The organism is Klebsiella sp. WP8-S18-ESBL-06 (assembly GCF_014169755.1).
Lineage (GTDB): Bacteria > Pseudomonadota > Gammaproteobacteria > Enterobacterales > Enterobacteriaceae > Kluyvera > Kluyvera ascorbata_B.
Genome location: NZ_AP022256.1, coordinates 1,383,008 through 1,440,678, shown reverse-complemented (window position 1 = coordinate 1,440,678; position 57,671 = coordinate 1,383,008). Strand labels below are relative to the sequence as shown.

52 protein-coding genes and 1 pseudogene (2 of these 53 running past the window's edge) are annotated in these 57,671 nt (G+C 56.4%); 18 read left to right on the top strand and 35 right to left on the bottom strand.

Features of this window, described 5'->3' with window-relative positions:
- Together dapE and H7R76_RS06830 are read left to right on the top strand one after the other, a co-directional pair.
- On the top strand, positions 1-730 hold the 3' portion of the coding sequence (gene dapE, locus H7R76_RS06835) for a succinyl-diaminopimelate desuccinylase (RefSeq protein ID WP_106924152.1). The gene continues 398 nt to the left of window position 1, outside the view; the window shows 730 of its 1,128 coding nt (coding positions 399-1,128); the start codon falls outside the window, past its left edge; the stop codon is at positions 728-730.
- A gap of 25 nt (positions 731-755) precedes the next feature.
- A complete protein-coding gene (locus H7R76_RS06830) occupies positions 756-956 on the top strand; it encodes a YpfN family protein (RefSeq protein ID WP_106924151.1) in 201 nt (66 codons plus the stop codon).
- Between the two features lie 97 nt (positions 957-1,053).
- Here H7R76_RS06830 and ypfH read toward each other — a convergent pair whose 3' ends face one another.
- The 6 genes from ypfH to dapA form a co-directional block, all read right to left on the bottom strand.
- The gene (gene ypfH, locus H7R76_RS06825; RefSeq protein WP_106924436.1) at positions 1,054-1,752 is read right to left on the bottom strand and encodes an esterase; all 699 of its coding nucleotides are present in this window, start codon (positions 1,750-1,752) and stop codon (positions 1,054-1,056) included.
- A gap of 76 nt (positions 1,753-1,828) precedes the next feature.
- On the bottom strand, positions 1,829-3,829 hold the full coding sequence (locus H7R76_RS06820; protein WP_286187626.1) for a tRNA(Met) cytidine acetyltransferase TmcA: 2,001 nt from the start codon (positions 3,827-3,829) through the stop codon (positions 1,829-1,831).
- A 16-nt stretch (positions 3,830-3,845) separates the two neighbouring features.
- Positions 3,846-4,721 (bottom strand): KPN_02809 family neutral zinc metallopeptidase, encoded by an 876-nt coding sequence (gene ypfJ / locus H7R76_RS06815; RefSeq protein ID WP_182967301.1) that lies wholly within the window; start codon positions 4,719-4,721, stop codon positions 3,846-3,848.
- Between the two features lie 227 nt (positions 4,722-4,948).
- On the bottom strand, positions 4,949-5,662 hold the full coding sequence (gene purC, locus H7R76_RS06810) for a phosphoribosylaminoimidazolesuccinocarboxamide synthase (RefSeq protein ID WP_035891480.1): 714 nt from the start codon (positions 5,660-5,662) through the stop codon (positions 4,949-4,951).
- A gap of 109 nt (positions 5,663-5,771) precedes the next feature.
- The gene (gene bamC / locus H7R76_RS06805; RefSeq protein WP_106924148.1) at positions 5,772-6,803 is read right to left on the bottom strand and encodes an outer membrane protein assembly factor BamC; all 1,032 of its coding nucleotides are present in this window, start codon (positions 6,801-6,803) and stop codon (positions 5,772-5,774) included.
- Between the two features lie 16 nt (positions 6,804-6,819).
- Entirely contained in the window at positions 6,820-7,698 is an 879-nt protein-coding gene (gene dapA / locus H7R76_RS06800) for a 4-hydroxy-tetrahydrodipicolinate synthase (RefSeq protein ID WP_106924147.1), read from the bottom strand.
- Positions 7,699-7,852: 154 nt separating this feature from the next.
- Here dapA and H7R76_RS06795 point away from each other — a divergent pair, with 154 nt between their 5' ends.
- Positions 7,853-8,425 (top strand): glycine cleavage system transcriptional repressor, encoded by a 573-nt coding sequence (locus H7R76_RS06795; protein WP_181357944.1) that lies wholly within the window; start codon positions 7,853-7,855, stop codon positions 8,423-8,425.
- Positions 8,425-8,895, top strand: a complete 471-nt coding sequence (gene bcp / locus H7R76_RS06790) for a thioredoxin-dependent thiol peroxidase (protein ID WP_106924145.1) — start codon at positions 8,425-8,427, stop codon at positions 8,893-8,895. The genes H7R76_RS06795 and bcp overlap by 1 nt, the downstream gene beginning before the upstream one ends.
- A gap of 62 nt (positions 8,896-8,957) precedes the next feature.
- Here the strand turns inward: bcp and H7R76_RS06785 are convergent, their stop codons facing one another.
- Positions 8,958-10,031, bottom strand: coding sequence for an AI-2E family transporter (locus H7R76_RS06785; RefSeq protein WP_106924144.1), 1,074 nt, complete (start codon positions 10,029-10,031; stop codon positions 8,958-8,960).
- A 216-nt stretch (positions 10,032-10,247) separates the two neighbouring features.
- On the opposite strand from H7R76_RS06785, the gene bepA reads away from it, so the two are divergent.
- Both bepA and arsC read left to right on the top strand, forming a co-directional pair.
- Positions 10,248-11,711, top strand: coding sequence for a beta-barrel assembly-enhancing protease (gene bepA, locus H7R76_RS06780; protein ID WP_182930202.1), 1,464 nt, complete (start codon positions 10,248-10,250; stop codon positions 11,709-11,711).
- 11 nt (positions 11,712-11,722) lie between these two features.
- Positions 11,723-12,082, top strand: a complete 360-nt coding sequence (gene arsC / locus H7R76_RS06775; protein ID WP_106924142.1) for an arsenate reductase (glutaredoxin) — start codon at positions 11,723-11,725, stop codon at positions 12,080-12,082.
- Here the strand turns inward: arsC and H7R76_RS06770 are convergent.
- Positions 12,079-12,945 carry an XRE family transcriptional regulator gene (locus tag H7R76_RS06770; RefSeq protein WP_182967299.1) on the bottom strand — a complete coding sequence of 289 codons (867 nt, stop codon included), beginning with the start codon at positions 12,943-12,945 and terminating at the stop codon, positions 12,079-12,081. The genes arsC and H7R76_RS06770 overlap by 4 nt on opposite strands.
- Before the next feature lie 166 nt (positions 12,946-13,111).
- Between H7R76_RS06770 and H7R76_RS06765 the strand changes: the two genes are divergently transcribed.
- The 3 genes from H7R76_RS06765 to H7R76_RS06755 are packed head-to-tail and all read left to right on the top strand — an operon-like array spanning position 13,112 to position 16,847.
- Entirely contained in the window at positions 13,112-14,428 is a 1,317-nt protein-coding gene (locus H7R76_RS06765; protein WP_106924140.1) for a PTS sugar transporter subunit IIC, read from the top strand.
- 4 nt (positions 14,429-14,432) lie between these two features.
- Positions 14,433-15,386, top strand: coding sequence for a glycosylasparaginase (locus H7R76_RS06760; RefSeq protein ID WP_106924139.1), 954 nt, complete (start codon positions 14,433-14,435; stop codon positions 15,384-15,386).
- Positions 15,387-15,389: 3 nt separating this feature from the next.
- On the top strand, positions 15,390-16,847 hold the full coding sequence (locus H7R76_RS06755; RefSeq protein ID WP_106924138.1) for a leucyl aminopeptidase family protein: 1,458 nt from the start codon (positions 15,390-15,392) through the stop codon (positions 16,845-16,847).
- A gap of 118 nt (positions 16,848-16,965) precedes the next feature.
- Here the strand turns inward: H7R76_RS06755 and H7R76_RS06750 are convergent, their stop codons facing one another.
- From H7R76_RS06750 to bglK, 5 genes are all read right to left on the bottom strand, one after another.
- Positions 16,966-17,667: a DnaA inactivator Hda gene (locus H7R76_RS06750; protein WP_074398749.1), complete on the bottom strand. Its 702-nt coding sequence runs from the start codon at positions 17,665-17,667 to the stop codon at positions 16,966-16,968.
- Positions 17,668-17,763: 96 nt separating this feature from the next.
- Entirely contained in the window at positions 17,764-19,053 is a 1,290-nt protein-coding gene (gene uraA / locus H7R76_RS06745) for a uracil permease (RefSeq protein ID WP_106924136.1), read from the bottom strand.
- A gap of 83 nt (positions 19,054-19,136) precedes the next feature.
- Entirely contained in the window at positions 19,137-19,763 is a 627-nt protein-coding gene (upp, locus tag H7R76_RS06740) for a uracil phosphoribosyltransferase (protein ID WP_106924135.1), read from the bottom strand.
- A gap of 186 nt (positions 19,764-19,949) precedes the next feature.
- The gene (locus tag H7R76_RS06735) at positions 19,950-21,380 is read right to left on the bottom strand and encodes a 6-phospho-beta-glucosidase (RefSeq protein ID WP_182967295.1); all 1,431 of its coding nucleotides are present in this window, start codon (positions 21,378-21,380) and stop codon (positions 19,950-19,952) included.
- Between the two features lie 12 nt (positions 21,381-21,392).
- Positions 21,393-22,283: a beta-glucoside kinase BglK gene (gene bglK, locus H7R76_RS06730; RefSeq protein WP_106924133.1), complete on the bottom strand. Its 891-nt coding sequence runs from the start codon at positions 22,281-22,283 to the stop codon at positions 21,393-21,395.
- Positions 22,284-22,569: 286 nt separating this feature from the next.
- Here bglK and purM point away from each other — a divergent pair, with 286 nt between their 5' ends.
- The 4 genes from purM (at position 22,570) to ppx (ending at position 28,188) form a co-directional block, all read left to right on the top strand.
- Positions 22,570-23,607 carry a phosphoribosylformylglycinamidine cyclo-ligase gene (purM, locus tag H7R76_RS06725; RefSeq protein ID WP_106924131.1) on the top strand — a complete coding sequence of 346 codons (1,038 nt, stop codon included), beginning with the start codon at positions 22,570-22,572 and terminating at the stop codon, positions 23,605-23,607.
- The gene (gene purN / locus H7R76_RS06720; RefSeq protein WP_182930199.1) at positions 23,608-24,246 is read left to right on the top strand and encodes a phosphoribosylglycinamide formyltransferase; all 639 of its coding nucleotides are present in this window, start codon (positions 23,608-23,610) and stop codon (positions 24,244-24,246) included.
- A gap of 330 nt (positions 24,247-24,576) precedes the next feature.
- Positions 24,577-26,637 (top strand): polyphosphate kinase 1, encoded by a 2,061-nt coding sequence (gene ppk1 / locus H7R76_RS06715; protein WP_106924129.1) that lies wholly within the window; start codon positions 24,577-24,579, stop codon positions 26,635-26,637.
- Between the two features lie 3 nt (positions 26,638-26,640).
- Positions 26,641-28,188, top strand: a complete 1,548-nt coding sequence (gene ppx / locus H7R76_RS06710) for an exopolyphosphatase (protein ID WP_106924128.1) — start codon at positions 26,641-26,643, stop codon at positions 28,186-28,188.
- Here ppx and H7R76_RS06705 read toward each other — a convergent pair.
- Complete coding sequence (locus H7R76_RS06705) at positions 28,141-30,426, bottom strand: sensor domain-containing phosphodiesterase (RefSeq protein WP_182967293.1); 2,286 nt, start codon at positions 30,424-30,426, stop codon at positions 28,141-28,143. The genes ppx and H7R76_RS06705 overlap by 48 nt on opposite strands.
- A gap of 352 nt (positions 30,427-30,778) precedes the next feature.
- Between H7R76_RS06705 and H7R76_RS06700 the strand changes: the two genes are divergently transcribed.
- Complete coding sequence (locus H7R76_RS06700; RefSeq protein WP_106924126.1) at positions 30,779-30,982, top strand: YfgG family protein; 204 nt, start codon at positions 30,779-30,781, stop codon at positions 30,980-30,982.
- A 424-nt stretch (positions 30,983-31,406) separates the two neighbouring features.
- Here H7R76_RS06700 and H7R76_RS06695 read toward each other — a convergent pair whose 3' ends face one another.
- Positions 31,407-32,291: a LysR family transcriptional regulator gene (locus H7R76_RS06695; protein ID WP_106924125.1), complete on the bottom strand. Its 885-nt coding sequence runs from the start codon at positions 32,289-32,291 to the stop codon at positions 31,407-31,409.
- 97 nt (positions 32,292-32,388) lie between these two features.
- Here H7R76_RS06695 and H7R76_RS06690 point away from each other — a divergent pair, with 97 nt between their 5' ends.
- Together H7R76_RS06690 and H7R76_RS06685 are read left to right on the top strand one after the other, a co-directional pair.
- Positions 32,389-33,576 carry an MFS transporter gene (locus H7R76_RS06690; protein WP_182967291.1) on the top strand — a complete coding sequence of 396 codons (1,188 nt, stop codon included), beginning with the start codon at positions 32,389-32,391 and terminating at the stop codon, positions 33,574-33,576.
- 130 nt (positions 33,577-33,706) lie between these two features.
- Entirely contained in the window at positions 33,707-34,225 is a 519-nt protein-coding gene (locus tag H7R76_RS06685) for a hypothetical protein (RefSeq protein ID WP_182967289.1), read from the top strand.
- Here the strand turns inward: H7R76_RS06685 and H7R76_RS06680 are convergent.
- Positions 34,160-34,857 (bottom strand): IS1 family transposase gene (locus H7R76_RS06680; protein ID WP_223174630.1). Its coding sequence is split into 2 segments (ribosomal slippage): positions 34,160-34,608 and positions 34,608-34,857, totalling 699 coding nucleotides; the frame shifts between segments, so codons are not numbered across the junction. The genes H7R76_RS06685 and H7R76_RS06680 overlap by 66 nt on opposite strands.
- Positions 34,858-35,003: 146 nt before the next feature.
- On the opposite strand from H7R76_RS06680, the gene H7R76_RS06675 reads away from it, so the two are divergent.
- The gene (locus tag H7R76_RS06675; protein WP_106924122.1) at positions 35,004-36,311 is read left to right on the top strand and encodes an McrC family protein; all 1,308 of its coding nucleotides are present in this window, start codon (positions 35,004-35,006) and stop codon (positions 36,309-36,311) included.
- An 8-nt stretch (positions 36,312-36,319) separates the two neighbouring features.
- Here the strand turns inward: H7R76_RS06675 and H7R76_RS06670 are convergent.
- The 3 genes and pseudogenes from H7R76_RS06670 to guaB form a co-directional block, all read right to left on the bottom strand.
- A pseudogene (locus H7R76_RS06670) lies at positions 36,320-36,558 on the bottom strand (type II toxin-antitoxin system Phd/YefM family antitoxin).
- 174 nt (positions 36,559-36,732) lie between these two features.
- Positions 36,733-38,310 carry a glutamine-hydrolyzing GMP synthase gene (guaA, locus tag H7R76_RS06665; protein WP_106924121.1) on the bottom strand — a complete coding sequence of 526 codons (1,578 nt, stop codon included), beginning with the start codon at positions 38,308-38,310 and terminating at the stop codon, positions 36,733-36,735.
- A 69-nt stretch (positions 38,311-38,379) separates the two neighbouring features.
- A complete protein-coding gene (gene guaB / locus H7R76_RS06660; protein WP_106924120.1) occupies positions 38,380-39,846 on the bottom strand; it encodes an IMP dehydrogenase in 1,467 nt (488 codons plus the stop codon).
- Between the two features lie 160 nt (positions 39,847-40,006).
- Between guaB and xseA the strand changes: the two genes are divergently transcribed.
- Entirely contained in the window at positions 40,007-41,383 is a 1,377-nt protein-coding gene (xseA, locus tag H7R76_RS06655) for an exodeoxyribonuclease VII large subunit (RefSeq protein ID WP_106924119.1), read from the top strand.
- Between the two features lie 124 nt (positions 41,384-41,507).
- Here the strand turns inward: xseA and H7R76_RS06650 are convergent, their stop codons facing one another.
- From H7R76_RS06650 to pbpC, 16 genes are all read right to left on the bottom strand, one after another.
- Positions 41,508-41,729 carry a zinc ribbon domain-containing protein gene (locus H7R76_RS06650; protein ID WP_035891425.1) on the bottom strand — a complete coding sequence of 74 codons (222 nt, stop codon included), beginning with the start codon at positions 41,727-41,729 and terminating at the stop codon, positions 41,508-41,510.
- A gap of 51 nt (positions 41,730-41,780) precedes the next feature.
- Complete coding sequence (locus H7R76_RS06645) at positions 41,781-42,872, bottom strand: Gfo/Idh/MocA family oxidoreductase (RefSeq protein ID WP_182930196.1); 1,092 nt, start codon at positions 42,870-42,872, stop codon at positions 41,781-41,783.
- Positions 42,873-42,959: 87 nt separating this feature from the next.
- Positions 42,960-44,141 carry a cystathionine beta-lyase gene (gene metC / locus H7R76_RS06640; protein WP_182930195.1) on the bottom strand — a complete coding sequence of 394 codons (1,182 nt, stop codon included), beginning with the start codon at positions 44,139-44,141 and terminating at the stop codon, positions 42,960-42,962.
- A 45-nt stretch (positions 44,142-44,186) separates the two neighbouring features.
- A complete protein-coding gene (locus H7R76_RS06635; RefSeq protein WP_106924115.1) occupies positions 44,187-44,432 on the bottom strand; it encodes a DUF2543 family protein in 246 nt (81 codons plus the stop codon).
- 92 nt (positions 44,433-44,524) lie between these two features.
- On the bottom strand, positions 44,525-46,048 hold the full coding sequence (pdeG, locus tag H7R76_RS06630; protein ID WP_106924114.1) for a cyclic di-3',5'-guanosine monophosphate phosphodiesterase PdeG: 1,524 nt from the start codon (positions 46,046-46,048) through the stop codon (positions 44,525-44,527).
- 132 nt (positions 46,049-46,180) lie between these two features.
- Positions 46,181-46,915: a 5-oxoprolinase subunit PxpA gene (gene pxpA / locus H7R76_RS06625; protein ID WP_106924113.1), complete on the bottom strand. Its 735-nt coding sequence runs from the start codon at positions 46,913-46,915 to the stop codon at positions 46,181-46,183.
- Entirely contained in the window at positions 46,905-47,027 is a 123-nt protein-coding gene (locus tag H7R76_RS25030; RefSeq protein WP_264991542.1) for a hypothetical protein, read from the bottom strand. Before H7R76_RS25030 ends, pxpA begins: the two co-directional genes overlap by 11 nt.
- Before the next feature lie 71 nt (positions 47,028-47,098).
- Entirely contained in the window at positions 47,099-48,577 is a 1,479-nt protein-coding gene (der, locus tag H7R76_RS06620) for a ribosome biogenesis GTPase Der (RefSeq protein WP_106924104.1), read from the bottom strand.
- Between the two features lie 189 nt (positions 48,578-48,766).
- Positions 48,767-49,945 (bottom strand): outer membrane protein assembly factor BamB, encoded by a 1,179-nt coding sequence (gene bamB / locus H7R76_RS06615; RefSeq protein WP_182967287.1) that lies wholly within the window; start codon positions 49,943-49,945, stop codon positions 48,767-48,769.
- 10 nt (positions 49,946-49,955) lie between these two features.
- Positions 49,956-50,573, bottom strand: coding sequence for a YfgM family protein (locus H7R76_RS06610; RefSeq protein WP_106924102.1), 618 nt, complete (start codon positions 50,571-50,573; stop codon positions 49,956-49,958).
- A 33-nt stretch (positions 50,574-50,606) separates the two neighbouring features.
- Positions 50,607-51,881, bottom strand: coding sequence for a histidine--tRNA ligase (gene hisS / locus H7R76_RS06605; RefSeq protein WP_106924101.1), 1,275 nt, complete (start codon positions 51,879-51,881; stop codon positions 50,607-50,609).
- A gap of 92 nt (positions 51,882-51,973) precedes the next feature.
- Positions 51,974-53,092, bottom strand: coding sequence for a flavodoxin-dependent (E)-4-hydroxy-3-methylbut-2-enyl-diphosphate synthase (gene ispG, locus H7R76_RS06600; RefSeq protein WP_106924100.1), 1,119 nt, complete (start codon positions 53,090-53,092; stop codon positions 51,974-51,976).
- A gap of 26 nt (positions 53,093-53,118) precedes the next feature.
- Positions 53,119-54,138 carry a cytoskeleton protein RodZ gene (rodZ, locus tag H7R76_RS06595; RefSeq protein ID WP_182967285.1) on the bottom strand — a complete coding sequence of 340 codons (1,020 nt, stop codon included), beginning with the start codon at positions 54,136-54,138 and terminating at the stop codon, positions 53,119-53,121.
- Positions 54,139-54,415: 277 nt separating this feature from the next.
- Positions 54,416-55,582 (bottom strand): dual-specificity RNA methyltransferase RlmN, encoded by a 1,167-nt coding sequence (rlmN, locus tag H7R76_RS06590; protein WP_106924098.1) that lies wholly within the window; start codon positions 55,580-55,582, stop codon positions 54,416-54,418.
- 167 nt (positions 55,583-55,749) lie between these two features.
- Positions 55,750-56,181, bottom strand: a complete 432-nt coding sequence (ndk, locus tag H7R76_RS06585; RefSeq protein ID WP_106924097.1) for a nucleoside-diphosphate kinase — start codon at positions 56,179-56,181, stop codon at positions 55,750-55,752.
- Between the two features lie 266 nt (positions 56,182-56,447).
- Positions 56,448-57,671, bottom strand: partial view of a peptidoglycan glycosyltransferase PbpC gene (pbpC, locus tag H7R76_RS06580; RefSeq protein WP_182967907.1) — the 3' portion only. The gene runs 1,095 nt beyond the window's last position; only the last 1,224 of its 2,319 coding nucleotides appear in the window; its start codon lies off the right edge, out of view; it ends in the stop codon at positions 56,448-56,450.

Sequence of the window (57,671 nt, the reverse complement as noted above, 5' to 3'; positions counted from 1 at the left end):
AGAGGCGAGCGCTACCCACGGTACCGTGAAGGTGGTCGAAGCGCTGATGGCGCGCAACGAGCGCCTGGACTACTGTCTGGTCGGCGAACCCTCCAGCACCGAGGTCGTGGGCGACGTTGTGAAAAACGGCCGTCGCGGCTCGATGACCTGTAACCTGACGATTCACGGCGTGCAGGGCCATGTTGCCTATCCGCACCTTGCCGACAACCCGGTTCACCGCGCCGCGCCGTGGATGAACGAGCTGGTGTCTATCGAATGGGACCAGGGCAATGAATTCTTCCCGCCAACCAGCATGCAGATTGCCAACATCAAGGCGGGTACCGGTAGCAACAACGTGATCCCAGGCGATCTGTTCGTCCAGTTCAACTTCCGCTTCAGCACCGAACTGACCGACGAGATGATCAAAGAACGCGTTATCGCCCTGTTGGAGAAACACCAGCTGCGCTACAGCGTGGACTGGTGGATCTCCGGCCAGCCGTTCCTGACCGCCCGCGGTAAACTGGTTGACGCCGTAGTCAATGCCATTGCGCACTATAATGAAATAGAACCGCAGCTGCTGACCACCGGTGGAACGTCAGATGGCCGCTTTATCGCCCGGATGGGTGCACAGGTTGTTGAACTGGGGCCGGTGAACGCCACCATTCATAAAATCAACGAATGTGTGAACGCCGCCGACCTGCAGATGCTGGCGCGGATGTATCAGCGTATCATGGAACAACTTGTCGCCTGACGGCATAACATAAGAGGTAACACGCATGGATTGGCTGACAAAATACTGGTGGATTCTGGTGCTGGTGTTTCTGGCGGGGGTCATTATCAACGTGATTAAGGATCTTAGCCGCGTCGATCATAAAAAATTCCTTGCCGATAAGCCGGAACTGCCACCGCATCGCGACTTTAACGATAAGTGGGACGATGACGACGACTGGCCGAAGAAAGACCAGCCGAAGAAATAGTGCAGGATCGTGTAGGCCTGATAAACGTAGCGCCATCAGGCAATCCGCTGCAGATTGCCGGATGGTGGCGTAAACGCCTTCTCCGGCCTACATGTTCTTATAGCATCTCGATAATATCGTCGTCTTTCGGCGTACTGCCGCTCAACGCTTCATCAAAATAGTGCTTCGGCACGGTATAGCGCAGATGGTCGAGCGCAAACTGCATGCTGCGATCGTCAATCGCGTGCCCCAGCTCGTCAACAATATCCAGCGTCACATCGCCACCGGCTGCCAGCAGCGCTTCCTGTCCGCGAACGGCCCAGGCCAGATCGATAACCCTGTCTTCCCCACCGTGAATCAGATGAACGGTGGTGCTGGTATCTGCATGTTGCGGCAGCGTGGCATAACGGCCGTTAAAAGCAATGACGCGTGAGGCGAGTCCTGGCTCGGCTTTGATGCTTTCGAGCGACATAATCGCCCCTTGAGAAAAGCCGATCAGCGCGGTGGCCTGTGGACCGACGCCGCTCTGTTTTTGCCAGTAGCGCACCGTTTCAACAAAGGTCGGCATAATGGCATCAACGCGCGCCTGACGATTGTCTTCGGTCACGCCCTGTACGGAAAACCACTGCCGCCCCGGCGCTGGGCCGCACGGCTCGGCACCGCCGATACTGACGATTAACGCGTCCGGGAACAGCGGCGCAAACCAGCTGCCGATCTCCCCCATTGCCACCGGATTATCGCCCACGCCATGAAACAACAGCAGCAGCTGTTGAGCGGGCTTCGCGGGGCTTTGAACAACAAAATGATCGTGTGTCATGGCTGTCTCCTTGGTTTTGACGGTCAGTTTACGCCGCACCAGAATAATGACCATGCCATTTAACTGAATGAGTCAGTTAAAAAAATTGCAGTTGTAGGATCTGTTCCGACAAACGGTTTGTGCGTTCGCCATCAATAACGCGCATCGCGTGTGCTGCCTCGCGGCGCATTTGCGCCAGCAGCGCCTTACGGCCCTGTACGCCCAGCTGGGCGCAGAGTGCGGCTTCACTCTCTCCCCGCAGTCGCCCACGTAGCGCAGGCATCGCACTCTCGGCCAGCTCGCTCAGCCGATGGAGATTTGCCAGCACCGCCAGCAGAGGGCGATGGGCAAACGCGAAGCCAGCCAGATCCCACCAGTCATCGTCAGTAAGCATAGCGTCTGCGGCATCCGGCAGCGGCAATTTTTCATCCACCCACAGGCTTAGCCAGCGCCATTCACGGCACAGACGCTGATGCTCATGCTGCATCAGCGCCTCCCCCGCCGCCGTCAGCGGCCGCAGGGCCATTGCCGCATAGCAGCCGCTGCTGGCTTCGCGCTGACTGCCAATACGCACCAGCGTAAAACCACAGCGTTGCCAGAAACGCCACAGCGCGTCGGTATAGCCAAAGCTGACAGACAGGTAATCAATGCCTTTCGCCTCTTGCCATGCCTGGGTCACCAGGCGTTGCCCTATCCCCTCTCTCTGGCGCTGCGGATGTACTGCAATACGGCTGATGCGTCGCCCGATAAGCGTCGCCGCCAACGGACTGCCGCCGTGCGCTGCCAACGACTGTGCCACCAGGTTACCCCGCGGACGGCGAAAGCCGGCCCACACGGCGCGGCTCAGCGCCGGCGACAGGCCACCTTCATCCACCAACCACAGCGCGCCTGCCGGGCCGCTGTCGCACTGGGCGCTGATAAAATGCTGCCCCGGTGCATCCATCATGCGTCGGAGATCCAGCGGTGAGGTACGGTAATGGGCACCAGAAAGCAGCTGATACAGCGCACGCGGCAGCGCCGGTGCACTTTGCCATGCCGATTGGGGAACGGCGATTGGCCGTACGTCCCCCTGAAGAGGAGAATTAAATGCATCATCGTCAAAAATCAGCGCCTCGTTAACCACCGCTTCCAGCGGGCATCCTGCGGCCCAGCGGATGGGCTGGCTCAGGGTAAACGCCTGCCGCTGGGGGAATGCAGCGCAAAATTTCAACAAGAAACCGCGCCCGGTGCCTTCATAACCTTGAACGGTGGTCGTCAGCAGTGCGTGCGGGAAACGGGAGATCAGCTTTTGTAACAACGGCGCCGGAATGGCGGCAGCCTCGTCAACCACCAGCCAGTCGGCCTTTTCATCGGAAGCCAACAGCGCATCGGGGGCAATAAAACGAAAGCGCTCGCCGGCAAAGGCGGCAATCACCTCCGCCGAGGCGCGGGATGGCGCCGTCACCAGCGCCGAACCGGCAATCTGGCGAATATGCATCCCGGCCAGCGCCGATTTGCCGCGACCGCGCTCTGCCGTGACCACGGAAACCTGCGCAGTCGCGTTCGCCAGCGCCGACAAAATCGCCAGCTGTTCACCGTCGGGCTGGCCGTTCGCACGTTGCCAGCGCGGGCGCGGCGTCTCGTTTAGCGGCGCAAGCGGCAGCCCCTGACGCCAGATTCGCGCCTGCGGGTTATTCTTTAGCGTGCGGCAAAAATGGTGGACAAAATGCGGCGTGGCAATAGGTTCCGGCGTATCGCTCCAGCGCAGCGAGTCCGCATCGGCACGGGTTGGCCAGAGAGAAAGGTCCGGCACCAGCAGCAACAACCAGCTACCGGCGCGCAGCGTACCGGCCAGCGCGGCAAACGCCGAAACGTCAAACCCCGCGCGGGCGTCAAAAATAGCGTGCTGGAACTCACGTCCCAGCAGCGTGGCGAATTTACCCGGTGGGCAAAAAGGCTCGGCGGCGGCCTGCGGGCCGACCCATAGCACCTCGGGGCCGACGGCATCACGAAACGCCGCTGCCCGCTGAGCGCACCAGTCGGGCTCGCCGCTGACCACCAGCAGGCGGCGAATGCCCTCCTGCGCCATCCGCGCGGCCTGCGCGAGCAGCTCATCCATGACGTCCTGCATCGGCTTAGAACGATTTACTGAAGGTGTTGCACTGCGCCGGGTCGCCGCTGTCAAAGCCGCGTTTCAGCCAGGTGTAACGCTGCTGCGACGTCCCGTGGGTGAAGCTGTCCGGCACGATGCGCCCCTGGCTTTGTTGCTGTAGACGGTCGTCGCCGATAGCCTGCGCGGCGTTCAGCGCCTCTTCCAGATCGCCCGCTTCCAGAATCCCTTGCTTCTGCATATTATGGCCCCAGACGCCAGCGAAGCAGTCGGCCTGTAGCTCCATACGTACCGACAGACGGTTTACCTCTGCCTGAGATGCCCCCTGCTGCATCTGACGCACTTTCGGCTCAATACCCAGCAGTTTTTGAATATGGTGACCCACTTCATGAGCAATCACGTAGCCCTGGGCGAAATCACCGCCCGCGCCGAGCTTGCTTTTCATGTCATCGTAGAAAGAAAGGTCGATGTAGACCGTGCTATCGGTCGGGCAGTAAAACGGCCCCATAACCGATTGCCCGGTGCCGCAGCCGGTACGCGTTGCGCCGCGATACATGACCAGGCGCGGCGGCTGATAGGTTTTGCCCATCTCTTTAAACTGCTGCGCCCAGGTGTCTTCGGTAGTGGCCAGAATAACCGAGGTGAACTTAGCCGCTTCATCATCATTCGGGTTGCTGACGCGCTGAGAACTTTGCTGCTGGCTCTGTCCAATCGGCTCGCCGGTCATCAGCCCGGTTAAGTCAACGCCGTAATAGCCCGCGACCAGCACGACAATCAGCAGGATAATGCCGCCCTTGCCGCTTGGAATACGGAAACCTGGACCGCGCCCGGATAACGGGGATTCGGAACTGTTCCGCCGGTCTTCTACATTGTCGCTTTCACGACGGCCTTGCCAACGCATAACTACCTCGATCTTTTTTTATTATGACTGTTACGATCGTAGGCGGTTACGGGCGGGATTACCACTGGAAATGCGTCAGGAAGGGAGATTGTAGTCGGCCCGATAAGCGTAGCGCCATCGGGCACAATAGGCACCTTGCCGGAGTAGCGGCGTCAACGCCTTATCCGGCCTCCGCATGGCGCGAGGCCGGGAGGCCGGGAGGCCGGGAGGCCGGGAGGCATTATGACTTAGTCGAGCTTCACGCCTAAACGGTGTGCCACTTCTTCGTAGGCTTCAATCAGGCCGCCAAGGCTCTGGCGGAAACGGTCTTTATCCATTTTGTCCATGGTCTTTTTGTCCCACAGGCGGCTGCCGTCCGGCGAGAATTCATCGCCCAGCACCACTTCGCCCTTGAACAGACCGAATTCCAGCTTGAAGTCCACGAGGATCAGACCCGCGTCATCGAACAGTTTTTTCAGCACGTCATTCGCTTTGAAGGTCAGTTCCTGCATACGCGCCAGATTCTCTTTGCTCACCCAGCCGAAGGTTTCGCAGTAGGATTCGTTGACCATCGGGTCGTGCATCGCGTCGTTTTTCAGGAACAGGTCAAACAGCGGCGGATTCAGCTCAATGCCTTCTTCAATCCCTAAACGTTTCACCAGCGAGCCGGCGGCACGGTTACGCACAACGCATTCCACCGGCACCATATCCAGCTTTTTCACCAGACATTCGGTATCGGACAACAGCGCTTCCATTTGGGTCGGGATCCCTGCTTCCGCCAGTTTGCTCATAATGAAATGGTTGAACTTGTTGTTCACCATGCCTTTACGATCGAACTGTTCAATGCGGGCGCCGTCCCCTGCTGACGTATCGTTACGGAATTCGAGTACCAACAGATCCGGGTTTTCGGTGCTGTATACGGTTTTCGCTTTACCACGATACAACTCAGCTAGCTTTTGCATCTTTGTCACTCCAGTGATGATTAACCATAAATATTTGTGCTTTTCTGTCTACGCACACGTTTGCGTCACTATACAGAAAAAAGGGCCGGATTGCTCCAGCCCTGTTTAATTACTTGCTAAATGCGGCCTGGAATACGGCGACCAGGGCGTCATTCTGCGACTGCGTCAGCGTATGGCCTTTCGGATCGATGAACTGCAGGCTACTACGGTTGTCCAGATCGCCGACCTGAAGTTTGTAGTCACCGGAGACCAGACCCGGATCGCTGGCACCCAGATCTCTCCAACTGCCGTCAGACAGCGGCTTGTAGGTCACCGCGATGCTGCCCTGAGAACGCGTGCTGTCGGTCACTTTCATGCCCACTTTTTCCAGCGCGCCCGGCAGACGCTGCCAGACCTGGTTGAACGGCGCGCGCACCACCAGCATCGGCAGGCCGGTATCATCGGAAGCGCTCTGCACGTCAAAGGTGGCTCCCGCGGTGCCGCGAGAGGCCTGCGCGTCGCTGGCGTTCTTATCCAGACCGGCGGAGATCACATTCAGCATTTCGGCGCTGTAGCGCTGCAGAGAAGCACGATCGGCGACCGGTTTACCGGCCTGTTCCAGGTTAACCAGCTTCACCATCACCGCCTGCTGGTAGCCCTGAGGCTGCACGGAGATTTGATAACGACCGCGATACTGCTGGTCTTCGTCCAGACGGTTCCACTCAACCCAGTCGGTTGTCAGCGTCTGGCTAGCATCATCACGCTTGGTAATGGCGTAGTTTTTCGCCTGAATAATGCTGACCACCTGCGGCCACAGTGAACCGCTGCGGCTGTTTTCCACCAGCAGCGTGGCGGTATCGCCCGTAAACTGCGTGCGCGCACCGGCAACCAGCGCCAGCGGCTGAGCCGGTGGGCGGATATCCAGCGCTTTACCGACGGCACCGCTGCCGTTAGCGACAGGAATGTTGTAGTCGCCATTTTCAATCGGCAGGATCATGCCAGCAGGGGCGTGAAGTTCACCTAACGGCGTCGCGTCCAGATAGGACTCATCGCCGCTCACCTGGCGCTTATAGCGCGAGTCGGAACTACAGGCCGCAAGCAGTAAAACCAGCGATACACCCGCAACCTTGGCCAGGCGCGACTTCTGTACTGAGTAAGCCATCAAATCTCCCTAAACTTTACAGCAAACCGGCATGCTTCAGTGCGGATGCCACAACGTCACGACCGTGGTCGGTGATCGGTGTCATCGGCAAGCGCATGGTGTCGGTCGCCACAAGCCCCAATTCCTTACACGCCCATTTCACCGGGATAGGATTGGGTTCGACAAATAATTTATTGTGCAGCGGCATCAAACGCTGGTTGATGATGCGCGCCTGCGCGAACTGCCCTTCGGCGGCCAGCTTGCACATTTCAGCCATATCACGCGCCGCAACGTTCGCCGTTACCGAAATAACGCCGTGCCCGCCAAGCTGCATGAAGTCCAGACCGCTTGCATCATCGCCGCTAAGCAGGATGAAATCGTCTGAAACCAGCTCTTTGATCTGATGAACGCGGCTTAAGTTCCCCGTGGCTTCCTTAATGGCGATAATATTTTTAATTTTCGCCAGGCGACCTACGGTTTCCGGCAGCATATCGCAACCGGTACGTGACGGCACATTATACAGAATTTGCGGCAGGTCAGTATGCTCGGCAATCGCTTTAAAGTGCTGGAACAACCCTTCCTGAGTCGGGCGGTTGTAATAGGGGGTCACGGTCAGGCAGCCAACGACGCCGCTGTCGTTAAAACGCTGGGTCAGGCTAATCGCCTCTGCGGTTGCATTTGCCCCCGTTCCCGCGATAACCGGAATGCGACCATCGGCCAGTTCCAGCGTGGTTAATACCACATCGCCATGCTCTTCGTGGCTCAGCGTGGCTGATTCACCGGTAGTCCCTACCGACACAATCGCCGAGGTTCCGTTGGCGACATGATAATCAATCAGTTTTTTCAGGCTTGAACGGTCGACATTACCTTTTTCATCCATCGGCGTGACAAGCGCTACAATACTTCCCGTGAACATGGGCCATCCTCTGTGCTGACGTGCGGACATGAAACTCAATGGTACGTTTGGTCCTGTAATAAAAGCAAGAGACTCAGGGCCTTCAGAATGTTGTATGCCGGTTTTTTTTATGCTTTCCTAGGATATACCGCACCTTTTTAAAGGAAGAACAGGTTTGACAGCCTCATTACAACACTATCTGGTCATTACGGCCCTGGGCGCGGATCGCCCCGGCATTGTCAATACGATTACCCGTCATGTGAGCAGCTGCGGCTGTAATATCGAAGACAGTCGGTTGGCGATGCTGGGGGATGAATTCACTTTTATTATGCTGCTGTCCGGAACCTGGAACGCCATCACGCTGATTGAGTCCACCCTGCCGCTCAAAGGTGCGGAGCTGGACCTGCTTATCGTGATGAAACGCACCACCGCCAGCCCGCGCCCGGCGATGCCGGCCACCGTATGGGTACAGGTCGAAGTCCCTGATTCGCCGCATATTATTGAGCGTTTTACCGCCCTGTTCGACAGCTGGGAAATGAACATCGCCGAGCTGGTGTCGCGAACCCAGCCGGGCGCCGACGAAGGCGCGGCGCAGCTGTTTATTCAAATTACCGCCCATAGCCCAGCTACGCAAAATGCATCAAATATTGAGCAAGCGTTCAAAGCACTATGTACAGAACTGAAAGCGCAAGGCAGTATAAACGTGATTAATTATTCACAGCATGATGAACAGGATGGAGCTGAGTAATGAACCCACTGAAAGCCGGTGATATCGCACCGAAATTTAGTTTGCCCGATCAAGACGGCGAGCAAGTAAATTTGACCGACTTCCAGGGACAACGTGTTCTGGTCTATTTTTACCCGAAAGCGATGACCCCTGGCTGCACCGTGCAGGCATGCGGCCTTCGCGATAATATGGACGAGCTGAAAAAAGCGGGCGTTGAAGTTCTGGGCATCAGCACCGACAAACCGGAAAAACTCTCCCGCTTCTCAGAAAAAGAGCTGCTGAACTTCACTCTGCTTTCCGATGAAGATCACCAGGTCTGCGAGCAGTTTGGTATCTGGGGCGAAAAAACCTTCATGGGCAAAACCTATGATGGCATTCACCGCATCAGCTTCCTGGTCGATGCGGAAGGGAAAATTGAGCACGTCTTCGACGACTTCAAAACCAGCAATCACCACGACGTGGTACTGAGCTGGCTGCAGGCCAACGCCTGACCCTTTCCCTGACGTGAATGACGTAACCCGGCCGAGCATCGCGACGCCGGGTTTTTTATCGATTATGCCGTTTCGTCTTCTTCCACCACCAGACCGTCCGGCCAGGCGTGAACCACCGCCTTAATCAGCGTTGCCAGCGGTATGGCGAAGAATACGCCCCAGAAGCCCCACAGGCCGCCAAAAATCACCACCGACAGGATAATCACCAGCGGATGCAGGTTCACGGCTTCAGAGAACAGCACCGGCACCAGCAGGTTACCGTCCAGCCCCTGGATAATCAGATACACCGCAAACAGGCTCCAGAACTCGGTGCCCAGACCGAACTGAAACAGCGCGACGCAGACAACCGGGATCGTCACAACAAACGCACCGATGTACGGAATCAACACCGACAGCCCCACCAGCACCGCCAGCAGCAGCGAGTAGTTGAGGCCAAACATCAGGAAACCAAGCCAGGTGGCGACACCTACCACCACCATTTCCAGCACTTTACCGCGAATATAGTTGGTGATTTGCTGGTTCATCTCTTTCCACACCTGCCCCGCCAGCCCACGGTTGCGCGGCAGCACGCGGCGTACGGCGTTGAGCATTTGCTCTTTGTCTTTCACCAGGAAGAAAACCATCAGCGGCACCAGCACCAGATACACGGCCAGGGTCAGCAGCCCCACCAGCGAAGCGACCGAGTATTTCACCACCGAGTCGCCCATGGTCAGCATACGCGTACGCATATTCTCCGCCATCGCGTCGATAATCCCGGCGTCCATCAGCGCCGGGTAACGGCGCGGCAGCGTGGCGGCAAAATCGGAAAGCTTGTTGAGCATACCGGGCATGTCGCGGATAAGGTAAATTCCCTGCTGCCAGGCGATGGGCATTACCACAAAGGCCATCAGCAGCAGAATGCCAACAAACAGCACCAGCACGACGCTGGTCGCCCAGGTGCGCGACCAGCCCAGCCGCTCTAACCGTACCGTCGGCCACTCCAGCAGGTAGGCAAGCACTATTGCCACCAGCAGCGGCGCCAGCAGGCCGCTGAAGAAAAACAGAATGCAGAAACCGGCGAGCAGAATGACCAGCAGCGCGATGGCCTCCGGGTCGCTGAATCGGCGGCGATACCATTGCATCAACATCTCGAGCATAAATCTATTCCCTGAAGCCTATCGCTTTCATATAGAAGATGAATTGTATCTAAGTGTCACAAAAAAGACTTCGCTTTTTATTTTTATCTCCGCATTCTCGCGATTATCGTTTTCAAGCCGTGAGCAGATAGATACACTCCAAAAGCAGACGGTAATTGAACGTCAGATTATCCTGCTGGTCAAAACAGGCACATCCCACATTACAGGACAGAGGTTATGTTCAGGCAGTTGAAAAAAACGCTGTTGGCATCCCTTATTGCGACACTCACTTTCGGTCAGGTTGCGCCGGCATTTGCCGATACAACCGATAATCTACCGGATATGGGTACATCCGCAGGAAGCACGCTCTCCATTGGTCAGGAGATGCAAATGGGGGATTACTATGTTCGACAACTGCGCGGTAGCGCGCCGCTCATCAACGACCCGCTGCTGGTTCAGTACATTAATTCATTGGGCATGCGCCTGGTTTCGCACGCCTTCTCCGTACGTACGCCGTTTCATTTTTATCTGATTAACAACGACGATATCAACGCCTTCGCCTTCTTCGGCGGTAACGTAGTGCTGCACTCCGCGCTGTTCCGCTATTCTGACACCGAAAGTCAGTTGGCATCGGTTATGGCGCACGAAATCTCCCACGTGACCCAACGCCACCTGGCGCGCGCAATGGAAGACCAGAAACGTAACGCCCCGCTAACGTGGGTCGGCGCGCTGGGTTCCATTCTGCTGGCGATGGCCAGCCCACAGGCCGGGATGGCAGCGCTGAGCGGGACTTTAGCGGGCACCCAGCAGGGGATGATCAGCTTTACCCGCCAGAATGAAGAAGAGGCCGATCGTATTGGTATTCAGGTTCTCCAGCGCGCCGGCTTCGACCCGCAGGCCATGCCTGCCTTTATGGAAAAGCTGCTCGATCAGTCGCGCTACTCTTCGCGCCCGCCGGAAATGCTGTTAACTCACCCGCTGCCGGAAAGCCGCTTATCGGACGCGCGCAACCGCGCCAACCAAATGCGCCCGGTGGTGGTTCAGTCTTCCGCCGATTTCTACTTTGCCAAAGCGCGTACGCTCGGCATGTATAACAACGGGCAAAACCAGTTGGGCACCGACCTGCTCGATAACTGGTCAAAGGGCAACATCCGCGAGCAACACGCCGCCCAGTACGGGCGAGCGCTGCTGGCCATGGAGGCCAAAAACTACGCTGAGGCCAGCAAGCTGCTGCAACCGCTGCTGAGCGCCGATCCGCAAAACGCCTGGTTCCTCGATCTGGCGACCGATATCGATCTCGGCCAGAACAAAACGAGTGAAGCCATCAACCGGCTGAAGAACGCTCGCGAGCTGCGCACCAACCCGGTACTGCAGCTCAACCTGGCTAACGCCCTTCTGGAAGGTGGCCAGGCCGCAGAGGCGGCGACGATCCTCAACCGCTACACCTTTAATAACAAAGACGATACCAACGGCTGGGATCTGCTGGCCCAGGCGGAGGCCAAGCTGGGCAACCGCGATCAGGAGCTGGCCGCGCGTGCTGAAAACATGGCGCTGGTAGGCCGACTGGATCAGGCCATTTCCCTGCTCAGCGCCGCCAGCGCGCAGGTGAAATTACGCAGCCTGCAGCAGGCACGCTACGACGCGCGTATCGACCAGCTGCGCCAGCTGCAAGAGCGTTTCCGCCCTTATCAGAAAATGTAACTGGAGAGACGATGACGGATTCAGTCACCCTTTATCATAACCCGCGCTGCTCAAAGAGCCGCGACACCCTGAGCCTGCTGAAGGCCAACGGCATTGACCCTAACGTGGTGCTCTACCTGGAGACACCGCCGGACGCCGCCACGCTACGTGAGCTGATTGCCCTGCTCGGTTTCGCCAGTGCCCGCGATCTGATGCGTCAGAAAGAAGATCTGTACAAGTCGCTGAATCTGGCCGACAGCCACCTGAGCGAAGCGGAGCTAATTCAGGCGATGGTCGACAACCCGAAGCTGATTGAACGCCCGATCGTCGTCAGCAACGGGCAGGCGCGCATTGGGCGCCCACCCGAGCAGGTACTGGAAATCGTGAGCTAACCCCCCTCATGCCGCAGCGCGTCGAGAAACGCCTGCGGCGTCATATTACCGAGTTTTTTCTGCGGCTTGCCCGCGTTAAACAGTTCACACAGCCGCACAACCAGCGCATCCGGCGTAACGGCCCGTACGGCCGGAATGATTTCCGCTAACGGCACGGTTACCGCCACTGCCTGACGTTTTTCCCCCGCCATCGTCATACTACAGGCAATACCCCGCGCGGCCAGATGCTGGCGCAACGCGACAACATGCGCCTCATTCAGCCATTCGTCGCTTTTAATCTCAACAGATTGTATATCACCCGGAAACGCCGACAGCACGTCATCAAGCCAGTGCGTCACCAGCGGCGCGGACATCCCTGAATAGATGCGCGCCGCGCACCACCCGCTAACCGGCTCCTGCGCCCACAGCACGTGATGATCGCCGTCGTCATCCATATGCAGCGACAGAAAACGATAGTGCAGCGTCAGCATCTGCGGCCTGACGCCCGCCTTGATAGCCTTCTTTCCGCTAAGCCGCTCGGCGCTATTTTTGGGATATGAAGGCGTCAGATAGCGGCTCAGCGTCGCACGCGACAGCGGAATGCCCAGCCCCTCCACCACGATAAACAGCAGGTCATCCAGCGGCGCCTGCAAAATCTGCCGCAGAACGTTAATCAATATAATCTGTTCTTGTCTCATTACTTTGTGTACTACAGAAGGTGCCGTACTGCGATCGGCCGTTTGCTCACGGTTTCGCCAGCGGCGCACCGTAGTAACGGAAATACCGAGTTCAAGCGCCAGTTCACGGTCACTTTTCGTTAAATCCTGAAGGTATTTTCTGATCCTCGGCGTAGTCGTTGCGTTGGCATGAAGCTTAATTTCCATGACGCCCTCTGAAAAACAAATAACCAATCATATGAGATTTATATGAATTAAGTCGGCGCATTGTGACCCGTTTCACCTTTCTACACCAGGCTTTCTCCGATAATCCCTCCCGCCGTTTCTATTACATAACACACACAATGTCCGTTAATCTTATACGGAGTTCACAATGAACAATGTTCTGGGATTTTTAGAAGAAAAATTAATGCCGATTGCTGCCAAAACGTCGCAGCAACGTCACCTTGGCGCCATCCGTGGCGCTTACGTCTCCTTTATGCCGTTTATTATCGTCGGCTCCATCCTGCTGGTTATCTCGTCGTTCCCGAATCAGGGTTACCAGCAGTTTATGTCCAGCATGTTTGGCGCTAACTGGAGCGCGATCGTCGAAATTCCGTTTAATGCCGTCTTCTCGACAATGTCGCTGTTTATCAGCTTCCTGGTCGCCTACCGCCTGGCGGAACACTACGGTGATGACAAAATTTCCAGCGGAATCCTGGCACTGGTCTGCTTCCTCATCCTGACGCCGTTTATTAAGGTCGCAGAGAACGGCGGCATCACCGTGATGCCGGTAGAATGGATTGGTACTAAAGGCCTGTTCGTCGCCATGATTGGCTCGTTGCTGTGGACCGAACTGTTCTGCTGGCTGAAGCGTAAAAAGCTGGTCATCAAGATGCCGGAAGGCGTGCCGCCAGCGGTACAGGAATCATTCGCCGCGTTAATCCCGGCGCTGCTGGTCATGATTCTGGTGCTGGCTATCCGCATCGGTTTTGAAAACACCCACTACAACACCATTCACCAGTTCATCTATGAAGTGGTCGCGACGCCGGTTCGCCATTTCGGCACCTCCTACTTCGGCGCACTGATGACGGTATTCAGCATCACTATCCTGTGGTCGGTGGGGATCAACTCCGGTTCGATGGTGAACGGCATCATTCGTCCGCTGTGGATGGAAAACCAGACCGATAATATCGCCGCCATCCAGGCCGGCGTAACGCCGCCGCACATTATTACCGAGCAGTTCTTTGACATGATCTGGATGGGTGGCGCAGGGGCCACGCTGTCGCTGGTCATTGCCATGCTCATTTTTGCCCGCAGCAAAAACATGCGCGAAGTCGCACGCCTGGGCGCGGGGGCCTCTGTTTTCAACATTAACGAGCCGGTGCTGTTTGGTCTGCCGGTCATTATGAACCCCATCATGCTGATTCCGTTCAACCTCGTACCGCTGGTGCTGGTGACCATTCAGTATATGGCCATGAAAATCGGTGCCGTTGCGGTCACCACCGGGGTCTTTATTCCGTGGACGCTGCCGCCGGTCATCAGCGGATTTATCGTTACCGGGCATATTTCCGGCAGCGTGATGCAAATTATTAACCTGCTGATTGGCGCAATGCTGTACCTGCCGTTCATGCGCATCGTCGATAAGCAGTACCGCAATGCGGAAATCAGTGCCGTTGAGGAATCCAGCACGCTAGCAAAACAGGAGTAAGAATATGTGGGGAATTATTGCAACCTGGCGTATGGCGCTGGAAGGGGTTAGTGAATCCGCGTCGGCGCTGGCCGGCGGCAGCGCGGCAACGGCGTCGGTCGTCGATGCCGTCGTCGCGGTGGAAGATTTTCCGTTGTATAAATCCGTTGGCTACGGCGGTCTGCCGACCGAAAACGGCGAGGTGGAGCTGGACGCGGCCTGGATGGACGGCGACACGCTGGCCTTTGGCGCGGTGGGCAACCTGGTCGATATCGCCAACCCGGTAAAAGTGGCGCAGGCGCTGGGTCGCCAGCGCTATAACTCGCTGCTGGTCGGCCAGGGCGCGCGCGAATGGGCGCTGAGCCAGGGCTTTGCCGAGAAAAAAATGCTGACCGAGCGCGCAATGCAGCACTATCGCAAGCGCTGCCGAGAGACGCTGGATAAGGGGCTGAGCCCGTACGACGGCCATGATACCGTCGGCGTTATCGCGCTCGACCAGCGGGGCTCGATGAGCGTCGCCACCTCGACCAGCGGGCTGTTTATGAAAAAACGCGGACGCGTCGGCGATTCCCCGATCATCGGTTCCGGCTTCTACTGCGACAGCCAAATCGGCGCAGCGACCGCTACCGGCGTGGGGGAAGACCTGATGAAAGGCTGCACCAGCTACGAAATCGTTCGCCGGATGGAACAGGGCATGACCCCGCAGCAGGCGGCGGACTCGGTGGTGTACGAACTGGAAGATAAGCTGATGTCGCGCTTTGGCCGCGCAGGCGACCTGTCCGTGGTCTGTATGAACCGTAAGGGTGAGTTCGGTGCGGCTACCAATATAAAAACCTTCTCTTTTGTCGTGGCCACCGCAAGCCAGCCGCTGACCGTGTTCCGCGCCGAGCGCGTCAAAGAGAAAACCCATTATCAGCCGGTGGATGACGCCTGGATGCAGGCCTATGCCGACCGTATCCGCGCCCCCATCGAGGAGTAAGCGATGATTGACTACCGTTTAGTAACGGCGCTGCCCGATAAACTGGAACAGCACCATCTCATTACCTATCCCGAAAGCCCTTTGCTCCAGCAGGGTGCGCTGCGCGACAACCCGCTGATAACTGAAATGGCAGCGCGCGCCGCACAGGGCACACTGGCGGATACCTGCTTCGCCTGCGGGCCATTTTCCCGCATTACGCTCGTACCACATAGCGCCTGGCGCGATAGCCTGACCGATACGCTACTCGGTTACCTGCGGCCGCTGTTTGCCGCGCCGGTATGCCGCGAAGTGCTGCTGGACTGCTCGCAGATTGACGATACGGTGCTGGTGAAAACGCTGCGCTTTTTGTTTAACCAACAGCACCGCTTAACGGACCTTGGGCTGAAGAGCGCCACACAACGCGATGTGCGTCTGAGCCACGTCGACGCTTACTGTCCTGAGAGCGAAGTGGGCCGACTTACGCCGCTGTTCCAACAGCAACAGGCGATCGCCAACGGTATGATTGCCGCCCGCCGTCTTGCGGATATCCCCGCCGAACAGTGCACGCCGCAGTATGTGGTCGAAGAAGCCGAACGCCTGTGCGCCGCTTTCCCGGCCCTGCGCTGCGAGGTGCTTGATGATCAGGCAATCGTTGAACAGGGCCTTGGCCTGCTGCACGCGGTTGGTAAGGGCGCAAGCCGCCCGCCTCGCCTGTTGGCTATCCACTACGAAGGCGCAGGCCATGGTCCGGTACGCAGCTACGTGGGTAAAGGCGTCACCTTTGACACCGGCGGACTGTGGCTGAAAGAAGGCGCGGGCATGTATACCATGAAGTACGACATGTGCGGCGCGGCTAACGTCCTCGGGCTGATGCTGAGCATCGCCGAGCTGGCGCTACCGGTTCGGGTCATGGGCGTGCTGGCGCTGGCGGAAAACGCCATCGGCCCCGACGCGATGCAGCCGGGCAGCGTGGCTCGCGCCTGTAACGGCATGACGGTGGAAATCAACAACACCGACGCCGAGGGCCGTCTGGTACTCTCCGATGCGATTGCCTGGGCTAGCCAGCGCCATGCAAAAACACGCTATATCATTGATTTAGCTACGCTGACTGGCGCAGTCGTCAAGGCGCTGGGCTATGAGCTGAGCGGGTTAATGACGCAGGACGCTGCGCTGCGCGCTGCGCTGACCGTTGCCGGGGAACAGAGCGGCGATGAAGTCTGGCCGCTGCCGCTGGACGCAAGGCTGAAAAAACAAACGGAGAGCGCGATTGCCGATCTGTGCAACACGCCAACCAACAATGCGGCCATCAGCGCCTCCGCCGCCTGGCTGCTGCACCACTTCTGCCCGGCGGATATTCCGTGGGCGCATCTCGACGTCAGCGGGACGGCGCTGTGGCGCGAAGGCGGAAAAAGCGTCGCGTCCGGCAGACCGATCCCCCTGCTGATGCAGCATTTGCTCAATGATTTGGCGATGGAAGCGTAACGAAAATCGTCTTCAGGTAGGCCGGATAAGGCAAAGCCGCCATCCGGCAATCTGCTCGGATCCGCCAGATGGCGCTACGCTTATCAGGCCTACGCAGGGCGAGGAAACTATTCGTACTCTAGAGTTTCAGAATCTCTTTCACAAACGGGATGGTTAGCTTACGTTGGGCGGTAATGGACGCGTGATCGAGCTGATCCAGGGTCTGGAAAAGCGTACGCATTTCTCTGTCCAACCGTTTGAGCATAAAGCGGCACACGTCGTCCGGCATCTCAAAACCGCGCAGGCGCGCGCGCAGCTGTAGCGCCTGTAATTTGTCTTCGTCGGAGAGCGGCTGGAGCTTGTAAATTTGCCCCCAGTCAAGGCGGGACGCCAGATCCGGCAGGCCAAGATTGAGCTGACGCGGCGGGCGATCGCCGGTGATCAGCAGACGCGTATTACCCGATTCCAGAATGCGGTTGTAGAGGTTAAAGATCGCCATTTCCCACGGTTCGTCCCCCGCCACGCACTCGATATTATCGATGCAAACCAGCGAAAGCTGCTCCATCCCTTCCAGCACTTCCGGAACAAACCAGGTGCGCTTGTCCAGCGGAACGTAGCCTACCGCATCGCCACGCTGTGAAAGTTCGGCGCAGGCCGCATGCAGCAAATGGCTACGCCCGGCGCCTTCGCGCGCCCAGATATAGATGTATCCGCTATGCTCCTGCCGCAGCACGTTTTGCAGTGCGGCAAGTAAAGAAGGGTTATCGCCCGGGAAGAAACTGGCAAAGGTTTCGTCATCGGGAAGATAAAGTGGCAAAGAGAGCTGTGCCGGTGCGTTCAGAAGAGACCTCAACATGGGCTTACGAAAAAACGGGAAGAGTTTACCACAGAAATAACCGATGAGAGAACCGGGCGGCGATCCCGCCCGGTCGTCGGATCACGACTTCGCTTCGTCGCTGTCCGCTGCGTCCAGCACCACTTCTTCCGGGCGCAGCACGCTGATAAGTTTAAAAATCAGACTCAGACAGATGCCGACGATGGTCGCCAGCGCCATCCCTTTCAGCTCGGCAGCACCGATGTGTACCTTCGCGCCGCTGACGCCAATGATCAGAATAACGGAGGTCAGGATCAGGTTCTGCGCTTTGCTGTAATCGACTTTTGATTCGATCAGCACGCGGATACCGGACGCGCCAATCACCCCGTACAGCAGCAGAGATACGCCGCCCATAACCGGCAGCGGGATAATCTGGATAGCCGCCGCCAGCTTACCGACGCAGGACAGCAGAATGGCAATAATCGCCGCACCGCCGATAACCCAGGTGCTGTACACGCGGGTAATCGCCATCACGCCGATGTTCTCACCGTAGGTGGTGTTCGGGGTAGAGCCGAAGAAGCCGGAAATCACCGTCGACAGGCCGTTAGCAAACATCGAGCGATGCAGACCCGGGTCACGAATCAGATCTTTTTTAACGATGTTCGCCGTCACCACCAGGTGACCAACGTGCTCGGCAATCACCACCAGCGCCGCGGGCAGAATGGTGAAAATGGCAAACCACTCAAAGCGCGGGGTGTAGAAGGTCGGCAGCGCGAACCAGTGTGCTTGGGCGATAGGCGTCGTATCAACCACGCCCATTACGAAGGAGAGCGCGTAGCCCACCAGCACGCCGATCAGAATCGGGATGATCGCCAGGAAACCACGGAACAGCACAGAGCCGAAGACGGTCACGCCCAGCGTAACCATCGAAATAATGATGGTTTTAGTGTCCGCAGACTGGCCGTCCGGCGGCAGCAGGCCCGCCATATTCGCCGCTACGCCCGCCAGCTCCAGACCGATGACGGCAACGATTGCGCCCATCGCCGCCGGCGGGAACATCACGTCCAGCCAGCCGGTACCCGCTTTCTTCACGATGAAAGAAACCAGGCAGAACAGCACGCCGCACATAATAAAGCCGCCCAGCGCGACTTCGTAACCTAACGGCAGCAGCAGCAGAACCGGCGAAATAAAGGCAAAGCTCGAGCCGAGGTAAGCCGGGATTTTACCTTTACAGATAAAGAGATACAGCAGCGTCCCGATACCGTTGAACAGCAGTACCGTCGCCGGGTTAATGTGGAACAGAACAGGCACCAGCACGGTTGCGCCAAACATGGCGAATAAATGCTGCAAGCTAAGCGGGATGGTCTGTAAAAGCGGTGGTCTTTCACTTACCCCAATTGCACGGCGCGTCATTGTGTTTTCCTCTGTGTTATTAGTCAGGTTTTTTTATTCAAAAAAAAGCCGACTATCAAAGTCGGCTCTTTTTATTTTTTCGTTTACTTCGTACCAAAAATCTTATCGCCGGCATCGCCGAGGCCCGGAATAATGTATCCGTGCTCGTTCAGCCCCTGGTCGATCGAGGCGGTATACAGCTCGATGTCCGGATGCGCTTTTTCCAGCGCCGCGATACCTTCCGGCGCGGCAACCAGTACCAGCACCTTAATGCTGGTGCAACCCGCATTTTTCAGCAGATCGATGGTCGCGATAACAGAGCCGCCGGTCGCCAGCATAGGGTCAACGATCAGCGCCATACGCTCATCAATGTTGGACACCAGCTTCTGGAAATACGGTACTGGCTCAAGCGTTTCTTCATTACGGTAGATACCGACTACGCTGATACGCGCGCTCGGAACGTTTTCCAGTACACCGTCCATCATGCCCAGGCCTGCGCGCAGGATTGGCACAACGGTAATTTTCTTACCCTTAATCTGGTCGATTTCTACCGGGCCGTTCCAGCCTTCGATAGTGACCTTTTCCGTTTCCAGATCGGCGGTGGCTTCATAAGTCAGCAGGCTGCCGACTTCGGAGGCGAGTTCACGGAAGCGTTTGGTACTAATGTCGTTCTCACGCATCAGGCCCAGCTTGTGTTTGACGAGTGGGTGTTTCACTTCCACAATCTTCATTCTCTTTCTCCTTTGAATAGGGCAACCACAAAAAAAATCGCGGGATTATACCGCTTTTTTTCGATTGCGCCATACCTGTGATGATTGACCAGGATCAAGCAAAGCGGCGAATGGGGCCCCACTCAGTATAAGACACAATAAAAATAAACCCCGACAAGCGGGGTTTTATATTTTTAATTCAGTGAGTTAAAGCTCACCACCGTTGGTCGCAATGACCCGTTGGTACCAGGCAAAAGATTTTTTGCGGCTGCGCGCCAGCGTGCCGTTGCCTTCGTTATCTTTATCCACGTAGATAAAGCCGTAGCGCTTTTTCATTTCGCCCGTGCCGGCGGACACCAGGTCAATACAGCCCCACGGGGTGTAGCCCATCAGATCCACGCCGTCCTCTACCACCGCTTTTTTCATTTCGGCAATGTGTGCAGAGAGATAGTCGATACGGTACTGGTCGTTTACGGTGCCGTCGCTCTCCAGCACGTCAATCGCGCCAAAACCGTTTTCAACGATAAACAGCGGCAGCTGATAGTGGTCGTAGAACCAGTTCAGCGAGTAGCGCAGGCCTACCGGGTCAATCTGCCAGCCCCAGTCGGACTTCTGCACGTACGGGTTAGAGACCAGGCTGGTCGTTTCGTCATAGTCGAGCTGCGGGTTGTCTTCGGTCGCCTTGGTGGCAAACGACATATAGTAGCTAAAGCCGATGTAGTCGACGCAGCCCTGCGTCAGCGCCAGGCGGTCTTCCTCAGTGATATCCAGCGTAAAGCCGCGGCGCTCGAAGTAGTTCAGCAGATGCTGCGGATATTTACCGCGCACGTGGACGTCGGTGAACCAGTAGCGACGGTGCATGGCGTTCATTGCCATCATCATATCGTTCGGCGCGCAGGTCAGCGGGTAAATCGGGCACATCGCGATCATGCAGCCAATATGCAACGCCGGGTTAATTTCGCGCGCTGCTTTTACCGCTAGCGCACTCGCTACCAGCTCGTAGTGCGCCGCCTGATACATCACCGGCTCGCGGTCCTCGCCCGGTTGGTATTTCAGCCCGGAGTTAGTGAACGGCGCGAAATCTTCGTGGAAGTTTGCCTGGTTATTAATTTCGTTGAACGTCATCCAGTACTTCACTTTGTGCTGGTAACGGGTAAAGACCACTTTGGCAAAGCGAACGAAGAATTCAATCAGCTTACGGTTGCGCCAGCCACCGTATTCGGTCACGAGGTGATACGGCATCTCGAAGTGCGACAAGGTGATAACCGGCTCGATGCCGAGCTTCAGGCACTCATCGAACAGATCGTCGTAAAATTGCAGGCCGGCTTCGTTCGGCGTCAGCTCGTCGCCGTTGGGGAAAATACGCGTCCAGGCAATGGAAGTACGGAAGCATTTGTAGCCCATTTCGGCAAACAGCTGCAGATCCTCTTTATAGCGATGGTAGAAATCGATAGCGTCGTGATTCGGGTAGTTTTTTCCCGGCAGTACGCCGTCGGTAATTTCGCGTGGCACGCCGTGCGCGCCGGCGGTCATCACATCCGCGACGCTGATGCCCTTACCGCCCTCTTTCCAGCCGCCTTCGAGTTGATGTGCCGCTACCGCGCCGCCCCAGAGAAACCCAGCTTTAAATCCAGACATATCTTTCCCTCGTTAATCAGTAAGTTGTCGCTGCGAATGCTGCTGATTGAAATGGTAAACCGCGCCTATCAGCCCGGCGTCGTTGCCGTGGCTGACGGTATCGATGTTGTCGGCAATGCCAAACCAGGCCAGGTGCTCGCGCATCAGCGCCAGAAAACCCGGGCGCTCCACAATGCCGCCGCCGATAAGAATCGTCTGTGGGTCAAACAGATTGACCAGGTTATAGAGCCCCGTTCCGAGATCGTTGAAAAACTCGGCGACCAGGCGCTGACACACGGCGTCACCGGCGTCGAAGCGGTCAAAAATGTCTTCGCCGGTCACCGCCTCCAGCGCCAGGCCAAGGTGCTGCGCATAGCGATGACGAAGCACGCGCAGGGTGCAGTTTTCATTCATCGAGTAGCGGCGAACATCGCGAGCGCCGGGACGCGACGTTTGCATATAGCCAAATTCACCGGCACGAAAGCGCGCGCCGTGCACCAGTTGGTTGTTACAGAAAATGGCCCCGCCGATGCCGGTACCGATGGTCATCACCAGGAAATCGGAAAGCTCGGCCCCTTTTCCCTTCCAGCGTTCAGCCAGCAGCACGCAGTTCGCGTCGTTCTCAATGGCCACGGGCAGCCCGGAGCGTTCCTCCAGCCAGTCTTTGATGGCAAAGCGATCGAAGCGACGAATAGCGCCGCCCATTTCGATATAGCCGGTATGGGGGTTAACGTAGCCCGGCGCGCTGATGGCGATGCCTTCACACTCGGGGTGAGCGGCAATCCAGCCTTCCATTGCCGCGAGGATCTGTTCACCGTCGCTGTTGCTGATTGGCTGTTTGCCTTTTTTTAGCAGTTCACCGCTGGCGGTGACCACCCCCATTTTTAACGCCGTACCCCCAATATCAAAAGCAGCAATGTTCATTCCATTCAGTCCCTTCTGGCCATTTTGCTTCGGTTTCCCCCACGGACGCCACAAAAACAGAAACCGGTTTCAGTCACATGATGTGGATTCCGCGTGGCGGATGCAAGGACAAGGCTGTACCCGGTTTCATTTTCGTGAGCAGTATCATATTTGACCGATTTTATCTGCCAAAGTCGGTAAAACCGAGGCACAAAAAATTGGGTGCAGAATAGGCTCGCAAACGTTTGCCTGGACTGATAGAATTGCGCCGATTTTTCTTGCTATCGCAATTGCGTGGAGACTTGCAGTGACCGACAAAACCTCTCTCAGCTATAAAGATGCCGGTGTTGATATTGACGCAGGAAACGCTCTGGTTGACCGTATCAAAGGGGTGGTGAAGAAAACGCGCCGCCCGGAAGTGATGGGTGGGCTAGGCGGTTTTGGCGCCCTGTGCGCGCTGCCGCAAAAATATCGTGAACCGGTGCTGGTTTCCGGCACTGACGGCGTTGGCACGAAGTTACGTTTAGCGATGGATCTGAAGCGTCATGACACCATCGGCATCGACCTGGTCGCCATGTGCGTGAACGACCTGGTCGTTCAAGGCGCTGAGCCGCTGTTCTTCCTCGACTACTACGCGACCGGTAAACTGGACGTTGATACCGCGGCGAGCGTCATCAACGGCATCGCCGAGGGCTGCCTGCAGTCAGGCTGTGCGCTGGTGGGCGGTGAAACCGCCGAGATGCCGGGCATGTACCACGGCGAAGATTACGATGTGGCCGGTTTCTGCGTCGGCGTAGTCGAAAAATCCGAAATTATCGACGGTAGCAAAGTGGCCGACGGCGACGTGCTGATTGCGCTGGGCTCCAGCGGCCCGCACTCTAACGGCTATTCGCTGGTGCGCAAGATTATTGAAGTGAGCGGCTGCAACCCGGACGACACCCAGCTTGAAGGCAAAACGCTGGCCGACCATCTGCTGGCCCCGACCCGTATTTACGTGAAGTCCGTTCTCGAACTGATTGCCAGCGTTGACGTCCACGCGATTGCTCACCTGACCGGCGGCGGCTTCTGGGAGAACATTCCACGCGTTCTGCCGGACAACACGCAGGCCGTGATTGACGAATCCTCCTGGCAATGGCCAGCGGTGTTCAACTGGCTGCAGGATGCCGGTAACGTCAGTCGTCATGAGATGTACCGCACCTTTAACTGCGGCGTTGGCATGGTCATCGCTCTGGCTGCCGATCAGGCGGACAAAGCCATCGCGCTGATGAACGAAAAAGGTGAAAACGCGTGGAAAATCGGCTATATCAAAGCCACAGATTCCGAACAGCGTGTGGTCATCGAGTAAATGAAAAATATCGTGGTGCTGATTTCCGGCAACGGCAGCAACTTACAGGCCATCATTGATGCCTGTGAGCAGAAAAGGATTCATGGCACCATTCGGGCGGTGTTCAGCAACAAGGCCGACGCTTTTGGCCTTGAGCGGGCACGTGAAGCGGGGATCCCGCAGCACGCGCTGGCCGCCAGTCAGTTTGCCAGCCGCGAAGCCTTTGACCGTGAGCTGATGCACGAAATTGACGCCTACGCGCCCGACGTGGTGGTGCTGGCAGGCTACATGCGTATCCTGAGCGCCGACTTCGTTCAGCACTATCAGGGACGGCTGCTTAACATTCACCCTTCCCTGCTGCCGAAATACCCGGGCCTGAATACTCATCGTCAGGCGCTGGAAAACGGCGATGCGGAGCACGGCACCTCGGTACACTTCGTCACCGAAGAGCTTGACGGTGGGCCGGTTATTTTGCAGGCCAAAGTGCCGGTTTTCGACGGCGACGACGAAGCGGAAATCACCTCACGCGTACAGGTTCAGGAACACGCCATCTACCCGATGGTGGTCGGCTGGTTCCTCGATGGCCGCCTGAAAATGCAGGACAATCACGCCTGGCTCGACAATGTAAAGCTGCCGCCAGCCGGTTATGCAGCGGAATAAATTCCGTCACGATAGGCCTGATAAGCAGAGCGCCATCAGGCAAGCCGCGAGCACATTGCCGGATGGTGGCGTAAACGTCTTATCCAGCCGACATGGATGACCAAAGAGGGCCTTTATGGCCCTCTTTTTTATGTCCTTCTCCCGCGGAGTCAGTATGCGGAACGGGATAAAAATGCTTACATATCAAAACAGATATGAATATTTTGTTAGGTGAAATAGGATAACTGTCATACTGAGATGACACAGTTGGACATCGCCCGGCAAAGCTAGCAATATAAACAGCAAGACGACTTTGCCGCGTCCCGTGAATTAACCGGAGTGTGAGTAGTAATGGGTCAGGAAAAACTGTACATCGAAAAAGAACTGAGCTGGTTGTCCTTCAACGAGCGCGTCCTTCAGGAAGCGGCAGATAAAAGTAACCCGCTGATTGAGCGCATGCGTTTTCTGGGGATCTACTCCAACAACCTCGACGAATTCTATAAGGTTCGCTTTGCCGAGCTGAAGCGCCGCATCATCATTAGCGAAGAACAGGGTACGACCACGCATTCCCGCCATCTGCTGAGCAAAATCCAGGCCCGGGTGCTGAAGGCCGATCAGGAGTTCGACGGTCTGTACAACGAGCTGCTGCTGGAAATGGCGCGCAACCAAATCTTCCTGATTAACGAACGCCAGCTGTCCGTCAACCAACAGAGCTGGCTGCGCCATTACTTCAAACAGCACCTGCGCCAGCACATCACGCCCATTCTGCTGAACCGCGAAACCGACCTGGTGCAGTTCCTTAAAGATGACTACACCTACCTGGCGGTCGAAATCATTCGCGGCGACGAAATCAACTACGCGCTGCTGGAAATTCCGTCGGACAAAGTTCCGCGCTTTGTTAATCTGCCGCCGGAAACCCCACGCCGCCGTAAGCCGATGATCCTGCTGGATAACATTCTGCGCTACTGCCTGGACGATATCTTTAAGGGCTTCTTCGACTACGATGCCCTCAACGCCTACTCCATGAAAATGACCCGTGACGCCGAGTACGACCTGGTGCACGAGATGGAGTCGAGCCTGATGGAGCTCATGTCCTCGAGCCTCAAGCAGCGTCTGACCGCCGAGCCGGTGCGCTTTGTTTATCAGCGTGATATGCCGGACGCCATGGTCGAAATGCTGCGTAAAAAGCTGACGATCTCCCGCTACGATTCCATCGTGCCGGGCGGCCGCTATCATAACTTTAAAGATTTTATCGGCTTCCCGAACGTCGGCAAAGCTAACCTCGTCAACAAGCCGCTGCCGCGCCTGCGTCACGTCTGGTTCGATAAATTCCGCAACGGCTTTGACGCTATCCGCGAGCGCGACGTGCTGCTGTACTATCCGTACCACACGTTCGAGCACGTACTGGAGCTGCTGCGTCAGGCCTCGTTCGACCCCAACGTACTGGCGATTAAAATCAACATCTACCGCGTGGCCAAAGACTCGCGCATTATTGATGCCATGATCCACGCCGCGCACAACGGTAAGAAAGTCACGGTAGTGGTTGAGCTACAGGCTCGCTTCGACGAAGAAGCCAACATCCACTGGGCGAAACGCCTCACCGAAGCGGGCGTGCACGTTATTTTCTCCGCGCCGGGGCTGAAAATTCACGCCAAACTGTTCCTTGTATCACGTAAAGAAGGTGACGACGTGGTGCGCTACGCCCACATCGGCACCGGTAACTTTAACGAAAAAACTGCGCGTATTTATACCGACTACTCGCTGTTGACCGCCGACGCGCGCATCACCAACGAAGTCCGCCGGGTGTTTAACTTTATCGAGAACCCGTATCGCCCGGTCAACTTCGACTATCTGCTGGTGTCGCCGCAGAACTCGCGTCGTCTGCTGTACGAGATGATCGATCGCGAAATTGCCAACGCCCAGAACGGCATGGCGGCCGGGATCACCCTTAAGCTTAACAACCTGGTAGATAAAGGGCTGGTCGATCGCCTGTATGCCGCCTCCAGCACCGGCGTCCAGGTGAACCTGCTGATCCGCGGGATGTGCTCGTTAATTCCCGAACTGGAAGGGATCAGCGAAAATATTCGCGTTATCAGCATTGTCGATCGCTTCCTTGAGCACGATCGCGTCTATATTTTTGAGAACGGCGGCGATAAACGCGTTTATCTCTCTTCCGCTGACTGGATGACCCGTAACATCGACTACCGTATCGAAGTGGCGACGCCGCTGCTCGACCCGCGTCTGAAGCAACGGATCCTCGATATTATTGATATTCTGTTTAGCGACACGGTAAAGGCCCGCTTTATCGATAAAGAACTGAGTAATCGCTATGTTCCGCGCGGCAACCGACGCAAGGTCCGCGCGCAGCAGGCGATTTACGATTACCTCAAATCACTTGAACAACCTGACTAACCTATGCCAATAACAAGCAAAGCACCCCGGCCGCAGGAGTTTGCGGCGGTTGATCTTGGTTCAAACAGTTTTCACATGGTCATCGCGCGCGTGGTCGACGGCGCGATGCAGATCATCGGCCGTCTGAAGCAGCGCGTCCATCTGGCCGACGGTCTGAATGAAAACAACATGCTGAGCGAAGAGGCCATGGAACGCGGGCTGAGCTGCCTGTCGCTGTTCGCCGAGCGCCTGCAGGGCTTCTCCCCGTCCAGCGTGTGTATCGTGGGCACGCACTCGTTACGTCAGGCCGCTAACGCCACCGAGTTCCTCAAGCGGGCGGAAAAAGTTATCCCGTATCCCATCGAGATTATTTCCGGGAACGAAGAAGCGCGTCTGATTTTCATGGGCGTCGAGCACACACAGCCGGAAAAAGGCCGTAAGTTGGTGATTGATATCGGCGGCGGGTCAACCGAACTGGTCATTGGCGAAGATTTCGAGCCTAAGCTGGTAGAAAGCCGCCGCATGGGCTGCGTCAGCTTCGGCCAACAGTTCTTCCTTGCCGGCACCATTAACCGCGAAAACTTCCAGCGCGCACGCCTGGCGGCGGTGCAGAAGCTGGAAACCCTGGCATGGCAATACCGTATTCAAGGCTGGAGCGTCGCGATGGGCGCCTCCGGCACCATTAAGGCCGCGCATGAAGTGCTGGTTGAGATGGGCGAAAAAGACGGGTTTATCACCCCGGAGCGCCTGGAAAGGCTGGTCGAAGAGGTGCTGAAGTTCAAAAACTTCAGCAGCCTGAGCCTGCCGGGGCTGTCCGAAGAGCGTAAAGGCGTCTTCGTGCCGGGCCTGGCGATTCTCTGCGGCGTCTTCGACGCGCTGGCGATAAAAGAGCTGCGTTTATCCGACGGTGCGCTGCGCGAAGGCGTGCTGTACGAAATGGAAGGCCGCTTTCGCCACCAGGACGTGCGTAGCCGCACCGCCCAAAGCCTGGCGAACCAATACAACATCGATCGCGAGCAGGCCCAGCGGGTGCTGGAAACCACCATGCAAATGTACGACCAGTGGCTGGAACAGAACCCCAAGCTGGGCAATCCGCAGCTCAATGCGCTACTGAAGTGGGCTTCCATGCTGCATGAAGTGGGGCTGAATATTAACCACAGCGGCATGCACCGCCATTCGGCCTATATTCTGCAAAACAGTGACTTACCCGGTTTTAATCAGGAACAGCAGTACCTGATGGCGACGCTGGTGCGCTTCCACCGCAAAGCGATTAAGCTCGACGAGCTGCCGCGCTTTACGCTGTTTAAGAAGAAACAGTTCTTGCCGATGATCCAGCTGCTGCGCCTGGGCGTGCTGCTAAACAACCAGCGTCAGGCGACAACGACGCCGCCAACGCTGAAGCTGACGACCGAAGCGAACCACTGGACGCTGTGCTTCCCGTATGACTGGTTTACCCACAACGCGCTGGTCCTGCTCGATCTGGAAAAAGAGCAGGAATACTGGGAAAGCGTTACCGGCTGGCTGTTAAAAATCACCGAGGAGCGAGCACCCGACGAAACTGTCGCGGCTTGATTCCACGTTTTCGCTTGTCTTCACTGCCGCCAGCTCCTCCAGGGGAGCTGGCTTGCCAATGCTGTACCCCTGCAGATAATCAATGCCCAGCGCAATCGCCGCCTGATGAATAGCGTCGTTTTCCACGTACTCAGCGACTACGCGCATTTTCTTCATCCGCGCCAGATGGCAAATTGACGACACAATCTGGTAGTCCAGACTGCTGGTCGCAATATTGCGAATAAAGCTGCCGTCAATTTTGAGAATATCGGCGCTGATGTGCTTAAGCCGCGCGTAGCTGGCATAGCCCGTACCAAAGTCATCGATCGCCACCCGACAGCCCAGCTCCCGCAGTTCGCTCAGCGTGCGCCGCGCCTGCTCAACGTTGACCAACGAATGGCTTTCGGTGATCTCAAACACCAGCTGCCACGCCTCAATACCGTGCTGTTCCAACAGTTCGGCAACCCGTCGGGCAAACCCCAGCCCGCTCGCCGTGGAGGGCGCAAGATTCAGTGCCAGACGCATCCCCGGGTGACTTTCGCGGTGGCTGGCCATAAAGCGCAGCGTATTCTCCAGCACCCACAGATCGATACGCGACACCATACCAAACTCATGCGCCACCGGCAGGAACAGCGTCGGCGAAATCAGTTCGTCATCGTCCCCCAGCATACGCAGCAGCACTTCGTGATAGTCATCGCCGCGGATGCCGACAATCGGCTGCGCCATCAGGCGAAAGCGATCGTTCTCCAGCGCTTGCTGGACGCGGACCATCATCGCGATTTTATCTTTTAGCTCCTGCTGCAGATGCTGCGCTCCGCGACGCTGAAGGTTTTCCGCACGATCGGTCACCAGCGACAGTTCAGCCACCGTATTCAGTTCTCCCAGCATCAACGAAAGATGCGCCACCGGCGATTGAATGTAGCAGTAGCTGACGCCGATCTGCGGCTGTAACGGCATCCCGTTCCAGCTGTAGCGGAACAGCTTAAGGTGCGCATAGAGATCGTCAATACGCTCTTTGTAAGACTCCGTATGCAGAAGCACCGCCAGCTCACTGCCGTTCAGCTGGTACACCCCTTCGCCCGGGCGCAGCACTTCGCTCAGGTACTCCGCCAGGTTTTGTTTGTAGTTGATGCGCAGCATAATGCCGTAATGCCGCGTTAGCATCTCGAGATCCGGCATACGCAGGAAACAGAGCACCGACCACGGTGTGTGACTAATCGCCCGGCTCAGGGCCCGCATATTGGGCAGATTAACCACCGGGTCGATAAAGGCCATCCGTCGTACCCGCTCGTGAATCGCGCGCTGGCGGCTTGAGAGCATCGCCATGTAGGCAATAATAAACGAGAACACCAGGAAGCTGGACGAGGTGATCGCCAGCTGAACGCTGTAGCCCGCGCTGCGCGGCACATAGTGGTAGTGATAGTGAATGGCCACAATCAGCATAATGGTCCAGACCACCGAAATAAAACGGTAGCCAAAACGCATGGAGCCCCAGAGCATGATCGGCAGCAGCAACGAGAGCGTGTAGTTTGTGCTGAAAATGGTGCTGGCGTTGTCCAGCGGTATCATCAGCATGGAAAAAATCCACACAACCGCGCCGCACCATACCGCCATTTCCGGCCACGTGACTTTAGGGTCGAAATCGCGGCGAACCTGAGAAATAAAGCTCCGAAGATAATAAGGGTTACGAATAAGCCTAATCAGCAAATAGCAGAGCGGCACGCCGGTCAAATAGCCCACCAGCAGCGCCTGGTAGTTGATCAGGTTACGCTGCGTAAGCGGTGAGGTCCACTGAGCATCGCTAAGGCTCGGATAGACGCCGATATACAATGTGAACTGTATCAGGAACATAAACAGCGTCGAGGGGACAAACATCTGCCAGAACAGCCGGTGTGCCATTAGCTGCATGTCGCCGTGCGACACCATCTTCCGCCCGCTGTGGAAATAATGGTAACCGCCCCAAGCAATCAGCGTGGGAATCAGAAACTGCAGCGTCAGGCCAATCTCTTCGACAATGTGCAGGTCGCGCGTTAAATACAGCCCCACGCCAGCGATGATACCCGGCAGCGCGCGCCAGCCAAAAAACAGCATCATGCACAACAGAAATGGCAACGGCAGATAATAAAGGTAGGTTTTTCCGCCACCAACATAAGTATACGTATTAGCAAATTTAATTATTGGCAATATCACCAGCGGCAAAATTAGCGGCAGACACCACCAACAATCGCGATATTGCTTATATATTTTACAGAAATTCATAGATGCTCTATAGATACCCCAAATCCAGCTGGGTATTTTCAGACAGGCATCCAACCTGGCTTAAAAAATCCACGAATTGAGATAATTCGCGGGTACGGCGAAGATTCTAGTTGTCGATAGCGAATGCAGCTTGATGTGAATCAAGAAACCGCGTACATGGAAACATTAAATCACGCTTTCTTGGCGCTAATCAGATTCTTAATTTGTTTTTGTGAATACGTATAATATCTTATATAACATTAATTAATGTTTTGCCTGACGGTTTTTTACATATTCCGCAATTGACCCCTGCGCTACTCTGTGCCTTAATGTAACCATCGCCCGTCTATGGGTATGACTAAAGGACCCCTTTGTGAGCCAGGTTACCAGCCTACGAAAACGACACCGATTTAACAGTCGAATGACCCGGATCGTGCTGCTTATCAGTTTTATCTTCTTCTTCGGACGCTTCGTCTACTCTTCCATCGGTGCGTGGCATCACCACCAGGACAAAAAAGAATCCCAGCAGAGCAGCCTTTCGCAGCCGACGCCTGCGGCCCAGAACGACGATCGTTAACCGCCCGTAAGATTCCTTAGCGGATGGCTAAGCCATCGCATTTAACCATCCGCTAAGGGATCTGCACAGTCCTTCGCCCTACGCTGTTTCGCTGCTTATCTCGTTGTGTGCATCATCGTTCGCCCCAGAATGTTTTTTTCTGTTAAGGGTACTTTACTTTTACACATTTGATAAATCAGCAAAAAATGTCAAGTCCATAAATCCGACATAATTAATATCCTACGTGAATATAAATAATTAAATACATCCATCATTTATCTATATTCAGAATATATTTTCTTGCGTGACTTTTTTATAAAGAGACTATCACCCTGCTTTTCATTATGTTTAAACCCGTATCCAAAGAGAAGCCGAATCGGTGAAAAAAGTTATTTTAGGTAGCCGGAAAGTTGCCGTAAAAGAAAATCATTCCGCTCTGCGGATATTACGTCTCGCTTTGCAATAAACGCATTACCTCGACAATCCCCTTGCTGAGAAGCTTATCCTGACGCATCACGATAGCCAGCTGCCGGTGCAACAACGGTGCAAGTGAGCACACGTACAGACCTTCGCGATCGCGAGGCTTATCGACCGCCATACGTGGAATAATGCTGTAGCCGAGACCCGCCACCACCATTCGCTTAATGGCTTCAATGCTGCCAAGCTGCATTACAGGCCGCACCTCGACGCCCGCAAGCCGGAACCAGCCGTCAATCAAATCACGCGTTCCGCTGCCCGCTTCAAAGGCAATCAACGGCAGCGCCCGCAGCACCTCGGGCGTCGCCTCTGCCAGCGGCGCCTGCGAGGAGGCGGCCATAATCAGCACGAATTCCTCACGCTGCGCAGGCATCACCTCCAGACTCCGGCCACCAGCGGGAAGCGTCACCAGCCCGATATCAAGCCGGTTTTCGTCAATTGCGCGCACGATATCCGGCGTATTACCGGTAGTCACTCTCACCGTCAGCTGCGGATAGCGGGCGCGCAGCTGCTGCAACAACGGTGGCAGCAGATGAATACACGCGGTGGCACCGGTGCCCAATGAAACCTCGCCATTTACGCTGTCGCTGCATTCATTAACCGACAGAAGCGCCTCGTTCACCGCGTGTTCAATCCGTTCGCCGTGTTTTAACAGCGCCATCCCCGCCGCCGTCGGCTTGATGCCGCGCCCGGTTCGCTCAATCAGCCTGGCCTGTAAAAACTGTTCAAGCTGGCGCACCTGTAAACTCACCGCGGGCTGCGAAAGCCCCAGCAGGTCGGCAGCGGCAGAAAAGCTACCGCGCTGCACCACCAGACGGAAGGTAGCCAGATTTCCCAGATTCAGCGTCGTCATGCAAAGTTTCTCTTATCAGGGTCATAAACAAAGGGCTCTGCCTGCACAATAGCGCGCGCGTTATGCTGCCAGCAACAGCATCACTCACGAGAAGATAATGAAAACACCTGCCGCACCGTTCTCCGTTACCCTCGCCGCCGGCGTCAATCAGATGATCAACTGGGGAATCTCATTTTATATGCCGGGCACCTTTGCCCGGGCTATTGCTCAGGACACCGGCTGGCCGCCCACGCATATCTACGGCGGGCTCACGCTGGCGATGCTCACGATGGCGCTATTCTCGCCGTGGGTTGCCCGCCTGCTGGCCTATTTCGGCGGCCAGCGCGTGGTGATGGGCGGTACGCTACTGATTGCCGTGGGCTGTCTGACGATGTCTGTCGTGCATAGCCTGGCCGGCTGGTATTGCGTCTGGTTTATTTCCGGCATCGGGATGCGTCTGGCGCTCTATGACGGCCTGTTCGCCGCACTGGTGAATCTTTACGGCCATCGGGCCAGGCCAACCATCTCTCGCGTAACGCTCGCGGGCGGGCTGGCCTCGGCGCTGTTCTGGCCGCTGGGCAGCGCACTGTTAATTCTGACCGACTGGCGCCATGCGCTGCTGGTTTATAGCCTGCTGGGGCTCATCAGCGCCCTGCTGCTGTGGCGAATGCCAAACCAAACGCTACCGAAGACGCCCGCGCGACAATCCGCATCAATTTCTTCTCAGGACCGGCGAATGGGCCTGCTGTATGCCGTATTGATTGCGCTGGTGACCTTTATTTCCAACGGCACCTCAACCCATCTGCCGGAGTTTATTGCGAGCCACGGTCTTCCCATCACCGTGGGCATACTGTGGGGAATCGGGCAGACCGGCGCACGCTTTCTGGAAGTCGCCTCAGGGTCGGCGCTTACGCCAATCAAACTGACGCTGCTCACCACGCTATTTATCCCGCTGTGCTTTGCCCTCGGTATCAGCAGCACGCATATTGCCTGGGCCGCGGGGGGGTTTATCTTTGGCTATGGGGCAATCAACGGCCTGACCACGGTGTTTAAGGCCACGCTGCCACTTCAGCTTTTCGCCGCCGAAGATTATGCCCGACGCACCGGTGTCCTGCTGATTCCTGCCCAACTGCTGGCCGCCATCTCGCCCTTTGCCTACGCCTGGCTGAACCAGACGATTGGGATTCGCGGCAGCCTTCACGTTTCCACCGTGCTGGCGCTGGTTGTCTTCGCGCTGGCGGCGACCATTGCGCTGTGCCAGACTGCTCACAGCACAAAAACGTGTGATAAATCACCCTATTCCTGATGACCTTTAGCGGGCTGCAAATTGCATAAGAAGAGATGGGTGAGATCTTAGCGGAGTGTCCTTGACCACCGCACAGTCCTCAATATAGATAAGAATCTATGCCTTAAAATTGAACAGAAGGACGGAAGTTATGCTTGAAATTGAATATCGTGAATGGCTAGAGGCCAGAGGAGCCCAAGCGTTATCTGCCCGAAATACTCGAGTTTACGCGATAAAAACGATTGAGAAAAACCTTGCGGCATTAGGTTCCCCATACAACGACCTCAATGAGGCCTATAAAGCGGATGGTTTTGCTCAATTACGTGAACGCATCAAGCAAATTCGTAACAATGCAAAAAACGGTGGCTATGAATATCGCATCTTAATGCCTGAATCAAAAAACCCGCTCAACAGATTAGTCAGTTGGAATAGCTGGCTGGGGCAATACGGTCGATTCCTTAGTGGTGATATTTCCCAAACCGATCGAATATGGGACTATGTCCGTCATCACTACATAGCACCTGCGCGTGAACGCGGTGAGAAGTCTGTGGTAATGGCCACTGATGCTCTCAATAGTGAAATGAATATGGGTAATGACTCCAATTTACTGATAGTGTTTTATGTTCAGATAGTGCCCGATGACTTTGTCATGCAGCTCCACCGATTTTGAGAACGACAGGGACTTCCTGCCCAGCCTTGCCAGATGCTGTCTCAGATTCAGGTTGTGTCGCTCAATTCGCTGCGTGTAACGCTTACTGATGACGTGCAGTTTTCCCTTCAGACGTGACTCATACATCGGCCAGCCGTCCGTCATCCATACCACCACGTCAAAAACTGACAGCAGGCTCAGAAGACGCTCCAGTGTGGCCATAGTGCGTTCACCGAAAACGTGGGCTACCACCGCCCTGCGTATCCTGTCATACGCGTAAAACAGCCAGCGCTGACGTGATTTTGCACCGACGTAGCCCCATTGCTCGTCCATCTCCGCACAGACAATGACATCACTGCCCGGCTGTATCCGGGAGGTTACTGACTGCGGCCTGAGTTTTTTAAATGGCGCAAAATGGTGTTGAGGCCCACGCCCATTAGTCGTGCGGTGGCACGGCAACCGACGCCGTTCATAGCCATATCAATGATTTTCTGGTGTGTACCGGGCTGAGAAGCGGCATAAGTGAAGGTGAGCTGCCATGTTTTACGGCAGTGAGAGCAGAGATAACGTTGATGCCCGGCAGTACTTTTGCCATTACGCATCACGCCTTCAGTAGCGGAACAGGAGGGACAGCAGACGGAGACTGAAGCCACGGGAGCACCTCAAAAACACCATTATACACTAAATCAGCAAGTTGGTAGCATCACCCGACATTTAAGGAAAATGCCTTTAAGCAACTAGAGGGTCATGCCCAACCGATATCTGACCAGGATTCATTAATGGCGGATGGCAAAGAATAATGACGCACTTGACCGTCCATGAATGGGGCAGCGTTTCTGTTGGTACGCAGGATGAAGGAGAATGCCATACTTTTACTCGCGCTCAGGCCAATCTCCTGCTCGCAGTCGCGCGCGCGCATCCTTTAGCGAATAAGCATGGCACCAACATATTAATCGATCGGCATAGCAAAATTTTTGCAGGCCAGATGGTGGGCGTGATTGCCGCGCCGGGATGCAGCCTGGAGATTTTACCCAAGATAGATAACGAGGCTAACGAATCGGACACCGCAATTCGAAGCCGCCTTATTCGCATGCTCGACGTGGCCCTCGGGCTTAAACTTGGGCACGGGCAAGTTGCAACGATGGCGCGGCAAAACAGTACCCTACTCGATATCCTTATACGTCTGTTCGCCGATCGATTATTAACAGAAGTTAAGCGTGGGCTACCGCACGCTTATATGGCACAAGAAGACGACCTGTCCGCACTGAAGGGGCGGCTCAACGTCACCCGACAATTTACCACTCTTTCCGTGCGGCCTGACCGACTTGCTTGCCGCTACGACACGCTGTCAGCAGATACTGCGCTACTTCGTATTATGAAATCGTGCGTCATCATGCTGCGCAGTTATGCTCACGCAACCGAAACTATCCGTCGACTGAATGAACTACATTATCTGTTTGCAGATATCAGTGATGTATCGCTTAGCCAACTCCCCTGGTCACAGGTCAACATCGACAGGACCAACCGGCGTTGGGGAACGCTTTACGAATTTGCACGCTTATTCCTGAATCGTAGTTGGCAGGCTACTCACCACGACAGACGCGCGCAAACCGGGTTCACGCTACTTTTCCCGATGAACGATCTGTTTGAAAGCTATGTGGCAGCACTCGCCAGGAAGGCTATCCACGGTCGTGACTGGACGCTCTACGCTCAAGGCGGTCGCTTGTTTTGCCTGACTGAAGAGAAAGAAGATGGCAAGGCCTGTTTTCAGACTAAACCCGATCTTCTCATCAAACAAAGCAATAAAAATAGGGTGATCATCGATACGAAATGGAAATGTATCAGGAGCAATATTGACGATCCTAAAAGCGGTGTCTTACAAGCTGATGTCTATCAGATGATGGCTTATGGCCAGATATATGATTGTGCGGAACTTATACTCCTCTACCCCCACCATAATCGGTTGGGCAACCACGAGTTAACGGCCGGCTATAGAATTTTGGCCGGAGAGAAGCGCTTAACGGTTGCAAGCGTTGAACTCGCGCATGATGAAAATACGATTATCAAGCGGTTGTACGATTTAATTTCGGCGGCGTTTTTAAACTGAACGGGTTATCAGGCCATGGTCAGACGTTTAAACAGCAGCTGCTCTTTTGAGAAGACGCGCCTTTCGGTTTTATCCTTCGCTGACAGAGTAATCAACTTCAGCAAAGCAATGGCGTTTTCCCGCTCCTGCTGCTGATCATAAGACTCTATGATATAAGCAGGCACACCATTTTGTGTCACCAGGATGGGTTCTGACAGATCAAGCGTTGCTGCGTTTTTTTAACGTAGCTGATTGTCTCGATTTTCATAATGGGTCCGCCGAATGTCATGCATCGGTTTTAATAGAGACTATATTTAGAACACCAACAAAGATTCACACAACTCCACGTTTCCGGGAAAGCAGATAAATAAAAACCCTCTGTAAAAACAGAGGGTTTAATTTACGTTTACCTGTGCCTGAAAACTCAGGAAGGGTTGTCAGCTTATTCCCACTCAATCGTCGCTGGCGGCTTACCGCTGATGTCATACACCACGCGGGAAATGCCGTTCACTTCGTTGATGATACGGTTAGACACCCGGCCTAAGAAGTCATACGGCAGGTGCGCCCAGTGCGCGGTCATAAAGTCGATGGTTTCTACCGCACGCAGGGAAACAACCCAGTCGTATTTGCGGCCATCGCCCATGACGCCAACGGAACGTACCGGCAGGAATACGGTGAACGCCTGGCTGACTTTGTTGTACAGGTCGGCTTTGTGCAGTTCTTCGATGAAGATAGCATCCGCGCGACGCAACAGGTCGCAGTACTCTTTCTTCACTTCGCCCAGCACGCGAACGCCGAGACCCGGCCCCGGGAACGGGTGACGGTACAGCATGTCGTACGGCAGGCCCAGCTCCAGACCAATCTTACGCACTTCGTCTTTGAACAGCTCACGCAGCGGTTCAACCAGACCCATCTTCATCTCTTTCGGCAGGCCGCCGACGTTATGGTGAGATTTGATGACGTGCGCTTTACCGGTAGCGGAAGCGGCAGATTCGATCACGTCAGGGTAGATAGTCCCCTGCGCCAGCCATTTCACGTCTTCCAGCTTCAGCGCTTCTTCGTCGAACACTTCAACGAATACGCGGCCGATGATCTTACGTTTCGCTTCCGGATCGTTCTCGCCTTTCAGCGCATCCAGGAAGCGCTGCTCACCTTCAACGTGAACGATATTCAGGCCGAAGTGGTCACCAAACATATCCATGACCTGCTGTGCTTCGTTCAGGCGCAGCAGACCGTTATCCACGAATACGCAGGTCAGGTTTTTGCCGATCGCACGGTGCAGCAGCATTGCGGTTACGGAGGAATCTACGCCGCCGGACAGGCCGAGGATCACTTTATCGTCGCCAACCTGCTCGCGAATGCGGGCAACGGCATCGTCGATAATTTTAGCCGGGGTCCACAGCGCTTCACACTGGCAGATGTCGCGTACAAAACGCTCCAGCATACGCAGGCCCTGACGGGTATGGGTCACTTCCGGGTGGAACTGCACGCCGTAGAAGCGTTTTTCTTCGTGCGCCATAATGGCGAACGGGCAGGTCTCGGTGCTGGCAACGGTGACGAAGCCTTCCGGGATCGCGGTCACTTTGTCGCCGTGGCTCATCCACACGTCGAGCAGCGGTTTACCGTCGGCGGTGAGGGCATCTTCAATACCGCGGATCAGCGCGCTGTCGGTCTGCACTTCAACCTGCGCATAGCCGAACTCACGCTCGGTGGAGCTTTCAACGTGGCCGCCAAGCTGCATCGCCATGGTCTGCATGCCGTAGCACACGCCGAATACCGGAACGCCTGCATTGAACACGTATTCTGGCGCGCGCGGGCTGTTTGCTTCGGTGGTGCTTTCCGGGCCGCCGGAGAGGATGATACCGCTCGGGTTGAACTCACGGATTTGTGCTTCAGTAACATCCCACGCCCACAGTTCACAGTAAACGCCCAGTTCACGTACGCGACGCGCTACCAGCTGGGTGTACTGCGATCCGAAATCGAGAATAAGAATGCGATGTTTATGAATATTGTCTGTCATTTGACGATCATTCCGAGGCAAGTGAAACAAAAACAAAACGCCCGGTTCAGAACCGGGCGCGGAAACTAATCAGGAGCCCAGACGGTAGTTCGGGGACTCTTTGGTGATGGTCACGTCGTGAACGTGGCTTTCCTGGATACCCGCACCGCTGATACGCACGAATTCAGCCTTCGTACGCAGCAGGTCGATGGTACCACAACCGGTCAGACCCATACAGGAGCGCAGGCCGCCCATCTGCTGGTGAATGATCTCTTTCAGGCGGCCTTTATAGGCTACGCGGCCTTCGATACCTTCCGGCACCAGTTTGTCCGCGGCGTTATCGCTCTGGAAGTAACGGTCAGAAGAACCTTTGGACATCGCGCCCAGAGAACCCATACCGCGATAAGACTTATAAGAACGGCCCTGATACAGTTCGATTTCGCCCGGGGATTCTTCGGTACCCGCCAGCATAGAGCCAACCATGACGGCAGCAGCGCCCGCGGCAATCGCTTTAGCGATGTCACCGGAGAAACGAATACCGCCGTCGGCGATAACCGGAATACCGGTGCCTTCCAGCGCTTCAACCGCGTCGGAAACGGCAGTGATCTGCGGTACACCGACGCCGGTCACGATACGAGTCGTACAAATGGAACCCGGGCCGATACCGACTTTCACTGCGCTGCAGCCGGCTTCAGCCAGCGCGCGAGCGCCCGCACCGGTCGCCACGTTACCGCCGATGATTTGCAGATCCGGGTATTTCGCACGGGTTTCACGAATGCGCTGCAGCACGCCTTCAGAGTGGCCGTGAGAGGAGTCAATCAGCAGCACGTCAACGCCAGCGGCAACCAGCGCATCAACGCGCTCTTCGTTGCCCGCGCCCGCGCCCACCGCAGCGCCAACGCGCAGACGGCCTTTTTCATCTTTACAGGCGTTCGGTTTACGTTCGGCTTTTTTGAAGTCTTTAACGGTAATCATGCCCAGCAGGTGGAAGCTATCGTCAACCACCAGCGCTTTTTCCACGCGACGTTCGTGCATTTTAGCGAACACCACTTCACGTGATTCACCTTCACGAACGGTAACCAGGCGCTCTTTCGGCGTCATATAAACGCTCACCGGCTGGCTCAGGTCGGTCACGAAGCGCACGTCACGGCCGGTGATGATGCCGACCAGTTCGTTGTCTTCGGTCACAACCGGATAGCCCGCGAAGCCGTTACGCTCGGTCAGCGCTTTAACTTCTTCCAGGGTGGTGGTCGGCAGCACGGTTTGCGGGTCGGTCACGACGCCGGACTCGTGTTTTTTCACGCGGCGAACTTCTTCCGCCTGACGCTCGATGGACATATTTTTGTGGATAAAACCGATGCCGCCTTCCTGTGCCAGGGCAATTGCCAGGCGCGCTTCAGTCACGGTGTCCATTGCCGCAGAGAGCATAGGAATGTTCAGACGAATAGTTTTGGTCAGCTGAGTGCTAAGGTCAGCCGTGTTCGGCAGAACGGTAGAATGAGCGGGAACGAGGAGGACGTCGTCAAACGTCAGGGCTTCTTTTGCGATACGTAGCATGGGCAATATCTCACCTGGGAGGTTATTAAATATTGCCGCGGCATTATACAGAGCGTAAGCGATTGCATCCACACTTTTTTGCATAAAAGGCTTGCACTCACCCGGCAGCAGGTTACTATCGACTGAATAACCTGCTGATTTAGAATTTGATCCCGCTCACATGTTATCTTCTCAAAGCCCCGCAATTTTTACCGTTAGCCGCCTGAATCAGTCGGTGCGCCTGCTGCTCGAACGCGAGATGGGCCAGGTGTGGATAAGCGGCGAGATCTCTAACTTTACCCAGCCCTCTTCCGGCCACTGGTACTTCACTTTAAAAGACGATAACGCCCAGGTACGCTGCGCGATGTTCCGCAACAGCAACCGTCGGGTCACCTTCCGCCCGCAGCACGGGCAGCAGGTACTGGTGCGCGCCAACATTACGCTGTACGAACCGCGCGGCGACTACCAGATTATCGTCGAAAGTATGCAGCCTGCGGGCGAAGGGCTGTTGCAGCAAAAATATGAACAGCTCAAAGCGAAGCTACAGGCCGAAGGCTTGTTCGACCAGCAGTTCAAACAGCCGCTGCCCTCCCCGGCCCACTGCGTCGGGGTCATTACCTCGAAAACCGGCGCGGCGCTGCACGATATTCTCCACGTCCTTAAGCGTCGCGATCCGTCGCTGCCGGTGGTAATTTACCCCACTGCCGTGCAGGGCGACGATGCGCCGGGGCAGATTGTGCGCGCTATTGAGCTGGCAAACGCCCGCGGCGAGTGTGACGTATTAATCGTCGGGCGCGGCGGCGGCTCGCTGGAAGATTTGTGGAGCTTTAACGACGAACGGGTAGCGCGGGCGATTTTCGCCAGCCGCATCCCGGTGGTCAGCGCCGTCGGCCACGAAACCGATGTCACCATCGCCGATTTCGTCGGCGATCTGCGCGCGCCAACGCCGTCGGCGGCGGCGGAAATCGTCAGCCGTAACCAGCAGGAGCTGCTGCGTCAGGTGCAAAATGCGCAGCAGCGTCTGGAAATGGCGATGGATTATTATCTGGCGAATCGCCACCGCCGCTTTACGCAAATTCAGCATCGGCTTCAGCAGCAGCACCCGCAGCTGCGTCTGGCGCGCCAGCAAACAACGTTGGAAAGGCTGCGTCAGCGCATGAGCGTCGCGCTGGAAAATCAGATCAAGCAAGCCAATCAGCGCCAGCAGCGCATGCTACAGCGGCTGAACCAGCAGAACCCGCAGCCGCGCATTCATCGCGCGCAGTCACGGGTGCAACAGCTGGAGTATCGACTGGCGGAAAATATTCGCGCGCGGCTAAGCGAGCAGCGCGAGCGCTTTGGCAATGCGGTCACCCATCTGGAAGCCGTCAGCCCGCTGGCTACGCTTGCCCGTGGCTACAGCGTCACGACCGCCAGCGATGGCAAAGTACTGAAGCAAACGAAGCAGGCGAAGGCGGGAGAGATGCTGACTACGCGTCTGGCAGACGGCTGGGTAGAAAGTGAAATCCGCACGGTCACCGCACAGAAGAAAACGCGAGCGCGTAAAAAAGCGTTGTAAGAGGCCGATGATAAGGCCAATGCCTGATGGCGCTTCGCTTATCAGGCCTACCGTCGGGCACAAACGCACGTAGGCCGGGTAAGGCGCAACCGCCGCCAGGCCTAAACGTGCTACCACCGTAAAATTATTCGCCGACCGGCACCCACTCCACCCGCTTTTTCGATATCAGGCCGTGGCCGTTCTGGCAGAAGTAGTCCACCGCGCCGCAGGCTTTCAACACCTCCAACGGTTTGTGGCATTCCGGGCAGCGCGCCTCCAGCGTAAAATCTTTCTCGCAGTGGTCGCAGTGTGCCTGATTACCCAGCACCTCCAGCGAGGCCTGACAGGTTGGGCAGATGAATTCCATGACGACTCCTTAACGCGGTTCTTGTGCCGCTATTTTACCACGACTCACCGCTCAATGTTCCCCGCGTAGCTGCTGCTGGATACGTAAAAGCGTCTCCACTTCCGCCATGCGCCGCTGAGTGAGTTTTGCCACTTCATCCGGCGCGCGGAAAAACAGGCTGCGCTTGCCGAGGATTTGCTCTCCGAGACAGTGCGCATAAATGGCACCCGATCGCGCCCAGCGCATCACGCGATCGCCATCAATCAGCTCCACGCTTTCACCACCGGGGGCACGGGTCTGACTGATAATACGCCCATCGCGCAGATAAATACGGATCCCTTTGCGCTCAACGCCCGGCCCGGCGTATTTGTTCAGCCATAGGTTAACCGGAATATGGCCCAGCGTGCCTTTGAGGTGCGCCTCCCCTTCCGCCGTTTCGGTATCGCCATACACGATAGGCCGCCCCAGCCGGTCTTTCACCTGTTCCGCCACCAGTTGGATCTCATCGCTACCGCCGAGATAGTGCACCGTCTCACGCATCATCGCCAGCACATGAGTGCCAATATCGACAATCACGCCGTCAGGGTGGCGTAGCTGGCGGGTATCGGGCTCGCCGGTGGCAAAATTCAGCGCGATCGGCTCACCGGCGGCGTTAAAGCCACTCGGCTCCAGCAGAAAGCCATCAAGGCTGACAATATCGGCCAGCGAGGCGACCGGCGCTCGGCCAATCGCAGCGCCGCGTTCAGGACTCCAGCGGGCGTCCATATTCCCCTGCGCCAGACACAGCGCGCCATCACGGGCCATCCAGTGATCCAACGCCAGCACGCGGCACGCGTTTTCCGGCACCATAAGCAGGCGGCGGAGGTCGGTAAGCTGAGCCAGCGTGGCGGCAATCGGCTTCTCCACCACAATACGCGGAATCGACGAACGCAGCGCCTGTTCGAGCACCGGCAGATGCTGAAGCGAAATGGTGGTAATAAACAACGTATCAATAGGTTGCGCCAGCAGCGCGGCAAGAGAATCACAGGGCGTCACGCCCGGCAGCAACCGCTGCGGGTTGCGGTCATAGCCCCAGAGCGCCGTGACGGGCAGCGACAGCGCCTTCAGGGCCGGGAGATACGCCGTCTCAACCACCGCCCCCAGGCCAACAAATCCAATATTCATCGCATCGACTCATGTGCAGGAAAACGAGATAGCGGCATTATGCATGAAGCGCCAGCGCAGAAAATTGTCCGCGATGGCGTATTGCGGTTATCGCACGGCGCACAGGCGCTCAAACCCAGCCGCCAGATCGGTTTTCAGATCGTCCATGTCTTCCAGCCCGACCTGAATACGCAACGTCAGCCCGCCAGGCTGCCAGCGCGTGGCGGTGCGGTAGTCCGCGCAGTTGAAGGGAATAATCAGACTTTCAAAACCACCCCATGAATAGCCCATCGCAAAAATACGCATATGATCCAACATGTTTGCCACGCCCGCACGGGTGAACTCCGGCTTCAGCACCAGCGAAAACAGCCCGGTAGAACCGGTGAAATCGCGCTTCCAGAGCTCATGGCCCGGGCATTCAGGCAGCGCCGGGTGCAGCACCCTCATCACTTCCGGCCGCGTTTGCAGCCAGCGCGCCATCTCCAGACCGCGCTGTTCAGCTTCTTTAACGCGCAGATGCAGCGTGCGCAGCCCGCGTAGCGCCAGGAAGCAGTCTTCAGCACCGGGCAGCATCGCCATCAGGTCGTAGGTTTTTCGCAGTTGGGGCCACCAGGCCTCATTCGCCGAGACCAGACCCATCAGCAGATCAGAGTGACCGCCGAGGTACTTCGTTCCCGCCTCAAGCGCGAGGTCGCAGCCGTGCTCGTGGGCACGGAAGAAAATGGGTGTCGCCCAGGTATTGTCGATGATGGTCGCAATCCCCCGCGCTTTCGCCGCCCGCGTCATCGCCGGAACATCCTGAATTTCAAAGCTCTGCGAACCGGGAGACTCAAGGAACAGCGTGGTCGTGTTCGCCCGGAAGAGCGAAGCGATATTGGCCCCGATCAGCGGGTCGTAGTAGGTGGTTTCAATCCCCATTTTTGCCAGCATACCGGCGCAGAAGTTGCGGGTCGGGCGGTACACGCTGTCGGGCATCAGCAGGTGATCGCCTGCTTTCAGCGTGGTCAGCAGCGCCAGAGAAATCGCCCCCAGCCCCGATGGCGACAACACCGTTCCGGCGGCCCCCGCCAGCGCGCTCCAGGCGTTTTCCAGACTGGCGATGGTCGGCGTTCCCATCGTGCCGTAGTTAAACTCGGCGCGATTATGTTCCAGATCGTCAACCGTCGGGAAAACCACCGTTGAGCCGCGATAAATCGGCGCATTAACAAACCCCGCCTGGCGGGTGGTGTCCCGACCAAGCTGAGTGAGCTGCGTACTGATATTTAAATCGGAAGTGGAGCGATGTCCCATAACTTACCTCGTACCGTTCAGCGGCCGTGCCGACGCGAAATAGCGTTACTCGTTACCCCATTGATTGAGGAATTCTGCAATATCATCAATACGCTGTGCTTTAATGCCCGCCGCAACGGCCATCTCCTGCTGCGCCTCTTCGCTGATCTCTTCGTTGTTCATTAAGCGCGTAATAAGCAGCTGGAAATAGTGCGCCAGCGCGTCGCGTTCGTCATCGCCGACGGCCTGAGCGGCTTCGGTCGCATATTCATCGACGATGTCATAAAATTTCAGCGGGATTTCGTTAGTCATAACACAGCTCCTGGAATGAATGCCTGCAAAACGGTGACTATCCTACGTTAAGCGCTACGAGGTCAACGGCCGTTTGCATACTCGCCACGGATTTACTCCACGTTCACCTTCACTTTCGGTTTTGACAGCAGGATTTTCACAAATTCGGTAAATTTAACCGGCTTATAGAAATAGTATCCCTGCTGGAAGGTAATCTCGTTTTTGTTGAGGTAGTCGAGCTGCGCCTTTGTTTCAACGCCTTCGGCCACAATGCTGAGCGAGAGCTTACGGGCCAGATCCAGCACGCAATCGAGAATCCGCGTCGAATCCGGGTCTTCGTTGACCCGGGCGACAAAACTTTGATCGATTTTAATATAATCAATATGTAAATCATGGAGATATGACAATCCCGAGTACCCGGTACCGAAATCATCCAGGGCGATCACGAAACCCACTTTATGCAACGTATTCAGCGTCTGTATTAACGCTTCATCAACGTGCAGGGGTTCACGCTCGGTCACCTCAAGCACCAGGTTAAGATCCTGACGCAAGAAGCTTTCTTTAAACCGCAGGCACTCGTCGACAAAATCCGGTCGCGAGATATGCGATGCGCTGAAGTTAATGCCGACATGAAAACCTTCCGGCAGCTTGACGGCGATCGCATTCATATTAGCGACCACCTGCGCCATCAGGCTTTGCGTCAGCGATACGATCAGCCCGGTTTTCTCTGCCAGGGGAATAAACGATGCCGGGGAGAGATACCCGGCACGCGGATGCTTCCAGCGCGCAAGAACCTCAACACCGCGCAGCGTCCCCTCCCTGCCGTTCACCACCATATGGTAAAAAGGAACAATTTCGCCGCGGCGAATCGCCCGACGTAGCCGTTCTTCCGGCGTCACGTCTTTATTAAGGTATTTATTGAGGACGTAGGCCGTCACGATGGAAATAAACAGCAGAAATAACAGAATGCCCAGCCCGTGCGCGATCAGCCGTTGCAGACTCCATAGCGGCGGTTGACGGTAGACAATGCTAAAAGGATATTTTTCGGAATTGACCTGCGCGTTATAGGTTAGGTTGCCCGCTAGCGCCGTCACATCATCAGAAACACCAATCGCGGCATCGTTCACCCTCAGGGCATAGTTGACCCCTTTTAGCGGTACGCTGAGCGCGCTGCGAATATGCCGATCGCTGATGGTCACCAGAATATGGCTATCGTCAAATTGCGTGTTATAGATCAGCACCGGTTGCCCGTTCGCCATGTCGACGGCGGGCGCCAGCAACAAATGGCTTGCCGATAACGGCGGGACCGTCGAGAGCATAATGCGGTTACCCGGTAGCGACGAACACCACACCGCTCCCCGTTTGATAATGACGACGGTACGTAAATGCGGTTCCAGCGCGGCATCAATGCCAAGCCGATACTGGCCATCCAGATCGCATCCCGTCGCGGCGATATTCATCGCCGTTTGAGTCGCCCGTGCCGCTTCATCCAGAATAAGATTGATACTCTTTGCCGCATATTGCGCGCCGCTGAGGCTTTCAGCGCGCGAGGAAAACCAGAGTTGGGTATTCAAAATAAACACTCCGGTCAGAAAAAGACTGACCGCGGCGATTGTGGGCAGAAGTGCGTTGCGCATAGTGACGTCCCGGGCGAAAGAAGCGATTTCCTCCTGCTGACACCTGTTCGCTAACAGCGGCGAATACCAAAATCATGGTTGAAAGAATCGGATATCGCCATCACCCAATCCTATTTAACGCCATGCATGGCTTCAGGCCCGTATCTCAATCCGGTGGGCGTCAAAGGCCGCACGCAGCCGTCGGGCAAAGGCCAGCGCCTGCTCACCATCGCCGTGCAGACAGACCGTCTGCGCCTTTACCTTCGTCCAGATACCGTCACGGCTTTTCACGCGGCCGTTCAGCACCATTTCAAGCGTGCGCGTCACCGCTTCTTCTTCATCCTGAATCAGCGCCCCTGGCTCGTGGCGTGGCACCAGCGAGCCATCAGCCAGATAACCACGGTCGGCGAAGACTTCCTCCCGCGTGGTCAGGCCGTAACGTTCTCCCGCGCGAATGAGCTCGCTGCCCGCTAGCCCTACCAGCATCAGCGCAGAATCGATATCTTTTGTCGCCCTGGCGATGGCGTCGGCAAGCGCCGGTGACGCAGCCGCCTGGTTGTAGAGCATGCCGTGAGGCTTAACGTGAGATATCGTCCCGCCTTGCGCGCGCGTGATGGCCGCCAGCGCGCCAATTTGATACAGCATCTGGGCGTAGACAACGTCAGGCGCTAACAGCATAGCGGTGCGGCCAAAGTTTTCCCGATCGGGAAAACTGGGATGGGCCCCAATGGCCACGCCATACCGCTGCGCCAGCAGCACGCTCTGACGCATCGTCTGCGCATCACCGGCGTGGAAGCCACAGGCAATATTGGCGGACGTAATCAACGGCATCAGCGCACCGTCATTCGCACAGCCTTCGCCGAGATCGGCGTTTAAATCAATCATCATCGTAGAGCCGCTCTTTACCTTTAGCCGGGTGAGAATCGACGCTATCGCTATGCACGTCGATTGCCGTTCGACTATAGCAGATCGCTGCGGTGTGATAATGCCTCATCATCATTTTCCTGGCGACCGCCGTGCGCCCATAAAAAAAGCCCGCTACGCGGGCTTCTTGTGATATTGATTCAACGCTTACTTGCTTTTCTTGATGTGTTTAATCAAGCGCTTACGTTTACGCATCTGGGTCGGCGTCAGCGTATTACGTTTGTTTGCATACGGGTTTTCACCTTCCTTGAACTGAATACGAATAGGCGTACCCATCACATCCAGCGACTTACGGAAGTAGTTCATCAGGTAGCGTTTGTATGAATCCGGCAGATCTTTTACCTGGTTACCGTGAATCACCACGATCGGCGGGTTATAACCACCGGCGTGGGCATACTTCAGCTTCACGCGGCGGCCACGTACCAGCGGCGGCTGATGATCTTCCGCGGCCATGGTCATGATGCGGGTCAGCATCGCAGTACCCACGCGACGGGTCGAGCTGTCATACGCTTCGCGAATAGATTCGAACAGGTTACCCACGCCGCTGCCGTGCAGCGCAGAAATAAAGTGCACGCGAGCAAAGTCGATAAAGCCCAGACGGTAGTCGAGGGTTTCTTTCACCTGCTCTTTGACTTCCATGCTCAGGCCGTCCCACTTGTTGACGACGATAACCAGTGAGCGCCCACTATTGAGGATAAAGCCCAGCAGCGACAGATCCTGGTCAGAAATACCTTCCCGCGCATCAATCACCAGCAGACAGACGTTAGCGTCTTCAATGGCCTGCAATGTTTTGATAACCGAGAATTTCTCCACCGTATCGGTGACTTTACCGCGCTTACGCACGCCTGCGGTGTCGATGAGGACGTATTCACGTTCATCGCGCTCCATCGGGATGTAGATACTGTCACGGGTAGTGCCCGGCATGTCGTACACCACCACGCGGTCTTCGCCAAGAATACGGTTAGTTAGCGTTGACTTACCGACGTTCGGGCGGCCCACGATAGCGATTTTAATCGGCAGATCCTGCGGGTTAAAATCGTCTTCCGGCTCTTCAGGCGCTTCGCCGTTCTGCTCAGCCTCAAATTTTGCCCAATATTCGGCGTCTTCATCCACCTCTTCCGGCGGGTTCACGTCGTCAACGAACGGCAGCAGCACCTGCTCCAGCAGGCTGGTCACGCCGCGACCGTGAGAAGCGGCGATCGGGTGAATTTCACCGAGACCCAGCGACCAGAAGTCGGCCACCGCCTGGTCCGGATCGATGCCGTCGGTTTTGTTAGCCACCAGGAAGGTCGGTTTTTCGCGTGAACGCAGGTGTTTAGCGATGCCTTCATCCGCCGGCATCAGCCCCGCACGCGCATCAACCATAAACAGCACGACGTCGGCTTCTTCAATCGCCATCAGCGACTGTTCCGCCATGCGCGTTTCGACGCCTTCTTCCGTGCCGTCGATACCGCCGGTATCGATACAAATAAATTCACGCCCTTCAACTTCAGCACGACCGTACTTACGGTCACGAGTCAGACCCGGGAAATCCGCAACCAGCGCATCACGAGTGCGCGTCAGGCGGTTAAAGAGCGTGGATTTTCCAACATTAGGGCGCCCGACAAGCGCGACCACAGGTACCATGTTAAAGCCTCATATACTCAAAATTTGTGACAATCTGCGTTGCCGGACGATGCATCGTTTACCCGGCCTACTCTGTCTGTGTAGGCCCGATAAGCGAAGCGCCATCGGGCAAGAAATCAGTACTAATAAAAATAGCAAACGGCCCCTGAGCATACAGGAGCCGTCCATCGCTGAATCAACACAGCCGGATTAACGCGTAATGGCGTACACCGTGCCGTCTTTTGCCTGAATCAGCAGTTTACCGTCGGCTGCAACCGGATCCGTCAGGAAGCCTGAGCTGTCAACCTTCTGCTGAGCCTGGAAGCGCCCGTCTTCCGGGTTAACCCAGTGCATGTAGCCTTCGGCATCGCCCACCACCAGGCTGCCGTTATACAGCGCCGGCGAGGTCAGTAAACGGTGCAGCAGATCGCTCTGCGTCCACAGCGTCACGCCGCCGTCGGTGGTCAGCGCCAGAATACGATCGTTCTGATCGACGATGTAGATACGGTTGCCGTCGACGATGAAATCATTCACCGAGCCCAGCTCGCGTTTCCACATGATCTGACCGCTGCGCAGATCCAGCGCCGTCAGGTTACCATTGTAGGCTAAGGCATAAACCACGCCATTGACGATGACCGGCGTGGTGTCCACGTCGCTCAGACGGTCAATTTCCGTGGATCCGGTGGCCTGAGAAATACGCTGCTGCCAGATCAGTTGACCTTGCTGCATCAGGACCGCGCTCACGCGACCGTTATCACCGCCAACAATCGCCGCGCCGTAAGCTGCAGCCGGTGCAGATTCACCGCGCAGAGACAGCGCTGGCATATCCAGGTTTACCGTCCACTTCACGACGCCGCTGTTTTCATCCAGCGCCTGCAGCTGGCCGTTGCTGGTATGGATCAGCACCAGACCATCGCTCACGGTTGGGCGAGAAAGCACTTCGCCCGCCGCGGCGGTCTGCCAGACGATAGAACCGTCGCCCGCATCCAGCGCATAAACCTGCGCTTTTTCGCTGCCGACATAAACGTGGCCGCCGGAAACGGTCAGGCCGCCGGAGAGCAGCGCCGGTTTACGAGAGAACCAGCCGTCTTTTTCCGCCAGATTGACGGACCATACTTCTTTGCCATCATCCGCGTTCATCGCTTTCACGATGCCCTTACGGTCAGCGGCATAGACCACGCTATCCGCATAGGCCGTATGCAGGTTGGAGTAGAAATCGCCAATCCCGCTACCCACCGAAACGTCCCAGGCAGTAGACGGAGTAAACTGGTTTTCTACGGTCGGCAGCGGAGACATTTTAACAACGTCTTCTTCGCCGCTAAACAGTGAACAACCACTCAACAGAGTGACAGAAAGCAGTCCTGGCAAAAGTAGTTTACGCAATTGCATCGGGTCCCTCTCAGACGGACAAATTATTAATTTTCATGCGCATCATTTCGCTGAGCGCCGGTGATGCATCGCTTTTAGCGCCTGCTTCCCACGCCGCACGCGCGCCCTGCTTGTCACCTTTACTGAGCAGGATTTCCCCACGTAAATCAGCAACAATTGCCGTCCAGCCTTCACCTTTCACGCCTTCCAGCGTTTTCAGCGCTGCGTCAGGCTGCTTCATTTGCAGCTGAACGCGCGCCAGGCGCAGGTTGATAACGGACTTCAGATTATCATCAGATGCGGCGGCCAGCCCTTGCTGCAGCTGTTTTTCTGCCTGTGCCAGATCGTTTTTATCAACGAAGACCTGCGCCAGCTCCAGGGAAGCAAACGACCCGTAGGTGTTTTTCGCCCCAGCGGCAAATTTCTCCGCTGCGGCCAGCGCTTCCGGTTTCCCTGAACTAAGAGAAGAAACGGCATTTTCATAGGCCATGGACGCGTCCCTGGCCGTGTCTACCTGATGGGAATTCCAGTAACGCCAGCCAACCAGCGCACCGATCCCCAAAATTACCCCAACGGCCAGCGCTTTGCCATTTTCGGCAAAGAAGCTTTTCAGCGCCTCAACCTGATCGTTTTCGTTATTAATTTCCACGCAGCCCTTCTCCTGATAATGATGTCCTGGAGATTAACCCAGAATAGTGCGCAAATGCGCGGCAACGCCTTCCTGCGTTACGGTTGTCTGCTCACCAGAACGCAAATCCTTCACGACAACAGTGGCTTGCTCAACCTCAGACTCACCCAGAACCAGGGCAATACGGGCACCCCATTTATCTGCGCGGGCAAACTGCTTTTTAAAGTTGCCGCCGCCGTGGTTAGTCATCAGCTTCACGCCAGGTAATGCATCACGCACCTGCTCGGCCAGACGCATTGCGGCTGACTGAGTATCGGTGCCTGAGGCTACCAGGTATATATCGACAACAGGATCGGCTTTAAATTCCGGATTAACTGCCTGAACGAGTAAAACAAGACGTTCCAGGCCCATGGCAAAGCCCACGGCAGGGGTTGCGCGACCGCCTAGTTGCTCGACCAGGCCATCGTAGCGGCCGCCGGCACAAACGGTACCCTGCGAACCCAGGCTGTTCGTTACCCACTCGAAAACGGTGCGGTTGTAGTAATCCAGACCGCGAACCAGACGCTGGTTAACGGTGTAGGCGATACCGGCGGCATCCAGCTGCGCGCACAGGCCAGCAAAGTGCTCACGGGACTCATCGTCCAGGTAGTCACCCAGTTTCGGCGCGTTATTCAGCAACGCCTGCACGTCCTGATTTTTTGAATCCAGCACGCGCAGCGGGTTGCTGTACATACGACGTTTGCAGTCTTCATCCAGCACGTCGACGTGTTGCTCGAGGAACGCCACCAGCGCGTCGCGGTAGTTAGCGCGCGCTTCCAGTGAACCGATGGAGTTCAGCTCCAGATTAACGTGCTCGGCCATACCGAGCGCACGCCACCAGCGCGCGGTCAGCATAATCAGCTCCGCGTCAATGTCCGGGCCCTGCAGGCCAAACACTTCGACACCCAGCTGATGGAACTGGCGGTAGCGGCCTTTCTGCGGACGCTCGTGGCGGAACATCGGGCCGATGTACCACAGACGCTGCTCCTGATTGTACAGAAGACCATGTTCGATGCCGGCGCGTACGCAGCCCGCAGTACCTTCCGGACGCAGCGTCAGGCTATCGCCGTTGCGGTCTTCAAAGGTATACATCTCTTTTTCAACCACGTCGGTGACTTCACCGATAGCGCGCTTGAATAACGGGGTCTGCTCTACAATCGGCAAACGGATTTCGCTGTAACCGTAGCTGCCGAGCACCTGCTTGAGTGTGCCTTCAATGCGCTGCCAGATGGCGGTTTCGCCAGGCAGATAATCGTTCATGCCGCGAATGGCTTGAATGTTTTTTGCCACGTTAATTCTCTTTATATATAAAAATGAACCCTCGCGCGGTCAGCGCACGAGAGGTTCAATCATACACGGGAAGCAAGCCGCTTCCCATCTCGTTATTTTTCAACCTGCTGAACGTCGATACGGCGCGTCTCGTCAAGCACCGCGGCTTTCGCGCGGATTCTGGCTTCAAGCTGGCTAATCATATCGTCGTTGTCCAGACGGTCTTTACGCACGCCGTCTTCATACAGGCCGCTCTTTTTGTTGCCGCCCGTCACGCCCAGCGTCGACACCAGCGCTTCGCCAGGGCCATTCACCACGCAGCCGATGATCGAAACGTCCATCGGGGTGATGATGTCTTCCAGCCGCTGCTCCAGCGCGTTGACCGTACCGATCACGTCAAATTCCTGACGAGAGCAGGTCGGGCAGGCGATGAAGTTAATCCCGCGCGCGCGAATGCGCAGCGATTTGAGAATGTCGAAACCGACTTTAATTTCTTCGACCGGGTCCGCCGCCAGCGATACGCGCAGCGTGTCACCAATGCCTTCGGACAACAGCAGACCAAGGCCGATTGCGGACTTGACCGCGCCGCTGCGCGCGCCGCCCGCTTCGGTGATCCCGAGGTGCAGCGGCTGATCGATCTGTTTCGCCAGCAGGCGATACGATTCGACGGCAAGGAAAACGTCCGACGCTTTCACGCTGACCTTGAACTGATCGAAGTTCAGTCGATCCAGATGATCGACATGACGCATCGCCGATTCCAGCAGCGCCTGCGGCGTCGGCTCACCGTATTTTTCCTGCAGATCTTTTTCCAGCGAACCGGCGTTAACACCGATGCGGATCGGGATGTTTTTGTCACGCGCGCAGTCAACCACCATGCGAATGCGCTCTTCGTTGCCGATATTGCCCGGGTTAATACGCAGGCAGTCGACGCCGTATTCCGCAACCTTCAGCGCAATACGGTAGTCAAAGTGGATATCGGCGACCAGCGGGACGTTGACCTGCTGTTTGATAAGTTTGAACGCCTCGGCGGCGTCCATCGTTGGCACGGAAACGCGAACGATGTCCGCGCCAACGCGTTCTAACGCTCTGATTTGATTGACCGTCGCTTCGACATCCGTCGTGCGCGTGTTGGTCATCGACTGGACGGCGATAGGGGCCCCATCGCCGATCGGCACGTTCCCAACGTAAATGCGTGTGGATTTTCTACGTTGAATAGGAGCCTGGTTGTGCATGAAAAATCTCCCGCATTACGCGTCTGTTATTGTGCCGGTGATTGTTCAGCACTCACGGTCAGGCGCGCAACCTGGTTAGTTCTGATAAAGCGGCTCAGATCGACCGGTTTACCCTGGTATTCAATTTGTACCGCAGCCGGTGCGCCAATTTTCAGCTTATAAGGCGCCTGGCCGGTGAGGTTCAGGTTACCACCTTTACGCTGCAGGCCGCTGAACAGTTTTTTACCGGTCGCATCGGTCACTTCCAGCCAGCAGTCGGCGGAGAAGTTCATGACCAGCGCGTTAGCGTCAGCCACCGGCGCGGCAGTTTGTGCCGGATCGGTTGGCAGCGCGCCCGGCGCGGCAGCCTGCGGTGCAGGGGTAATTTGTGCTGCAGTGGTATCAACATTCGCCTGGGACGGTGACACAACGGCGTTGTTCTGCGCGGCGGCTGTTGCCGTATCGGCTGGAGCCTGAGCTGCGGTATCGGCTGGCGCCGCAGCGCTGGAGCCCTGCACGGCGGCAGTATCGGTCGTAGCCGTAGACGGAGCCGCATCGGCTCCCGTATTCAGCGGAATATTTTGTGAATCGCTGCCGCTCGCCTTCAGCTCAACGGAAGACTGATCGGCCATCGTGGTGATCTCTTCCTGCTGCGCTTTGTGGTTTTGCCACCACCAGGCGACGGTTAAACCCACCACCACAAACAGCACCAGCCAGGTAAAGCTCATCAGCCAGCCGTCGCGTTTTTTGCGACGCTTGCCCAAAGAGAAGCTCTGCATCGGCGCGACCTTGGCAGCGCGCACCGGCGCCTGCTTTTCCATCATCGGCAGCAGTTCTTCTTCTGGAATATGGACCAGACGAGCGTAGGAACGGATATAACCACGCAAGAATGTTGAAGCGAGTTCAGCAGGAGCCTTATCTTCTTCAATATCACGAACGGTGGAAACCTTCAGGCACAAGCGTTCTGCAACGGCTTGCTGGCTGAGTCCGAGTTGTTCACGGGCATTACGCAAACGGACACCCGTAGTTTGTGCTTCTTGTTGATCGTGGTTGGTTTCAGTATTCATTCGCTACAACTGCTGATTCGTGAAATTTAAGGTTCTGATGCGAAGCCTTCTCGCACCGCGAAACATCCGGTCGTGTTACCGAACGGACGGACAGGCCGCCCGTTATGCCCTACTCCAAAACAGCGTCAAAAGCCGTATTCACGCTGTGATTGCAACGCTACATACTGCCTCAATACTTGATGAAACGCACCGTAATTATTAACCAGATCAGTACGTTTCGCCTAATCCTTAAGCACTTGGCTGTGCGTGCGCCATTTCTGGCGCACGCGGCGCGCTATCAGAGCGCTTTGACCTCAATGGTTTCACCCTGCATACGCTTACGCATTGTACGCTTGGTGCGGTCAATCACATCACCGGCAAGCTGACCACAGGCGGCATCAATGTCATCACCGCGGGTCTTACGCACGATGGTGGTAAAGCCATAGCTCATCAGTACTTTACTGAAGCGGTCAATGCGGCTGTTGGAGCTGCGGCCGTACGGTGCGCCCGGGAACGGGTTCCACGGAATCAGGTTGATTTTGCACGGCGTATCTTTCAGCAGTTCAGCCAGCTCATGGGCGTGCTCGGTGCCATCGTTAATATGGTCCAGCATCACGTATTCGATGGTCACGCGGCCCTGGTTGGCGTTGGACTTCGAAATGTAGCCACGAACGGACTCCAGGAACGTCGCGATGTTGTACTTTTTGTTGATCGGTACAATTTCGTCACGGATGGTGTCGTTCGGTGCGTGCAGGGAAATCGCTAGCGCGACGTCAATCATATCGCCCAGCTTATCGAGCGCCGGAACCACGCCTGATGTGGACAGCGTTACGCGACGTTTGGACAGGCCGAAACCGAAGTCATCGAGCATGATTTCCATCGCGGGAACCACGTTAGTCAGGTTCAGCAGCGGTTCGCCCATCCCCATCATCACCACGTTGGTGATCGGACGCACGCCGGTTGCTTTGACCGCACCGACGATTTTCGCCGCGCGCCACACCTGGCCGATAATTTCAGATACGCGCAGGTTGCGGTTGAAGCCCTGCTGGGCCGTAGAGCAGAATTTACACTCTAATGCGCAGCCGACCTGTGAAGAGACGCACAGGGTCGCGCGATCGTCTTCCGGGATATACACGGTTTCAACGCGCTGATCGCCAACGGCAATCGCCCATTTGATGGTGCCGTCAGAAGAACGCTGCTCTTCTACCACTTCCGGAGCGCGAATTTCAGCCACTTCTTTCAGCTTACCGCGCAGAACTTTGTTGATGTCGGTCATCTCATCAAAGTCGTCGCAGCAGTAGTGATACATCCACTTCATCACCTGATCGGCGCGGAAGGGTTTTTCGCCTAAGTTTTTAAAAAACTCGCGCATCTGCTGACGGTTAAGATCCAGCAGGTTAATTTTTCCATCTTTGTTGGGAACCGCCGGGATGGCGCTCTCAGGCGTGACAATTTGTTCAGACATTTTCTATTCCGGCCTCGTTGTTACACGTTATGGCCCCTGGAGGGTTAATAAAAAGAAGCGCCCCAGGAAAGCGTTCTGCTCGTCCGGGGGCGCTGCATTGTACAAATTCTGGCGCATGGATGCCACGTCTGCACGCGGCATTCACGAAATAAAGTGTAAACGATCCCTTAACGGGTGCGCGGGCACACTTCGCCTTCGCCGAAGAAGAAGGCGATTTCGCGCGCGGCGGATTCAACGGAATCGGAACCGTGGGTGCCGTTCTCGGTGAAGCTGTCCGCGTAGTCAGCGCGCAGGGTGCCTGCCAGCGCGTTTGCCGGGTTGGTGGCACCCAGCAGATCGCGGTGACGCTGAACGGCGTTTTCGCCTTCCAGTACGGAAACCACGATCGGGCCAGAGGTCATGAACTCAACCAGACCGTCGAAGAACGGACGGCCGTCGTGCTCAGCGTAGAAGCCGCGCGCCTGCTCAACGGTCAGGTGCAGCATTTTGGTGCCAACAATCTTAAACCCTGCTGATTCAAAGCGAGAGAAGATGCTGCCAATAACGTTTTTTGCCACCGCGTTTGGCTTGATGATGGAAAAAGTACGTTCAATAGCCATGATTACCTCTAATAATAAAATTTATTTTGTTGTCGTGCATACAGCAGCTGTATTACCTGGCGCGGATTATAATGACCGGATGCGTCGTTGCCTATGGATGAAGGTAACATTTTTTTAAAATAAAATACTTTTAAGCAACACACTTTGTAACAAACCCGGTTTGGTTATTGTGCGCTGCTACTGCCCGATGGCGCTACGCTTATCGGGCTTACGGGTCGATGCCATATTGTAGGCCGGGTAAGCGCAGCACCAACCGGCAACGTCACTCACTGCAGCGTAAAATTCACCACCGACGTCTGCCCTGCTTCATCCATCACCACCAGTTGATAAGCCGCCGGATCTGCCAGCGTCAACGTCAGACTATCGCCAGCGCTGGCCTGCGGTTCACCGTTGAGGAACCACCAGCGCCTCCCTTCTCCACCGCTCGCGTGCAGCACGACTCTTGCATTCGACTCACCGGGCAAACGTCGGATCACGGCATCTTCACGAATACCGGACAGCATCAGCGGGGCCATGTTCTGCACTTGACGCGGCGGGCAACGCGTCGACACCGGCGGCAGCCGCGCGGCACGGCGCTCTCCGACGGGCAGCCACGGCTCCAGCGGCAGCGGCCAGACGTCGAGGATCGTTTCACGGGCCCCCGGGCAGTCTGCTGCCACCCGTTTGCCTTCGCCATCAAGCCACATCGGGAAACGAATGCCCTGCATCCCTTCCTGCTCAGGCAGCTGTAACGTCGGCGGCAGGCTATTATCCAGCATCCAGGTCGACAGCCTGCGGCGGCAGTTGGTGTCCCCCGCTGGCAGCGGCTGCCCGCCTGGCCAGCAGATTTCCGCCACGCCAACCGACGCCGGACGAGGATCGCGCGCCTCCTGCTGGCGCGCAGCGCGTGAGGCCAACAGATTGTTGACCTGGTTCAACAGCGGAATGGCGCTGGCGAAACCAAACTGCCCGGCCACCGGCGTACCGTCCGGCCTACCGGTCCAGATGCCGATGCTGTAACGGGCATTAACGCCAATCGCCCATGCGTCGCGATAGCCGTAGCTGGTGCCGGTTTTCCACGCCAGCGGCACCCCCTGCGGCAGCGAGGCATCCGGCAACGGCTGCGCCTCGTTGGCCAGAATGCGGCGGATAATCCACGCCGCGCCCGGCGACAGCAGCGGCCGTTCGACCAGCGGGTCGCTGGCCAGCATCCGCAGTTTGCCCACCCTTCCGTGTCGCGCGAAGGCACTATAGGCGGCGGTGATATCAGCCAGCCGCGCGCCAGCGCCGCCGAGAATGAGCGATAAATTCGGCTCCGCACCGGTCGGCAGAATCAGCGGTAGCCCGGCATTGCGCAGCCGGGCGGCGAACTGCTTCGGCCCGTAAGCGTCCAGCACCTGCACGGCAGGAAGATTCAGCGAGCGCACCAGCGCTTCGCTCATGCTCACCGGGCCGTGGAATCCGCTGTCAAAGTTACCCGGTCGGTAGTCTCCCACCCGACGCGGCACATC

Coding starts and splice junctions, on each gene's coding strand:
- guaA (WP_106924121.1), bottom strand. CDS start 38,310: ATGACAGACAATATTCATAAACATCGCATTCTTATTCTCGATTTCGGA.
- pxpA (WP_106924113.1), bottom strand. CDS start 46,915: ATGATGATTGATTTAAACGCCGATCTCGGCGAAGGCTGTGCGAATGAC.
- uraA (WP_106924136.1), bottom strand. CDS start 19,053: ATGACGCGCCGTGCAATTGGGGTAAGTGAAAGACCACCGCTTTTACAG.
- H7R76_RS06785 (WP_106924144.1), bottom strand. CDS start 10,031: ATGCTCGAGATGTTGATGCAATGGTATCGCCGCCGATTCAGCGACCCG.
- dapA (WP_106924147.1), bottom strand. CDS start 7,698: ATGTTCACGGGAAGTATTGTAGCGCTTGTCACGCCGATGGATGAAAAA.
- metC (WP_182930195.1), bottom strand. CDS start 44,141: ATGGGACATCGCTCCACTTCCGATTTAAATATCAGTACGCAGCTCACT.
- pdeG (WP_106924114.1), bottom strand. CDS start 46,048: ATGCGCAACGCACTTCTGCCCACAATCGCCGCGGTCAGTCTTTTTCTG.
- H7R76_RS06695 (WP_106924125.1), bottom strand. CDS start 32,291: ATGACGACGCTGAATCTGGGAAATCTGGCTACCTTCCGTCTGGTGGTG.
- bcp (WP_106924145.1), top strand. CDS start 8,425: ATGAACCCACTGAAAGCCGGTGATATCGCACCGAAATTTAGTTTGCCC.
- rodZ (WP_182967285.1), bottom strand. CDS start 54,138: ATGAATACTGAAACCAACCACGATCAACAAGAAGCACAAACTACGGGT.
- der (WP_106924104.1), bottom strand. CDS start 48,577: ATGGTACCTGTGGTCGCGCTTGTCGGGCGCCCTAATGTTGGAAAATCC.
- H7R76_RS06830 (WP_106924151.1), top strand. CDS start 756: ATGGATTGGCTGACAAAATACTGGTGGATTCTGGTGCTGGTGTTTCTG.
- rlmN (WP_106924098.1), bottom strand. CDS start 55,582: ATGTCTGAACAAATTGTCACGCCTGAGAGCGCCATCCCGGCGGTTCCC.
- upp (WP_106924135.1), bottom strand. CDS start 19,763: ATGAAGATTGTGGAAGTGAAACACCCACTCGTCAAACACAAGCTGGGC.
- H7R76_RS06685 (WP_182967289.1), top strand. CDS start 33,707: ATGCTTGAAATTGAATATCGTGAATGGCTAGAGGCCAGAGGAGCCCAA.
- H7R76_RS06645 (WP_182930196.1), bottom strand. CDS start 42,872: ATGAATATTGGATTTGTTGGCCTGGGGGCGGTGGTTGAGACGGCGTAT.
- ppk1 (WP_106924129.1), top strand. CDS start 24,577: ATGGGTCAGGAAAAACTGTACATCGAAAAAGAACTGAGCTGGTTGTCC.
- H7R76_RS06755 (WP_106924138.1), top strand. CDS start 15,390: ATGATTGACTACCGTTTAGTAACGGCGCTGCCCGATAAACTGGAACAG.
- ypfH (WP_106924436.1), bottom strand. CDS start 1,752: ATGACACACGATCATTTTGTTGTTCAAAGCCCCGCGAAGCCCGCTCAA.
- guaB (WP_106924120.1), bottom strand. CDS start 39,846: ATGCTACGTATCGCAAAAGAAGCCCTGACGTTTGACGACGTCCTCCTC.
- bamB (WP_182967287.1), bottom strand. CDS start 49,945: ATGCAATTGCGTAAACTACTTTTGCCAGGACTGCTTTCTGTCACTCTG.
- H7R76_RS06770 (WP_182967299.1), bottom strand. CDS start 12,945: ATGGAAATTAAGCTTCATGCCAACGCAACGACTACGCCGAGGATCAGA.
- xseA (WP_106924119.1), top strand. CDS start 40,007: ATGTTATCTTCTCAAAGCCCCGCAATTTTTACCGTTAGCCGCCTGAAT.
- H7R76_RS25030 (WP_264991542.1), bottom strand. CDS start 47,027: ATGATGATGAGGCATTATCACACCGCAGCGATCTGCTATAGTCGAACG.
- H7R76_RS06705 (WP_182967293.1), bottom strand. CDS start 30,426: ATGAATTTCTGTAAAATATATAAGCAATATCGCGATTGTTGGTGGTGT.
- purN (WP_182930199.1), top strand. CDS start 23,608: ATGAAAAATATCGTGGTGCTGATTTCCGGCAACGGCAGCAACTTACAG.
- arsC (WP_106924142.1), top strand. CDS start 11,723: ATGACGGATTCAGTCACCCTTTATCATAACCCGCGCTGCTCAAAGAGC.
- H7R76_RS06735 (WP_182967295.1), bottom strand. CDS start 21,380: ATGTCTGGATTTAAAGCTGGGTTTCTCTGGGGCGGCGCGGTAGCGGCA.
- bepA (WP_182930202.1), top strand. CDS start 10,248: ATGTTCAGGCAGTTGAAAAAAACGCTGTTGGCATCCCTTATTGCGACA.
- H7R76_RS06820 (WP_286187626.1), bottom strand. CDS start 3,829: ATGGATGAGCTGCTCGCGCAGGCCGCGCGGATGGCGCAGGAGGGCATT.
- H7R76_RS06760 (WP_106924139.1), top strand. CDS start 14,433: ATGTGGGGAATTATTGCAACCTGGCGTATGGCGCTGGAAGGGGTTAGT.
- H7R76_RS06765 (WP_106924140.1), top strand. CDS start 13,112: ATGAACAATGTTCTGGGATTTTTAGAAGAAAAATTAATGCCGATTGCT.
- purC (WP_035891480.1), bottom strand. CDS start 5,662: ATGCAAAAGCTAGCTGAGTTGTATCGTGGTAAAGCGAAAACCGTATAC.
- bglK (WP_106924133.1), bottom strand. CDS start 22,283: ATGAACATTGCTGCTTTTGATATTGGGGGTACGGCGTTAAAAATGGGG.
- ypfJ (WP_182967301.1), bottom strand. CDS start 4,721: ATGCGTTGGCAAGGCCGTCGTGAAAGCGACAATGTAGAAGACCGGCGG.
- ispG (WP_106924100.1), bottom strand. CDS start 53,092: ATGCACAACCAGGCTCCTATTCAACGTAGAAAATCCACACGCATTTAC.
- ndk (WP_106924097.1), bottom strand. CDS start 56,181: ATGGCTATTGAACGTACTTTTTCCATCATCAAGCCAAACGCGGTGGCA.
- H7R76_RS06690 (WP_182967291.1), top strand. CDS start 32,389: ATGAAAACACCTGCCGCACCGTTCTCCGTTACCCTCGCCGCCGGCGTC.
- H7R76_RS06675 (WP_106924122.1), top strand. CDS start 35,004: ATGACGCACTTGACCGTCCATGAATGGGGCAGCGTTTCTGTTGGTACG.
- H7R76_RS06650 (WP_035891425.1), bottom strand. CDS start 41,729: ATGGAATTCATCTGCCCAACCTGTCAGGCCTCGCTGGAGGTGCTGGGT.
- bamC (WP_106924148.1), bottom strand. CDS start 6,803: ATGGCTTACTCAGTACAGAAGTCGCGCCTGGCCAAGGTTGCGGGTGTA.
- H7R76_RS06635 (WP_106924115.1), bottom strand. CDS start 44,432: ATGACTAACGAAATCCCGCTGAAATTTTATGACATCGTCGATGAATAT.
- ppx (WP_106924128.1), top strand. CDS start 26,641: ATGCCAATAACAAGCAAAGCACCCCGGCCGCAGGAGTTTGCGGCGGTT.